The sequence below is a fragment of the Ruegeria sp. BJ5 genome (assembly GCF_056537865.1).
In genome coordinates, this window is the sequence record NZ_JBQFSH010000005.1 from 165,801 (window position 1) to 219,128 (window position 53,328).

General features: G+C 63.3%; 62 protein-coding genes (2 of these 62 running past the window's edge). 37 read left to right on the forward strand and 25 right to left on the reverse strand.

Annotation, left to right across the window (positions count from 1 at the left end):
- Positions 1–188, forward strand: the 3' portion of a protein-coding gene (gene pheS / locus ACR0NY_RS16285) for a phenylalanine--tRNA ligase subunit alpha (protein WP_170369855.1). Its footprint begins 886 nt before the window's first position; the window shows 188 of its 1,074 coding nt (coding positions 887–1,074); the start codon falls outside the window, past its left edge; its stop codon occupies positions 186–188.
- A gap of 74 nt (positions 189–262) precedes the next feature.
- On the forward strand, positions 263–2,659 hold the full coding sequence (gene pheT / locus ACR0NY_RS16290; protein ID WP_170369853.1) for a phenylalanine--tRNA ligase subunit beta: 2,397 nt from the start codon (positions 263–265) through the stop codon (positions 2,657–2,659).
- A gap of 46 nt (positions 2,660–2,705) precedes the next feature.
- On the opposite strand, the gene ACR0NY_RS16295 is transcribed toward pheT, so the two are convergent.
- On the reverse strand, positions 2,706–3,590 hold the full coding sequence (locus ACR0NY_RS16295; protein ID WP_170369851.1) for a LysR family transcriptional regulator: 885 nt from the start codon (positions 3,588–3,590) through the stop codon (positions 2,706–2,708).
- A gap of 84 nt (positions 3,591–3,674) precedes the next feature.
- Here ACR0NY_RS16295 and ACR0NY_RS16300 point away from each other — a divergent pair, with 84 nt between their 5' ends.
- Together ACR0NY_RS16300 and ACR0NY_RS16305 are read left to right on the forward strand one after the other, a co-directional pair.
- Complete coding sequence (locus ACR0NY_RS16300; protein WP_170369849.1) at positions 3,675–4,307, forward strand: class I SAM-dependent methyltransferase; 633 nt, start codon at positions 3,675–3,677, stop codon at positions 4,305–4,307.
- Between the two features lie 89 nt (positions 4,308–4,396).
- Entirely contained in the window at positions 4,397–4,846 is a 450-nt protein-coding gene (locus ACR0NY_RS16305) for a YtoQ family protein (protein ID WP_170342319.1), read from the forward strand.
- Positions 4,847–4,894: 48 nt separating this feature from the next.
- Here ACR0NY_RS16305 and ACR0NY_RS16310 read toward each other — a convergent pair whose 3' ends face one another.
- Positions 4,895–5,593: a glutathione S-transferase family protein gene (locus ACR0NY_RS16310; protein WP_170369847.1), complete on the reverse strand. Its 699-nt coding sequence runs from the start codon at positions 5,591–5,593 to the stop codon at positions 4,895–4,897.
- A gap of 214 nt (positions 5,594–5,807) precedes the next feature.
- Here ACR0NY_RS16310 and ACR0NY_RS16315 point away from each other — a divergent pair, with 214 nt between their 5' ends.
- Positions 5,808–6,614 carry a mechanosensitive ion channel family protein gene (locus ACR0NY_RS16315; protein ID WP_170369845.1) on the forward strand — a complete coding sequence of 269 codons (807 nt, stop codon included), beginning with the start codon at positions 5,808–5,810 and terminating at the stop codon, positions 6,612–6,614.
- A gap of 88 nt (positions 6,615–6,702) precedes the next feature.
- Here ACR0NY_RS16315 and ald read toward each other — a convergent pair whose 3' ends face one another.
- On the reverse strand, positions 6,703–7,821 hold the full coding sequence (gene ald / locus ACR0NY_RS16320) for an alanine dehydrogenase (protein WP_170342313.1): 1,119 nt from the start codon (positions 7,819–7,821) through the stop codon (positions 6,703–6,705).
- Positions 7,822–7,956: 135 nt separating this feature from the next.
- On the opposite strand from ald, the gene ACR0NY_RS16325 reads away from it, so the two are divergent.
- Positions 7,957–8,415 (forward strand): Lrp/AsnC family transcriptional regulator, encoded by a 459-nt coding sequence (locus tag ACR0NY_RS16325; RefSeq protein WP_093963556.1) that lies wholly within the window; start codon positions 7,957–7,959, stop codon positions 8,413–8,415.
- 150 nt (positions 8,416–8,565) lie between these two features.
- The gene (gene ppk2, locus ACR0NY_RS16330; protein WP_093963555.1) at positions 8,566–9,483 is read left to right on the forward strand and encodes a polyphosphate kinase 2; all 918 of its coding nucleotides are present in this window, start codon (positions 8,566–8,568) and stop codon (positions 9,481–9,483) included.
- A gap of 70 nt (positions 9,484–9,553) precedes the next feature.
- On the opposite strand, the gene rpsU is transcribed toward ppk2, so the two are convergent.
- Positions 9,554–9,760, reverse strand: a complete 207-nt coding sequence (rpsU, locus tag ACR0NY_RS16335) for a 30S ribosomal protein S21 (RefSeq protein ID WP_005614280.1) — start codon at positions 9,758–9,760, stop codon at positions 9,554–9,556.
- A 111-nt stretch (positions 9,761–9,871) separates the two neighbouring features.
- Between rpsU and ACR0NY_RS16340 the strand changes: the two genes are divergently transcribed.
- Positions 9,872–10,564: a COQ9 family protein gene (locus ACR0NY_RS16340; RefSeq protein WP_170369843.1), complete on the forward strand. Its 693-nt coding sequence runs from the start codon at positions 9,872–9,874 to the stop codon at positions 10,562–10,564.
- A gap of 64 nt (positions 10,565–10,628) precedes the next feature.
- Positions 10,629–11,615: an NAD(P)H-quinone oxidoreductase gene (locus ACR0NY_RS16345; protein WP_170342309.1), complete on the forward strand. Its 987-nt coding sequence runs from the start codon at positions 10,629–10,631 to the stop codon at positions 11,613–11,615.
- Between the two features lie 33 nt (positions 11,616–11,648).
- Here ACR0NY_RS16345 and ACR0NY_RS16350 read toward each other — a convergent pair whose 3' ends face one another.
- Entirely contained in the window at positions 11,649–12,506 is an 858-nt protein-coding gene (locus tag ACR0NY_RS16350) for a DUF2189 domain-containing protein (protein WP_170342307.1), read from the reverse strand.
- Positions 12,507–12,698: 192 nt separating this feature from the next.
- Here ACR0NY_RS16350 and ACR0NY_RS16355 point away from each other — a divergent pair, with 192 nt between their 5' ends.
- Positions 12,699–13,682 carry a quinone oxidoreductase family protein gene (locus ACR0NY_RS16355; RefSeq protein WP_170342305.1) on the forward strand — a complete coding sequence of 328 codons (984 nt, stop codon included), beginning with the start codon at positions 12,699–12,701 and terminating at the stop codon, positions 13,680–13,682.
- 48 nt (positions 13,683–13,730) lie between these two features.
- Here ACR0NY_RS16355 and ACR0NY_RS16360 read toward each other — a convergent pair whose 3' ends face one another.
- The 9 genes from ACR0NY_RS16360 to ACR0NY_RS16400 all read right to left on the reverse strand — a co-directional run bounded on the left by ACR0NY_RS16360 (position 13,731) and on the right by ACR0NY_RS16400 (position 19,929).
- Complete coding sequence (locus tag ACR0NY_RS16360) at positions 13,731–14,264, reverse strand: outer membrane protein (RefSeq protein ID WP_093963551.1); 534 nt, start codon at positions 14,262–14,264, stop codon at positions 13,731–13,733.
- Positions 14,265–14,520: 256 nt separating this feature from the next.
- Positions 14,521–14,994: a YHS domain-containing (seleno)protein gene (locus ACR0NY_RS16365; RefSeq protein WP_093963550.1), complete on the reverse strand. Its 474-nt coding sequence runs from the start codon at positions 14,992–14,994 to the stop codon at positions 14,521–14,523.
- A gap of 198 nt (positions 14,995–15,192) precedes the next feature.
- Positions 15,193–15,462, reverse strand: a complete 270-nt coding sequence (locus ACR0NY_RS16370) for a hypothetical protein (RefSeq protein WP_170342303.1) — start codon at positions 15,460–15,462, stop codon at positions 15,193–15,195.
- Positions 15,459–16,064, reverse strand: coding sequence for a glycerol-3-phosphate 1-O-acyltransferase PlsY (plsY, locus tag ACR0NY_RS16375; protein ID WP_093963548.1), 606 nt, complete (start codon positions 16,062–16,064; stop codon positions 15,459–15,461). The genes ACR0NY_RS16370 and plsY overlap by 4 nt, the downstream gene beginning before the upstream one ends.
- Positions 16,064–17,344, reverse strand: a complete 1,281-nt coding sequence (pyrC, locus tag ACR0NY_RS16380; protein ID WP_170342301.1) for a dihydroorotase — start codon at positions 17,342–17,344, stop codon at positions 16,064–16,066. Before pyrC ends, plsY begins: the two co-directional genes overlap by 1 nt.
- Entirely contained in the window at positions 17,341–17,727 is a 387-nt protein-coding gene (locus ACR0NY_RS16385) for a hypothetical protein (RefSeq protein WP_367646368.1), read from the reverse strand. The genes pyrC and ACR0NY_RS16385 overlap by 4 nt, the downstream gene beginning before the upstream one ends.
- Positions 17,712–18,230: a hypothetical protein gene (locus ACR0NY_RS16390; protein WP_170342299.1), complete on the reverse strand. Its 519-nt coding sequence runs from the start codon at positions 18,228–18,230 to the stop codon at positions 17,712–17,714. The genes ACR0NY_RS16385 and ACR0NY_RS16390 overlap by 16 nt, the downstream gene beginning before the upstream one ends.
- A complete protein-coding gene (locus ACR0NY_RS16395) occupies positions 18,227–19,162 on the reverse strand; it encodes an aspartate carbamoyltransferase catalytic subunit (RefSeq protein WP_170342298.1) in 936 nt (311 codons plus the stop codon). Before ACR0NY_RS16395 ends, ACR0NY_RS16390 begins: the two co-directional genes overlap by 4 nt.
- 65 nt (positions 19,163–19,227) lie before the next feature.
- Positions 19,228–19,929 carry a scavenger receptor class F, member 2 gene (locus ACR0NY_RS16400; RefSeq protein ID WP_254432980.1) on the reverse strand — a complete coding sequence of 234 codons (702 nt, stop codon included), beginning with the start codon at positions 19,927–19,929 and terminating at the stop codon, positions 19,228–19,230.
- Between ACR0NY_RS16400 and ACR0NY_RS16405 the strand changes: the two genes are divergently transcribed.
- The 6 genes from ACR0NY_RS16405 to ACR0NY_RS16430 all read left to right on the forward strand — a co-directional run bounded on the left by ACR0NY_RS16405 (position 19,928) and on the right by ACR0NY_RS16430 (position 27,426).
- On the forward strand, positions 19,928–20,695 hold the full coding sequence (locus ACR0NY_RS16405) for a uracil-DNA glycosylase (protein ID WP_170369840.1): 768 nt from the start codon (positions 19,928–19,930) through the stop codon (positions 20,693–20,695). The two genes, ACR0NY_RS16400 and ACR0NY_RS16405, sit on opposite strands and share 2 nt — an antisense overlap.
- Positions 20,692–21,291: a metallophosphoesterase family protein gene (locus ACR0NY_RS16410; RefSeq protein ID WP_170342294.1), complete on the forward strand. Its 600-nt coding sequence runs from the start codon at positions 20,692–20,694 to the stop codon at positions 21,289–21,291. Before ACR0NY_RS16405 ends, ACR0NY_RS16410 begins: the two co-directional genes overlap by 4 nt.
- A complete protein-coding gene (locus ACR0NY_RS16415; protein WP_170342292.1) occupies positions 21,288–21,908 on the forward strand; it encodes a LysE family translocator in 621 nt (206 codons plus the stop codon). Before ACR0NY_RS16410 ends, ACR0NY_RS16415 begins: the two co-directional genes overlap by 4 nt.
- A 6-nt stretch (positions 21,909–21,914) precedes the next feature.
- Complete coding sequence (gene moaB, locus ACR0NY_RS16420; protein ID WP_170342290.1) at positions 21,915–22,457, forward strand: molybdenum cofactor biosynthesis protein B; 543 nt, start codon at positions 21,915–21,917, stop codon at positions 22,455–22,457.
- 107 nt (positions 22,458–22,564) lie between these two features.
- Positions 22,565–24,019, forward strand: coding sequence for an efflux RND transporter periplasmic adaptor subunit (locus ACR0NY_RS16425; RefSeq protein ID WP_170342289.1), 1,455 nt, complete (start codon positions 22,565–22,567; stop codon positions 24,017–24,019).
- A gap of 5 nt (positions 24,020–24,024) precedes the next feature.
- Positions 24,025–27,426, forward strand: a complete 3,402-nt coding sequence (locus ACR0NY_RS16430) for an efflux RND transporter permease subunit (RefSeq protein WP_170369838.1) — start codon at positions 24,025–24,027, stop codon at positions 27,424–27,426.
- On the opposite strand, the gene ACR0NY_RS16435 is transcribed toward ACR0NY_RS16430, so the two are convergent.
- Together ACR0NY_RS16435 and ACR0NY_RS16440 are read right to left on the reverse strand one after the other, a co-directional pair.
- Positions 27,393–27,824 (reverse strand): NUDIX hydrolase, encoded by a 432-nt coding sequence (locus tag ACR0NY_RS16435; protein WP_170369836.1) that lies wholly within the window; start codon positions 27,822–27,824, stop codon positions 27,393–27,395. The two genes, ACR0NY_RS16430 and ACR0NY_RS16435, sit on opposite strands and share 34 nt — an antisense overlap.
- 4 nt (positions 27,825–27,828) lie before the next feature.
- Entirely contained in the window at positions 27,829–28,641 is an 813-nt protein-coding gene (locus ACR0NY_RS16440) for a protein-disulfide reductase DsbD domain-containing protein (RefSeq protein ID WP_170369834.1), read from the reverse strand.
- A gap of 143 nt (positions 28,642–28,784) precedes the next feature.
- On the opposite strand from ACR0NY_RS16440, the gene ACR0NY_RS16445 reads away from it, so the two are divergent.
- Positions 28,785–29,339, forward strand: a complete 555-nt coding sequence (locus ACR0NY_RS16445; protein ID WP_093963536.1) for a YqgE/AlgH family protein — start codon at positions 28,785–28,787, stop codon at positions 29,337–29,339.
- Here ACR0NY_RS16445 and ACR0NY_RS16450 read toward each other — a convergent pair whose 3' ends face one another.
- Positions 29,340–30,290 carry an L-threonylcarbamoyladenylate synthase gene (locus ACR0NY_RS16450; RefSeq protein WP_170369833.1) on the reverse strand — a complete coding sequence of 317 codons (951 nt, stop codon included), beginning with the start codon at positions 30,288–30,290 and terminating at the stop codon, positions 29,340–29,342.
- A gap of 135 nt (positions 30,291–30,425) precedes the next feature.
- On the opposite strand from ACR0NY_RS16450, the gene ACR0NY_RS16455 reads away from it, so the two are divergent.
- The 7 genes from ACR0NY_RS16455 (at position 30,426) to ACR0NY_RS16485 (ending at position 36,957) form a co-directional block, all read left to right on the forward strand.
- Positions 30,426–32,129 carry an acyl-CoA dehydrogenase gene (locus tag ACR0NY_RS16455; protein WP_170369831.1) on the forward strand — a complete coding sequence of 568 codons (1,704 nt, stop codon included), beginning with the start codon at positions 30,426–30,428 and terminating at the stop codon, positions 32,127–32,129.
- A complete protein-coding gene (locus tag ACR0NY_RS16460; RefSeq protein WP_170369829.1) occupies positions 32,129–33,175 on the forward strand; it encodes an MBL fold metallo-hydrolase in 1,047 nt (348 codons plus the stop codon). Before ACR0NY_RS16455 ends, ACR0NY_RS16460 begins: the two co-directional genes overlap by 1 nt.
- A 4-nt stretch (positions 33,176–33,179) precedes the next feature.
- Complete coding sequence (locus ACR0NY_RS16465) at positions 33,180–33,632, forward strand: DUF6173 family protein (RefSeq protein ID WP_170369827.1); 453 nt, start codon at positions 33,180–33,182, stop codon at positions 33,630–33,632.
- Between the two features lie 64 nt (positions 33,633–33,696).
- Positions 33,697–35,535 (forward strand): glycerophosphodiester phosphodiesterase family protein, encoded by a 1,839-nt coding sequence (locus ACR0NY_RS16470; protein ID WP_170369825.1) that lies wholly within the window; start codon positions 33,697–33,699, stop codon positions 35,533–35,535.
- Positions 35,522–36,082, forward strand: coding sequence for a hypothetical protein (locus ACR0NY_RS16475; protein WP_170369823.1), 561 nt, complete (start codon positions 35,522–35,524; stop codon positions 36,080–36,082). The genes ACR0NY_RS16470 and ACR0NY_RS16475 overlap by 14 nt, the downstream gene beginning before the upstream one ends.
- A 91-nt stretch (positions 36,083–36,173) precedes the next feature.
- A complete protein-coding gene (locus ACR0NY_RS16480; RefSeq protein WP_170369821.1) occupies positions 36,174–36,308 on the forward strand; it encodes an aa3-type cytochrome c oxidase subunit IV in 135 nt (44 codons plus the stop codon).
- Between the two features lie 16 nt (positions 36,309–36,324).
- Positions 36,325–36,957, forward strand: coding sequence for a hypothetical protein (locus ACR0NY_RS16485; RefSeq protein WP_170369820.1), 633 nt, complete (start codon positions 36,325–36,327; stop codon positions 36,955–36,957).
- Here the strand turns inward: ACR0NY_RS16485 and ACR0NY_RS16490 are convergent.
- Both ACR0NY_RS16490 and ACR0NY_RS16495 read right to left on the reverse strand, forming a co-directional pair.
- Complete coding sequence (locus tag ACR0NY_RS16490; protein ID WP_170342269.1) at positions 36,946–37,278, reverse strand: AzlD domain-containing protein; 333 nt, start codon at positions 37,276–37,278, stop codon at positions 36,946–36,948. The genes ACR0NY_RS16485 and ACR0NY_RS16490 overlap by 12 nt on opposite strands.
- Positions 37,275–37,991 (reverse strand): AzlC family ABC transporter permease, encoded by a 717-nt coding sequence (locus tag ACR0NY_RS16495; protein ID WP_170369818.1) that lies wholly within the window; start codon positions 37,989–37,991, stop codon positions 37,275–37,277. Before ACR0NY_RS16495 ends, ACR0NY_RS16490 begins: the two co-directional genes overlap by 4 nt.
- On the opposite strand from ACR0NY_RS16495, the gene ACR0NY_RS16500 reads away from it, so the two are divergent.
- The 6 genes from ACR0NY_RS16500 to ACR0NY_RS16525 are packed head-to-tail and all read left to right on the forward strand — an operon-like array spanning position 37,990 to position 42,391.
- Positions 37,990–38,928 carry a formate dehydrogenase accessory sulfurtransferase FdhD gene (locus ACR0NY_RS16500; RefSeq protein ID WP_254432979.1) on the forward strand — a complete coding sequence of 313 codons (939 nt, stop codon included), beginning with the start codon at positions 37,990–37,992 and terminating at the stop codon, positions 38,926–38,928. The genes ACR0NY_RS16495 and ACR0NY_RS16500 overlap by 2 nt on opposite strands.
- Entirely contained in the window at positions 38,925–39,371 is a 447-nt protein-coding gene (locus tag ACR0NY_RS16505) for a hypothetical protein (RefSeq protein WP_170369816.1), read from the forward strand. The genes ACR0NY_RS16500 and ACR0NY_RS16505 overlap by 4 nt, the downstream gene beginning before the upstream one ends.
- Positions 39,368–40,012, forward strand: coding sequence for a molybdenum cofactor guanylyltransferase MobA (gene mobA / locus ACR0NY_RS16510; RefSeq protein WP_170369814.1), 645 nt, complete (start codon positions 39,368–39,370; stop codon positions 40,010–40,012). Before ACR0NY_RS16505 ends, mobA begins: the two co-directional genes overlap by 4 nt.
- Positions 40,009–40,518, forward strand: a complete 510-nt coding sequence (mobB, locus tag ACR0NY_RS16515; protein WP_170342265.1) for a molybdopterin-guanine dinucleotide biosynthesis protein B — start codon at positions 40,009–40,011, stop codon at positions 40,516–40,518. The genes mobA and mobB overlap by 4 nt, the downstream gene beginning before the upstream one ends.
- A gap of 20 nt (positions 40,519–40,538) precedes the next feature.
- Positions 40,539–41,798, forward strand: a complete 1,260-nt coding sequence (locus tag ACR0NY_RS16520; RefSeq protein ID WP_170369812.1) for a molybdopterin-binding protein — start codon at positions 40,539–40,541, stop codon at positions 41,796–41,798.
- Positions 41,795–42,391, forward strand: a complete 597-nt coding sequence (locus ACR0NY_RS16525) for a GNAT family N-acetyltransferase (RefSeq protein ID WP_367646367.1) — start codon at positions 41,795–41,797, stop codon at positions 42,389–42,391. The genes ACR0NY_RS16520 and ACR0NY_RS16525 overlap by 4 nt, the downstream gene beginning before the upstream one ends.
- Here ACR0NY_RS16525 and ACR0NY_RS16530 read toward each other — a convergent pair.
- The 3 genes from ACR0NY_RS16530 to ACR0NY_RS16540 form a co-directional block, all read right to left on the reverse strand.
- Positions 42,388–43,380 carry a hypothetical protein gene (locus ACR0NY_RS16530; RefSeq protein ID WP_170342263.1) on the reverse strand — a complete coding sequence of 331 codons (993 nt, stop codon included), beginning with the start codon at positions 43,378–43,380 and terminating at the stop codon, positions 42,388–42,390. The genes ACR0NY_RS16525 and ACR0NY_RS16530 overlap by 4 nt on opposite strands.
- 12 nt (positions 43,381–43,392) lie before the next feature.
- Positions 43,393–43,863, reverse strand: a complete 471-nt coding sequence (gene greA / locus ACR0NY_RS16535) for a transcription elongation factor GreA (protein WP_005978981.1) — start codon at positions 43,861–43,863, stop codon at positions 43,393–43,395.
- A gap of 238 nt (positions 43,864–44,101) precedes the next feature.
- Entirely contained in the window at positions 44,102–44,482 is a 381-nt protein-coding gene (locus ACR0NY_RS16540) for a VOC family protein (RefSeq protein ID WP_170365441.1), read from the reverse strand.
- 89 nt (positions 44,483–44,571) lie between these two features.
- Between ACR0NY_RS16540 and soxR the strand changes: the two genes are divergently transcribed.
- From soxR to ACR0NY_RS16560, 4 genes are all read left to right on the forward strand, one after another.
- Positions 44,572–45,027 (forward strand): redox-sensitive transcriptional activator SoxR, encoded by a 456-nt coding sequence (gene soxR / locus ACR0NY_RS16545; protein WP_170369810.1) that lies wholly within the window; start codon positions 44,572–44,574, stop codon positions 45,025–45,027.
- Between the two features lie 136 nt (positions 45,028–45,163).
- Positions 45,164–46,810: an electron transfer flavoprotein-ubiquinone oxidoreductase gene (locus ACR0NY_RS16550; RefSeq protein ID WP_170369808.1), complete on the forward strand. Its 1,647-nt coding sequence runs from the start codon at positions 45,164–45,166 to the stop codon at positions 46,808–46,810.
- A 105-nt stretch (positions 46,811–46,915) separates the two neighbouring features.
- The gene (locus tag ACR0NY_RS16555; RefSeq protein WP_170342258.1) at positions 46,916–48,628 is read left to right on the forward strand and encodes a tetratricopeptide repeat protein; all 1,713 of its coding nucleotides are present in this window, start codon (positions 46,916–46,918) and stop codon (positions 48,626–48,628) included.
- Positions 48,618–49,439 (forward strand): 4-(cytidine 5'-diphospho)-2-C-methyl-D-erythritol kinase, encoded by an 822-nt coding sequence (locus tag ACR0NY_RS16560; RefSeq protein WP_170342256.1) that lies wholly within the window; start codon positions 48,618–48,620, stop codon positions 49,437–49,439. The genes ACR0NY_RS16555 and ACR0NY_RS16560 overlap by 11 nt, the downstream gene beginning before the upstream one ends.
- Here the strand turns inward: ACR0NY_RS16560 and ACR0NY_RS16565 are convergent.
- A complete protein-coding gene (locus tag ACR0NY_RS16565; RefSeq protein WP_170342960.1) occupies positions 49,432–50,430 on the reverse strand; it encodes a polyprenyl synthetase family protein in 999 nt (332 codons plus the stop codon). The two genes, ACR0NY_RS16560 and ACR0NY_RS16565, sit on opposite strands and share 8 nt — an antisense overlap.
- A gap of 56 nt (positions 50,431–50,486) precedes the next feature.
- On the opposite strand from ACR0NY_RS16565, the gene ACR0NY_RS16570 reads away from it, so the two are divergent.
- The 3 genes from ACR0NY_RS16570 (at position 50,487) to ACR0NY_RS16580 (ending at position 51,757) form a co-directional block, all read left to right on the forward strand.
- A complete protein-coding gene (locus ACR0NY_RS16570) occupies positions 50,487–50,702 on the forward strand; it encodes a putative signal transducing protein (protein WP_093963516.1) in 216 nt (71 codons plus the stop codon).
- On the forward strand, positions 50,699–51,472 hold the full coding sequence (locus ACR0NY_RS16575; protein WP_170369806.1) for a tRNA1(Val) (adenine(37)-N6)-methyltransferase: 774 nt from the start codon (positions 50,699–50,701) through the stop codon (positions 51,470–51,472). The genes ACR0NY_RS16570 and ACR0NY_RS16575 overlap by 4 nt, the downstream gene beginning before the upstream one ends.
- Before the next feature lie 120 nt (positions 51,473–51,592).
- Entirely contained in the window at positions 51,593–51,757 is a 165-nt protein-coding gene (locus tag ACR0NY_RS16580; protein ID WP_093963770.1) for a YdcH family protein, read from the forward strand.
- On the opposite strand, the gene yddG is transcribed toward ACR0NY_RS16580, so the two are convergent.
- Positions 51,754–52,620, reverse strand: coding sequence for an aromatic amino acid exporter YddG (gene yddG, locus ACR0NY_RS16585; RefSeq protein WP_170342250.1), 867 nt, complete (start codon positions 52,618–52,620; stop codon positions 51,754–51,756). The genes ACR0NY_RS16580 and yddG overlap by 4 nt on opposite strands.
- Positions 52,617–53,328, reverse strand: the 3' portion of a protein-coding gene (locus ACR0NY_RS16590) for a transcriptional regulator GcvA (protein WP_170342248.1). 236 nt of this gene lie beyond the right edge of the window; 712 of the gene's 948 nt are visible here — the last part of the coding sequence; the start codon falls outside the window, past its right edge; it ends in the stop codon at positions 52,617–52,619. The genes yddG and ACR0NY_RS16590 overlap by 4 nt, the downstream gene beginning before the upstream one ends.

The following is a 53,328-nucleotide window of genomic DNA, read 5'->3' on the forward strand; positions in this document are numbered from 1 at the left end:
CCGCCGGCGGGATCGACCCCGAGGTCTATCAGGGCTTTGCCTTCGGCATCGGCATCGATCGTCTGGCGATGCTGAAATACGGCATCCCGGATCTGCGGGCGTTCTTTGATAGCGACCTGCGCTGGCTGCGCCACTACGGGTTTGCGGCGCTGGATATGCCCAACCTGCATGGTGGCTTGTCACGATGAAGTAGCATGGGGCTTGCCCTGCTGCCCAAGAGAATTCGGCGGGTTGGCCCGCCTTACCGGACAGGAAAACAGAAATGAAATTCACCCTCTCCTGGCTGAAAGACCACTTGGACACCGACGCCTCGGTTGATGAGATCGTCGAGGCGCTGACCGATCTCGGGCTCGAGGTCGAAGAGGTCATCAACCCGGCCGACAAGCTCAAGGATTTTACCTTGGGCTATGTGAAACATGCCGAGAAACACCCCGATGCCGACAAGCTGCGCGTCTGCAAGGTGGACACCGACGAGGGCGAGTTGCAGATCATCTGCGGCGCCCCCAACGCGCGCGAGGGCATCACCGTCGTGGTCTGCAAGCCGGGCATGTATATTCCCGGTCTCGACCTGACGATCAGCGTCGGCAAGATCCGCGGCGTCGAAAGCTTTGGCATGATGGCGTCCGAGCGCGAGTTGGAACTGTCGGACGAGCATGACGGCATCATCGAGCTGCCCTCGGGCGAGGTGGGCCAGCGGTTCGTCGACTGGCTGGCCGAGAATGACCCCGCCAAGATCGACCCGGTGATCGAGATCGCCATCACCCCCAACCGTCCCGATGCGCTGGGCGTTGCAGGGATCGCGCGCGATCTGGCGGCGCGGGGTCTGGGCACGCTGAAGCAGCGTGACTATGCCCCGGTGCCGGGGGATTTCGAAAGCCCGATCAAGGTGACGATCGACGACGACACGCTGGATGGCTGTCCGCATTTCACCGGCCGCCTGATCCGCGGCGTCAAGAACGGCCCCAGCCCGCAATGGCTGCAGGATCAGCTGAAGGCGATCGGTCTGCGTCCGATTTCGGCCCTGGTGGATATCACCAACTATATGACCTTCGACAGCAACCGCCCGCTGCACGTCTTTGACGCCGACAAGGTCAAGGGCAACCTGCGGGTACACCGCGCCAAGGGCGGCGAGAAGCTGGTGGCGCTGGATGAAAAGGAATACACTCTGCAGCCCGGCATGATGGTGATTTCCGACGACAACGGCCCGGAATCGATCGCCGGCATCATGGGCGGGCAAGAGACCGGCTGTACCGAAGACACGGTGAACGTGTTCCTGGAAAGCGCCTTCTGGGACCACGTTCAGATCGCGCTGGCGGGCCGCGCGCTCAAGATCAACTCGGACGCGCGCTACCGGTTCGAACGCGGGGTCGATCCGGCATACACGCTGGAAGGGCTGGAGCACGCGACCCAGATGATTTTGGATATCTGCGGCGGCGAGGTTTCGAAGGCGGTTGAGGCCGGCAAGGCGCCGGACCATTCGCGCGCCTATCGGCTGGATGCGGCGCGGGTGCAGTCGCTGGTGGGCATGGACATCCCCGAAAGCGAGCAGCGCCAGACCCTGACGCGGCTGGGCTTCCGGCTGGAAGGCGATATGGCCCATGTGCCCAGTTGGCGCCCCGACATCCAAGGCGAGGCCGATCTGGTCGAGGAGGTTGCCCGCATCGCTTCGCTGACCAAGCTGCAGGGCAAGCCGCTGCCGCGCGTCACGGACGGTATTCCCAAGCCGGTCATGACTCCGGCCCAGCGGCGTCAGTCGATGGCGCGGCGCACCTGCGCGGCGCTGGGGTACAATGAATGCGTCAGCTATACCTTCATCGATAGGGCCTCGGCCGCGCTGTTCGGCGGCGGCGATGACGCGACAATGCTGGAAAACCCGATCTCGTCCGAAATGAGCCACATGCGCCCGGACCTGCTGCCCGGCCTGCTGCAGGCCGCGGCCCGCAACCAGGCGCGCGGCTTTGCCGATCTGGCCCTGTTCGAGGTCGGTCCGGTCTTTTTTGGCGGTGAACCCGGCGAGGAACGCACCCAGATCGCGGGCCTTCTGGTCGGGCGGACCGGTCCAAAGGATGTTCATGGCACCACCCGCGCGGTCGATGTTTTCGATGCCAAGGCCGATGCCGAGGCTGTGCTGGCCGCCATCGGTGCCCCGGCCAAGGTGCAGATCCTGCGCGATGGCGACGCCTGGTGGCATCCGGGCCGCCACGGCAAGATCTGCCTGGGCCCCAAAAAGGCGCTGGGCGTGTTCGGCGAACTTCATCCGCGCGTGCTGCAGCAGCTGGACATCAAGGGTCCGGCCGTGGCCTTCACCATCTGGCCGGACGAGGTGCCGCTGCCGCGCAAATCCGGCACCACCCGCTCGGCGCTGGAACTGCGCGACCTGCAGGCGGTCGAGCGTGACTTTGCCTTTGTCGTCGATGCCGATGTCGAGGCGCTGACGCTTGTGAATGCCGCTGCCGGAGCCGACAAGGCGCTGATCGAAGAGGTGCGCGTGTTCGATGAGTTCATCGGCGGCAGCTTGGGTGTGGGCAAGAAATCTCTGGCCATCACCGTGCGTCTGCAGCCGACGGAAAAGACTCTGAAGGAAAAAGACATCGAGGCGGTGGCGGAAAAGATCATCGCCAAGGTCACCAAGGCCACCGGCGGCGTTCTGCGCGGCTGAGGTGGCGTGAACCCGAAGTGACACGCGCGCCCGTGGCGCGCGTGTTTCATTTTGCGAAGAAATCCGCCAGCAGGTCAAAGACCAGCCGGATGCGGCGGCTGGTATGCAGTTCGCGATGGGTGGTCAGCCAGATCGGGAACCGCAGCGGCTCCATATCGGGAAGCACACGCTCCATACCCGGCGTGGCATTGCCCACCGGCTCGGACATGGGCGCGATGCCAAAGCCCTGCCGGGCAAACTCCCACGCGACGATGCCGTTCTGCGACCCCAGCCGGAAGTTTTCTTCCGTGAGGTGCAGGCCGATCGGTTCGAAATAGGCGATCATCTGGGCTGTGTCGCCGAAACTGATGAACTCGTGCCGGGACAAGTCTGACAGTGATTTGGGACGTCCAGCGCGGTTCAGGTAGGCGGAGGCGGCATAGAAATGCCCGTCAGCCTGTTGCACCAGTTTTGCGATCAGGTCTGGCTGGTCGGGGCGGACATGGCGGATGGCGATATCCGCCTCGCGCCGCATCAGATCGCGGATGTCGTTCGCGGCGATCACGTCGATCCGCAGTTTCGGAGCCTGCGCGCGGATCTCGCGCAGCAGATCCGGCAGGATATAGGCCGACATCACGTCGCTTGCGGTGATCCGCACCTGCCCCTCGATCGACTGCGCCTGACCGGACGCCGCCAGCGCAATGCGATCTGCAGCTGCGCCCATGGTCCGTGTGTGCTCCAACAGCTCGATCCCGGCGGTGGTGATTTGAAGTGACCGGCCGACCCGCTCGAACAGCATCACGCCCAGGTCGGATTCAAGCGCGGCGATCTGGCGGCTGAGGGTCGGTTGTGTCTGGTCCAATCGTCGTGCCGCCGCCGAAAGCGAGCCGGTCTCGGCCGTGGCCAGAAAGGCGCGGATATGGTTCCAGTCGAATTTGCGCGGATCATCCATGCATGAATGTATAAAGATTCTGCGAATTTCGGCAATTCACCTTTGAAACGCGTATCACTACCTTGCGCTCAAAGGAGAGCCGACATGACCGCCACAGCCAAATTCTGGGATGGTATCGCCGAGAAATACGCGAAATCCCCGATCCGGGACATGGAGTCCTACGAGCACACGTTGCAACGCACGGTGTCCTATTTGAAGCCGACCGATCAGGTGCTGGAACTGGGCTGCGGAACGGGGCGCACCGCGCTTCGGCTGTCCCGCCATGCGGCTACGATCACGGCGAGCGATGTCTCTCCAGGCATGTTGGCCGTGGGTCAGAGGCTGGCCCAAGAGGAGCAGATCGAAAACGTCGTCTTTGTCGAGGCAGACGCGAACCGCCCCCCGAATGGGACTTTTGATGTGGTAATGGCGTTCAATCTGCTACACCTGATCCGGGATCTCGACGCGACGCTGGCCGGGGTTCATGAGGTGTTGAAACCCGGCGGCCTGTTCATTTCAAAAACGCCGTGTCTTGCCCAAGGTGGTTTGGGGTTCAAGTTCGGCTTGCTGAAGCTGCTGCTGCCGGTCATGCAGCTTTTGGGCAAGGCGCCATTCGTCAGCCAGTTCGACATCAAGACGCTGGAAACGACCATTGAAAGGGCCGGGTTCGAGATCATCGAAAGCGGGAATTTCCCGGCGAAACCGCCCTCGCGCTATCTGGTGGCCCGCAAGCTGTGAAGCCAGCGCCGCATCGGCAGGCAACTTCCGCGTTGGGCTTTGCGGGATTGGGCAGTAAACAGGGCCAGAAGCAAAATGAGGAGGCTGCAATGGGATTGAATGTCTACCTGTCGGGCGAGATCCACACGGATTGGCGCGAACAGATCATCGAAGGCGCGCAAGGGCTGGACGTCACGTTCAACAGCCCCGTCACCGATCATGCGGCCAGCGACGATTGCGGCGTCGCCATTCTGGGGGCCGAGCCGAACAAGTATTGGCACGACCACAAAGGCGCGATGGTCAACGCGATCCGTACCCGCAAGGGGATCGCCGATGCCGACGTCGTCGTGGTGCGGTTCGGCGACAAGTACAAGCAGTGGAACGCGGCCTTTGACGCGGGCTATGCTGCGGCCCTGGGCAAGTCGATCATCGTGTTGCACGGCCCCGACCATCAACATGCGCTGAAAGAGGTCGATGCCGCCGCATTGGCGGTGGCCGAGGAGCCCCGCCAGGTGGTCGAGATTCTGCGTTATGTGCTGACCGGGAAACTGCCCGGTTGATGGCACGGAATGCCGACGCCGCTTGTAAGGCGGCGACGGCGTGATCCCTTACCCGCGCGGAGGCGTGACCAGACCCTTTTGAACCGCGGGCCGGTCCAGGAACCGGTTCAGATAGGCGATGGTGTTGCGATGATCGTCCCAGCCGACCAACTCTTTGGCGTCATAGAAATCAAGGCCGCGCAGCCACGGGGCCAAAGCGATATCGGCAATTGAGTACTCACCGGCGATCCAGTCCTGCCCGTGCAACTGGGTCTCGACGACATTCAGCAGCCGTTTGGCCTCGTTGATATACCGCTCGCGCGGGCGCGGGTCTTCGATCGCGCTGCCGGCGAACTTGTGGAAGTAACCCAGCTGCCCGAACATCGGACCCACGCCGCCCATCTGGAACATCAGCCATTGCGTGATCCGATACTTGTCGGCCGTGTTCTGGCCGAGGAACTTGCCGGTTTTCTCGGCCAGGTACAGCAGGATCGCACCACTTTCGAACAGCGCCAGGGGCTGTCCGTCCGGGCCGTCAGGATCGATGATCGCCGGAATCTTGTTGTTTGGGTTCAGCGACAGAAACTCGGGGCTTTTGACGTCGGCGTCTGACAGGGTGACCTTGTGCGCCTCGTAGGGCAGGCCTGTTTCTTCGAGCATGATGGACACCTTCACGCCGTTCGGCGTCGGGAAGGAATAGAGTTGGATCCGCTCCGGCGAATGCGGGGGCCATTTGGTCATGATCGGGAAGGTGGCGGTGTCCAGCATGGCAATCTCCTTGTTCGGGTACTATTGCAAGCTAGGCATTCAGGGGCGGATTGTTAGATGGCGGTCTGTGCAACCCCGGGCAGCGACTGTTTGCTGAAGCACAGCGGGGAAATCCGGGACATTTCAAACCTAGACCTGTGCGGTTTTATCGCCCAATGTTGCGGAAACCCCGCGCAAAAGTCGCGGGTTTGTTGCTGTTGGAAAGGAGACGCCCGTGGATGAGGTCGTGACGCAGGTAGGGGCATTTGCCCCATTGATCATGAGCGCGGTCAAAGCCCTGATCGTTCTTGTTATCGGCTGGATAGCCGCTGGCATGATCGCAGGGATCGTTCGCCGCCGAATTAATTCGACCCCGCAAATCGATCCGACTTTGGGGAATTTCGTTGCCAGCACCGTCAAATGGGTGATCCTGGCCATTGTTCTGGTTGCTGTGCTTGGCATCTTCGGGATCGAAGCGACGAGTATCGTTGCCATTCTGGGTGCCGCTTCGCTGGCCATCGGCCTTGCGCTGCAGGGCACGCTCAGCGATCTTGCCGCAGGTGTGATGCTGGTGGTTTTCCGGCCATACAGGCTGGGTCAGTTCGTGGATATCGGTGGAACAGCCGGCACGGTGAAGGACCTGAACCTGTTCACGACCGAACTGGTCACGCCCGACAATGTGCAGATCATCGTTCCCAACGGTCAGGCCTGGGGGTCGATTATCACCAACTACTCGGCCCACGACACGCGGCGTGTCGATCTGGTGTTCGGGATCGACTATGGCGACAGTGCGGATGCGGCCATGAAGATCATTTTGGATGTGGCCAAGGCGGACAAGCGCATACACTCGGACCCCGAGCCTTGGGTGCGTGTGACCAACTTGGGAGACAGCTCGGTAGATCTGACCGCGCGGTTGTGGTGCGCGGCCGCCGACTATTGGGACGTCAAGTTCGATCTGACCAAGGCCGTCAAGGAGGCCTTTGACAGCAAGGGCATTTCGATTCCCTACCCGCACTCGGTGGAAATCCACAAAGAGGGCTGAATGCTCCCGCCCGTCCGTCGGGCATTGGAAATGCCCTTCTCCGGTTGGGCCAAGCGCCGCGCAGATGCGCGGCGCTGTTGCGTTTCGATCAGGCCTTGACGACCATTGCGGGCGAAACCACGTCGATCCCCAGTGCCTTGCCTACGGCATAGTAGGTCAACTGGCCGGCATGCACGTTGAGGCCCGCCAGAAGGTGGGGATCGTCCTGACATGCCTGCTTCCAGCCCTTGTCGGCCAGCGCCAGCATGAACGGCATTGTTGCGTTCCCCAGCGCGATGGTCGAAGTCCGTGCCACCGCACCCGGCATATTGGCCACGCAGTAGTGCATGATGCCATCCACCTCATAGATCGGATCCGCGTGTGTCGTTGCCTTGGAGGTTTCGAAGCAGCCGCCCTGGTCGATGGCAACGTCGACAAGCACGGCGCCCGGCTTCATGGTCGACAATTGCTCGCGGGTGATCAGTTTCGGGGCGGCCGCGCCCGGGATCAGAACGGCCCCGATCACCATATCCGCCGACTGGATCAGCTCGGCCGTAGCACCGGCGGTCGAGTACTGGTTCTTGAACCGGCCACCGAAGACGTCGTCCAGATAACGAAGGCGCGGCAGCGAACGGTCCAGAACGGTCACATCAGCGCCCATGCCCGCCGCCACCTGAGCCGCATGCGTGCCGACAACGCCGCCACCGATCACGACAACCTTGGCCGGGCCCACACCAGGGACGCCGCCCATCAGAACGCCGCGCCCGCCATTGGCTTTTTGCAGGGTCCACGAACCCACTTGCGGGGCCAGACGCCCTGCGACTTCGGACATCGGGGCAAGCAGCGGCAGACCACCGTTGGAATCAGTTACCGTTTCATAGGCGATCGCCGTGCAGCCCGAGGCCAGCAGATCGTGGGTTTGCTCAGGGTCGGGCGCAAGGTGCAGGTAGGTGAACAGCAGCTGGCCTTCGCGCAGCATCTTGCGCTCGACCGCTTGCGGTTCCTTGACCTTGACTATCATGTCGGCGGTCGCGAACACCTCTTCCGCGGTGTCCACGATGCGCGCGCCTGCGGCGACATAGGCGTCGTTGTCAAATCCTGAACCCAGCCCGGCGCCGGTTTCGATGATGACCTCGTGACCACGGGCAACCGCTTCCTGCGCGGCGTTGGGGGTCATGCCTACGCGGAATTCCTGCGGTTTGATTTCCTTTGGGCATCCGATTTTCATGGGGCTCTCCATTCATAAACTGCACAAATTATGTGCAGAAAGCGGTGCAATTTCTGTGAAACTCGGTGCGCAACTGCGCTAATATGTGGGAAATTTTTCGATGGAATGAGAAAATCTTGCAACGGATGTGCGTGAATGTCACTTGATGCGACTGACCGAAAGATTCTGGCGGCCCTTCAGCGCAAGGGGCGTATGTCGAACGCGGAACTGTCAGAGCAGGTCAACCTGTCGCCCTCTGCCTGCCATCGCCGGGTCCAGCGGCTTGAGGCGGAAGGCTATATCCGGGACTATGTCGCGCTGTTGAATGCGCGCAAACTGGGGGTGCCGACAACCGTATTCGTCGAGATCACCTTGCAGGGTCAGGCCGAGGAGGTGCTGGAGGCCTTCGAGCGGGCGGTCCGGCGCATTCCGGACGTTCTGGAGTGCCACCTGATGGCCGGGTCGGCCGATTATGTCCTGAAGGTGGTTGCCGAAAACACCGAGGATTTTGCGCGCATCCACCGCCAGTATCTGTCGCGCCTGCCCGGAGTTGCGCAAATGCAAAGCTCGTTCGCCCTGCGGACCGTTTTCAAGACGACAGCACTGCCTGTCTGACCCTGGTGCGGCAGTCTTGCCGATGCGGTTGTATCTGCCGTTGAGCCGGTTCAATATTGGCTTTCGGGGCGGGAAACAGGTCGGCATGACATTGGCCGGTTACACGTACCCGATATGGTCCGAGACTGTTGAGAGATAAGGAGCAGGCCCTTGGCTGAAGAATATGAGAACACAGTCGACGATTGGCTGGAAGCCGAGTTGCAGGACACACTGGACGAGGATTTTGAGATTGAGTTCAGCGAACCCATGCTGTCGATGGAGGTCCGCAAGATCTATCGCGAACAGCATCCTGAAATGCTGGATCGCAAGGTCTATTTCCGCAACCTGTTGCGCCTGCAGGCCGAGCTGATCAAGGTTCAGGACTGGGTGCAGCATACCGGCGCCAAGGTTTGCATCCTGTTCGAAGGGCGCGACAGCGCTGGAAAGGGCGGGGTAATCAAGCGGATCACCCAGCGGCTGGACCCGCGGGTTGCACGCGTCGTCGCTTTGCCCGCCCCCAGCCGGCGCGAGCAGAGCCAGTGGTATTTTCAACGCTATGTGCCGCATTTGCCGGCGGCGGGTGAGATCGTTCTGTTCGACCGGTCGTGGTACAACCGGGCGGGCGTTGAACGGGTGATGGGCTTCGCCACCGAAGCCCAGGTCGAGCAGTTCTTTCAGGACGTTCCCGAATTCGAGCGCATGTTGGTTCGGTCGGGAATCATTTTGTTGAAATACTGGTTCTCGATCACGGACGAAGAACAACAGCTGCGCTTTCTGATGCGAATCCATGATCCGATGAAGCAGTGGAAACTGTCACCGATGGACCTGGAATCGCGCATCCGCTGGGAAGACTATACCAAGGCCAAGGAAGACATGCTGTTCCGAACCAACATTCCCGAGGCCCCTTGGTACATTGTCGAAGGCAACGACAAAAAGCGGGAAAGGTTGAACTGCATGGAGCACATTCTGACCAAGATTCCGTACGAAGAGGTGCCCCACGAAAAGGTCACTCTGCCGGATCGGAAATACAATCCCGAGTATGAACGGCGGGTTCTGCCGGACGAATTGTACGTGCCCAAGATCTACTGAAACGACAAACCCCCGGGCGATGCCACGGGGGTCGTCAAATAGTGTCATCCAAAGCTGGACGAGGAAGATCTTAGAGCAGACCTTCGCGCTGGGCTTTCTTGCGTGCCAGTTTACGGGCACGGCGGATCGCTTCAGCTTTCTCGCGCGCTTTTTTCTCGGAGGGTTTCTCGAAATGTTGCTTCAGCTTCATTTCACGGAACACGCCTTCGCGCTGCAGCTTTTTCTTCAGGGCACGAAGCGCCTGATCGACATTGTTGTCGCGAACACTAACCTGCATGTGGTTGTCACCACCTTTCTAGATAGAGTTGCAAGGAAATTGCAGGAGTTGGCCGTATAGCAAAGCGGACCTAACTTGTCTAGTACTGGGCCCAACAGTCGGAGGACCGCCATGACCGTGACCTATGAAGATGCAAAACAGCAATTGCTGGACGCAATTCTGACCCATGTTCCTTTTGATGGTTGGTCCGAAGAGAGCTTTCGCGCGGCCATTGCCGACTGCGATCTGGACGAAGGGCTGGCCCGGGTCATCTGCCCGCGGGGCGCCGTGGATCTGGCGCTCGCGTTTCACGCCCGCGGGGACGCCGAGATGCTTGAACGGCTGAAGTCCGAGGACCTGAGCGATCTGAAGTTCCGCGACAGGATTGCCGCCGCAGTGCGCTTCCGCCTGCAGGCTGTCCCCGACAGGGAGGCGGTGCGCCGAGGCGTGACTTTGTTTTCATTGCCGTCATATGCAGCAGATGGGGCCAAGGCGGTCTGGGGCACCTGTGACCTGATCTGGGATGCGCTGGGCGACACTTCGGATGATGTCAACTGGTACACCAAACGCGCGACACTGTCGGGTGTGTATTCCTCGACCCTGTTGTTCTGGTTGGGCGATGACAGCCCGGACCACCAGCGGACATGGGAATTCCTGGATCGCCGCATTGCGGATGTGATGCAGTTCGAGAAGCTCAAGGCGCAGGTCAACAACAACCCGCTGTTCAAACCTTTTCTTGCGGTTCCCAACTGGCTGGCAAGTCAGGTTCGGGCGCCAGTCAGTATGCGGGCCGATCTGCCGGGTCTTCTGAACCCGCGCAAGTAACCGCCTCTTGTTGCTGGGCCTTTCCCGATTCGCCTGATACCCATTGCGCAAAGGAGTTTTGCCAATGCCCCAGATGATGCGCGCCATTGAGATCACCACGCCCGGAGGTCCGGACGTTCTCAAGTTGACGGAACGCCCCATGCCCGAGCCGGGTCACGGTCAGGTTGTCTTGAAAGTGGCCTATGCCGGCGTCAACCGCCCCGACGCTCTGCAGCGGGCCGGGGCCTATGATCCGCCGCCGGGGGCCAGCGACCTTCCCGGGCTCGAGGCTTCGGGCGAGGTGGTGGCCATCGGGTCCGGGGTCTCTGGGTTGGCACTGGGGGATCAGGTCTGTGCGTTGTTGCCTGGCGGCGGGTATGCAGAATACGTGGCGACACCGGCGGTGCACTGCCTGCCTGTGCCCTCGGACCTGAGCCTGAAACAGGCCGCCTGCCTGCCCGAAACCTTCTTTACTGTCTGGTCCAACGTGTTCACTCGTGGCGGGCTGAAGGCTGGCGAACGGTTCCTTGTACATGGGGGATCGAGCGGGATCGGTACCACGGCCATTCAGCTGGCCAACGCTTTCGGAGCCCGGGTCTTCGTGACGGCCGGTTCGGATGAGAAATGCCAGGCCTGTCTGGACCTGGGGGCCGAGAGGGCAATCAACTACAAGACCGAGGATTTTGTTGCTGCCATGCGGGCCGAAGGTGGGGCGGATCTGATTCTCGACATGGTTGGCGGCGATTACATCCCTCGCAACGTCAAGGCGCTGGCCGAGGACGGCAGGCTGGTTCAGATCGCGTTTCTGCAAGGACCCGTCGTCGAGTTGAACTTTGCGCTGATGATGGTCAAACGCCTGACCCTGACCGGCAGCACGCTGCGGCCACAGAGCGATCAGGCGAAAGCGCGCATCGCGCAGGATCTGCATGAGGCGGTCTGGCCGCTGCTTGAGGCTGGAAAAGTTGCCCCGGTCATGGACAGCGAATTTGATCTGGCCGATGCCGCCGCTGCGCATGCCCGCATGGAAAGCTCCGGCCACATTGGCAAGATCGTCTTGAAAGTATCAGGCTAGGCACGTCGGCGCGGGGGTTGTTCCGCGCTCTGCTCAGGCGATGGCGCGTCTGTACAGGTGCCATGTTGCGTGCCCCAAGACAGGCATTACGACGATCAGCCCCAAAAGCAGCGGGATCGCGCCAAGAACCAACAGCGCGGCGACGATGAAGCCCCAGGTCAGGATCACGGTCGGATTGTGCCGCAGGACCTGGACCGAGGTGACCACGGCCACAGGCAGGCCGATCTTGCGGTCAAGAAGCAACGGGAAGCTGACAACGCTGACGGCCAAGGCCACCAGAGCAAACAGGAACCCAACCGCCGATCCGATGATGATCATGGTCCAGCCGGGGCCGGTGGTCAGAGCCTGTGTCAGAAATTGGCCCAGCGTCTCTGGCGGCTGCGGACCCAGTGTTTCGACATAGATGCCGTGTGCCACCATCAGCCAGACCAGCAAAAGCATGACAAGGTAAAAGGCCAGTGCCAGTATGGCGCCGAACGAGGGGGATCGGAAAATACCCAGCGCGTCCAGCCAGTGAACCTCCTGCCCCTGTTCCCGCCTGCGGCTGATCTCATACAAGCCCAAAGCAGCCACTGGACCGATAAGCGCAAACCCGGCCACCAGAGGAGCCAGAAGCGGCACCATGTTGGCCTGCATGGCGAATCCGAACATCAAAAGCCCCGCGATCGGGTAGATCAGAACGATGAAAATGGCATCGGCCCGTATCGCCAGAAAGTCTTGGTATCCGGCGCGCAGGCACTCTCGCAAGTCTTGCAGCGTCAGCGTTTGAACCGTCGGCAGATGCTGGGTGTCAGCGCTGCCGATGCCGGTTACGTTTTCAGCGATGTGATCGCTGGTCGCGCCGAGTTGTTGCGCGGTCCAACTGATCGGGTTTCCGATTGTCTTTGCCATTGTCATCCCTTTCCTTGGCACAGGTGCGCCGCAGGATGCATCCGGCGAAAAGTTGCCCGTGGCCGGATGACCCGGCAACGCCTGACCCTAGTGTACCACAGTTTTTTCCAATCCTGGTTCACCCTTGTGAGATCGCCCGATTGCCCTGCGGCGCCGAAGTGATAGCTTGGATCCAGGCAAAAGGAGGTCAGCATGCAGAAAACGGCGCGTACCGTAGTCATTCACGAAACCGGCGGCCCCGAGGTGCTGAAGATCGAGGATAGACCGTTGGGTGACCCGGGACCGGGCGAAGTTCGGATCCGCCATCACGCCTGCGGTCTGAATTTTATTGATGTCTACCAGAGGACCGGTCTGTATCCGATGGAACTGCCGCACGCGCTGGGAATGGAAGCTGCTGGGGTGATCGAGGCAGTCGGTGAGGGCGTGACCCATCTGAAACCGGGCCAGCGGGCGGCCTATGCCGCGGTGCCGGCCGGTGCTTATTGCGAAGCGCGGGTGATGCCCGCGTCACAGGTGTGCCCTTTGCCTGGCGGCATCTCATTCGAGACCGCGGCGGCCATGATGCTCAAGGGCTTGACGGTTGAATACTTGTTTCACCGCACCACGCCGCTGAAACGTGGTGATACGGTTCTGTTCCATGCCGCCGCCGGGGGTGTCGGCCTGATCGCGTGCCAGTGGGCCAAATCCGAAGGCATCAAGCTGATCGGCACGGCCGGGACCGACGACAAGTGCCGTTTGGCCCAGTTCAACGGCGCCACACACTGCATCAACTACCGGACCGAGGATTTTGCGTCCCGCGTGGCCGAGATTACCGGCGGCAAAGGGGTCGATGCGGTTATGGACTCTGTCGGTGCCGATACGTTCGAAGGGTCGCTGGACTGCCTCAAGCCATTGGGGATGATGATTTCCTTCGGCAATGCGTCGGGACCGGTGCCACCGTTCAACATCGGCATTCTTGGGCAGAAAGGGTCGTTGAAGATCACCCGGCCGACGCTGTTCACCCATATTGCGGACCATTCCGCGTGTCAGGCCATGGCCCGGCGGCTGTTCGGCAAGGTGGCCGGCGCCGAGGTCAAGATTCACATCGATCAACGCTTTGAACTGGATCAGGTCGCCGAGGCGCACCGCGCACTGGAGGCGCGGCAGACAACCGGAAGCACAATCCTGGTGCCATGAAAAAGGCCCGGCACGCCGTGCCGGGCCCGTTCGATTCTGCGCGAGGGATCAGAAGCGGTATGCCGCCCGGATCTGGAACGTGGTTGCATCCACGTCGACACCGGTCGAGTTGAAATTGTCGAACTCGTGGTACAGCAGCTCGCCCGCGATGCTGACGTTCGGCGCGACGATCTGTTCATAGCCGGCGCCGATGAACCAACCATCGTCGCTGCCCAGCGTGTCGGTTCCCGCATCGGCGTAACCGGCGACACCGTACAGCAGCCCCTGCGGGTTGACCTTGTAGCCGGCGCGGGCTTTCAGCCGCCAGACGTCTTCGACCGTTGCCGCACCCGAAAGGTCGACATCAGACCAGTCATAGTCAAAGCCGCCGCCTACAACCCAGTCGCCCAGATCATAGTCGTAACCAAGGATGAGACCGCCGATGGCGCCGTCTCCGTCCACACCGGACAGGCTGGTGCCGATATCCGCGTAGCCGACCTGCGCACCTGCATAGAATCCGGTCCAATCGCCCGAGGACTGCGCCATGGCGGTGCCGGCTGCAAAAGTTGCAACGGTGGTCAAAAGTGCCAGTTTGCTCGTCATCTTGCTATCCTTTCGTTGGAAGTTATCTGCCTCGGCCTTTCGTTGGCCTGAAGGTTTGTATTGATCATTATGTTCCGGTCGGTGGACCGGATCATTGGTTTTTCGCTGTTATTCCGACCCGGATTTCCGCAAGGTCTGCGGCTTGCCGCCCTTTTGGAGTGTTGTTCTGATCAGATAGGTTCGGGGTCGTGGGGCTTCAAATCACGATCGGCGGCAGAGGCATTCTGCCGCCGATCCTTGCCGCCAGTTCAGCAGATTATTGCTGCAGTTCGGCCGGATCCTTGTCGGCGATCGTTTCCCAGTTGACGCTGGCTTTTTCGATGAAGCCGGGGATGTCGCCTTCCCAACGCTGCTGGATGTCTTCCGACAGGTTGAGGTACAATTTGTTGTCCACGATTTTCCAGTAGGTCGGATCGCCGTCAAACTTGAACCCCATGGCCGCTCCGAAGGCACAGTAGCCGCCGTAGGCGGGCAGGTAGGCCTCGGGATTGGCTTCGAACGCGGCCTTGTTCTCTTCGGTGGCAAAACGGTACAGCGCATCGTTGTGCAACGCCGTGATCTTGTAGCTGCCTTTGGTCGGCTCGCCTTCGGTGAAATAGGCAACAGGGTCGTAACCCTGCATCGCCAGGCCGGTCGACGAGGCGTTGATTTCCACGCCGGCCGCCAGGGCCGAGCTTGCGATTGCCACGGACAGCGCCACGCCGCCCAACAGGGATTTGATCTTGTTCATGGTTCCACCTTTCGTGATCGGGGCTGCCCGGCATGTCCAAGCGCGGGCGTTCCAGCACCGAAATTGCGTTTCGTGCACCCGGTAATTGAGCGTCACGGAAACTGAGGTGGGAAAGGCCGCGATCACGTTCAAAGCAATCAAACGTGAATGTGCGGAAATGCCAAGCGGTCTGTTCGCCTGCGCAGGTCGGTCCGCGGTTCAGCTGTCGGGTACCAGGGCAAGAACAAAGCGTACGACCTTGGCGGCAGGCATCTCGCAGGGGCGCAGCAAAGCGCCGCTCTGATCCGTCAGGTACAGGTTCATACTGATGTAGTCTGCGCCACCCCGTTCATGGGCGACCAGCTTGTGCGATTTGCCGCCCGCCATCGCCAGCCGCGTGACCGAGTAGCTTCGACCGTTTGCGGTTCCGGTGAAGGAACCCGCCGGCAAGGCAAAGAATGCGTCCAAAAAGTCGGTCGGCGCGGTCACGATTTCCCGATCTTGGGCTCTGTTCCCGCCTTGATGCGGGCCAGATTCTCGCGGTGGCGCCAGTAAATCAGCAGCGTCAGAACGACGCCCAACAAAAAGGTCGACCCGTCCGTCAGGATCATCACCCATGTTGTCGACAGGGCTGCCGCGGCCAGCGCGCCGAGGGATGAGATCCGCCAGATCGCAGCAGCGACCAGCCATGTCAGACAGCACGCAACGCCCACCCGCCAGTCCAGCGCCAGCCACAGGCCCAGGAAAGTTGCCACGCCCTTGCCGCCCTTGAAGCTCAGCCAGACCGGGTAGCAATGGCCGACAAAAGCCGCCAGCGCCGCGACCTGGGCGGCATCGTCGCCGGCCAGTGCCCGGGCCAGCAGGACCGCGACCGCGCCTTTGCCGGCGTCGAACAGAAGGGTCAGTGCCGCCGCCGCCTTGCTGCCGGTGCGCAACACGTTGGTGGCACCGATATTGCCGGATCCGATCTGGCGCAGGTTGCCCAGCCCCATCACCCGCGCAACGATCATGCCATAGGGCACCGACCCCATCAGGTATCCGATCGCGGCCCAGATAATCAGTTGGGTCGTCGTGCTGTCGAAAACGGGCATCAGGGTCTCCGGAAAATTTCTTTGCCTGCAACGTAGGTTGCGGTGACCTTACCCTGCATCCGCTGTCCGTCAAACGGGGTGTTCTGCGATTTCGATTTCAGCGTGAACCGGTCCAGCACGAAGGGCACATTCGGGTCGAACAGAACCAGATCGGCCGGGGCGCCTGCGCTGAGGCGGCCGCAGTCCAGCCCCAGTCGTTTCGCCGGATTCAGGGTCATGGCGCGGAACAGCGTCGGCAGGTCCAGTTGATCGGCATGATACAGGCGCAGTGCGGCCGGCAGCAGGGTTTCCAACGCAACTGCGCCCGAGGCCGCCTCTTCGAACGGGAGGCGTTTGCTTTCCTCGTCCTGCGGCGTGTGCATCGAGCTGATCGTGTCGATCAGGCCGGAGCGCACGGCCTCGATCACCGCCTGCCGGTCATCCTCGGATCGCAGCGGCGGCTTGACCTTGAAGAAGGTGCGATAGTCGGCCACGTCCAGCTCGTTCAGCGTCAGGTGATGGATCGAGGTGCCGGCGGTGATGTCCAGCCCGTTGCGCTTGGCCCGTTCCAGTGCGGGCAGGGCGCGGGCCGTGGTGATCTGGTCGGCGTGATAGGCTGCGCCGGTCATTTCCAGCAAGGCGATGTCGCGGTCCAGCCCCATACGCTCGGCCATGGGCGAAACGGCGGGCAGACCACGCAGGGCGGCGAACTTGCCGCTTGTGGCGGCAGCACCGTGGCTCAGGCCCGGGTCCTGCGGGTGGGCGATGACAAGCGCGCCGCAGGCCCGGGCATAGGTCAGCGCGCGCGAGAACACCTTGGTGTCCGTCACCACATGGTCGCAGTCGGTGAAAGCCACCGCGCCCGCATCCATCAGAAACCCGATTTCGGTCATCTCGCGCCCGTCGCGGCCCTTGGTCAGGGCGGCCATGGTCAGCACGTTGACGGGCGTGTCGGCCTGGGCGCGGCGGGTGACGAACTCGAGCGTTTCCGGCGTGTCGATCGCAGGCAGGGTGTCGGGGCGGGTGACCATTGTGGTCACGCCCCCGGCCGCAGCGGCAAGGCCCGCGGATTTGTAGCTTTCCTTGTGCCGCTCGCCCGGCTCGCAGACCTTGACGCCGATATCGACGATGCCGGGGGCCAGACACTGACCACCGCAATCGATCACCTGCGCGTCCGACTCGGGAGCTGGACCGTCGCCGCTGGCCAAGATGCGCCCGTCGGCCACGTGCAGCCAACCCAGCGCGTCGGTTCCGGCTTCGGGGTCGATCAGGCGGGCGTTGGTGAAGATCAGCTTGGTCATGCCATTGCCCTTTCAATCGCGGCTTTGATGGCGGCCGGGTCGGCCTGGTACTTGATCAGGTGCTTGTCGCCGCCTTTGGTGACGATCTGCACGAAGCTGCCCATGATATTCACGGCCGCGATCTGGTTCAGCGGCACGCTGCGTCCGCCGGGTCCGGTCAGGGTGGTGTCGGTCATCTGCCAGTTGGCCACCAGTTCCTCCGAGGCAAGGTACCACGCTCGGACGCCCACCGCCGCCAGACCGGCCGGGGCGCCGGTCCAGACATAGGGATTTCCGATCAGCCACAGCACGAGCATCGCCCCCGCCATCGCGCCCGCGGCCAGCCACGCGTTGGTGCGGACATAAGCGCCCTTGTTCGGCGCAAAGATCACAGGATCAGCCACAGAGCACCTCCGATGACCAGCAGGATGATCAAGGCAAGCAAGGCCGATCCCGTCCGGCGGGGTTGCTCGCTCGAAACCGGGTTCGGCGCGGCCGAGTATGGCCGCGCGCTTTCGGTCTCGATGGTGCCGCCGCTCCAATTCGTGGCCTCTTCGGTGTAAAGGCCGATCAGGCGCAGACGCGGATCGGGGTTCAATTTGGCCGCGCGTCCGCCCAGGGCCGCGCTGCGCAGCACCAGAACCCAGCCATCGACCGACTCCAGCTTGGCCCGGTCCAACTGGTCCTCGGACACGCCGCAGCCCTCGCTGAGATAGCCGTAGAGGCCCAGATCCTCGAGGTCGGACGCCGGAAACACGTCGATCTGCTCGGGGTCCAGCCCTGAGACGCCCAGAACCTGATCCGCCGCGCCGGGTTCGCGCAGGAACTTCGCCTCTTCGGGGCGCATGTCCAGCGCGAACAGGCGGATCACGCCGCGCTCGCCAGCGGATAGGGTCAGATCGCTCATGTCGCCTCCTTCAGGTTGCGGGCCAGCAACTCCATCGCGGCCATGCGCACGGCGACGCCCATCTCGACCTGTTCCTGGATGACCGAGCGGTTGATGTCGTCGGCCAGCGTGCCGTCGATCTCGACGCCGCGGTTCATCGGGCCGGGATGCATCACGATGGCGTCCGGCTTGGCCAGCGCCAGCTTGGCGGCGTCCAGGCCATAGCGGTGGTAGTATTCCCGTTCCGACGGGATGAACCCGCCGTCCATCCGCTCTTTCTGAAGGCGCAGCATCATTACAACGTCCACGTCGCGCAGGCCCTCGGTCATGTCGTCATAGATCTCGGCCCCGAATTCGGCGAATTGCGCGGGCACCAGCGTCGGCGGGCCGATCAGACGGATGCGGTTTTCCATCTTGCCCAGCAGGATCAGGTTCGACCGCGCCACGCGGGAATGGGCGACATCCCCGCAGATCGCCACGTTCAACCGGTGCAGCCGCCCCTTGGCCCGGCGGATGGTCAGCGCATCCAGCAGCGCCTGCGTTGGGTGTTCGTGCCGCCCGTCGCCGGCGTTCAGCACCGCGCAGTTGACCTTCTGCGCCAGCAGGTCGACCGCGCCCGAATGCGGATGCCGCACCACCAGAAGGTCGGGATGCATCGCGTTCAGCGTCATCGCCGTGTCGATCAGGGTCTCGCCCTTTTTGATCGAGCTGGCCTGCATCGCCATGTTCATCACATCTGCGCCCAGACGCTTGCCCGCCAGTTCGAAACTGGCCTGCGTGCGGGTCGAGTTTTCGAAGAACATGTTGATCTGGGTCAGCCCCGCCAAAACGTCCGAGTGCTTGGCCGATTGCCGATTCAGATCGACGTATTTTTCGGCCAGGTCCAGAATGGCGGTGATGTCGGATTGGGACAGATGCTCGATGCCAAGAAGGTGACGATGGGCGAAACGCATGGGCCGGGCTCCTGTCTGACAGTCGCGCCGCTTATAGAAAGCGCAGCGCCTCGGGGCAACTGGAGTCAGTTCTCATCGGGCAGTTTCTCGCATCCGCCTTCGGGCAGGCAATGCTCGCCGGGTCTGCACCACTTGCCGTATCCGCAATCGACGGCCTTTCTGGGCACGCAGCCCTGATTGGCCGAGCATTTGAACCCGGTGCGGCACTGCGATCCGGTCTCTTCGCACAGGTACCAGCCCGGGCGCGTGCAGCCGCCGCCCGGCAGGCAGGTCGAACCGGGTGCGCAGGTCCGCCCGTCGTCGCAGGGCGTTGCCGGTTGTGGAGAGGGGTCGAAGTCGGGCGAACTGCGCTCGCATTCGCCGCGCGCGTTGCAGAAGGACCCGCTGGGGCAATCCAGCCGCGAGGCGCATTTGTTCGCGCCCGCGGGCGCGCATCTGGTGCCTCCGGCCACGCATTTCTCGAACGGCCCGCAGGACCTCCCGCCGCCGCAATAGGTGCCCCCGGCCTGAATGCAGAACCCGTCATAGCTGCAGCGTTGGCCGACCGAGCAGCATTTCAGACCGCACTGAAACTGGCCCCCACGGCATTGTCCTTGATTGTTGAGAAACGACTGTGCCTCCGACCCGCCGGGCAGCAGGGCGAACAGAGTGATCAGCAGAAGGCCCAGGGTTCGCGTCATGACGGGGACCATCGTCGGCCCGGCAATGCGCCAAGGCAAGGCCAATTTGCTTTCCCTTCCCGCAAAGCTGAGTAGATTGATGGGCATGGAATCGGCCCTTGACCCCTACACCGCGCGTGCCCTGCTGGAATGGCAGGTTGAGCTGGGCGTAGCCGACGCGATCGTCGACACCCCGGTCGATCGCTATGCCCTGCCGGACACGGCGCCCAAGGCGCGGAAACCTGCCGCGCCTCAAGCCGCGCCGCAGAAGCCGGTTGCGCTGGACCCGGTGGCCGAGGCGAAAAAGGCGGCCGCGGCCGCATCGTCTCTGGATCAGCTGCGCGCGGCGATGGAGGCGTTCGCTCATTGCGACCTGAAGCGCGGCGCGCGGCACCTGGTCTTTGCCGATGGCACCGCCGGCGCGCCTGTCATGATCGTCGGCGAGGCTCCGGGCCGTGATGAGGACCGCGTGGGCAAGCCGTTCGTCGGCCGCGCCGGGCAGCTTCTGGATCGGATGCTGGCCGCGATAGACTTGGACCGCGCCCAGAACGTCTACATCACCAATGTTCTGCCGTGGCGTCCGCCGCAGAACAGGGACCCGCGGCCGGACGAGATCGCGATGATGCAGCCGTTTTTGGAACGGCACGTGGCCCTGTCCAAGCCAAAGGTCCTGGTGGTAATGGGCAACATCAGCTGCCAGGCGGTTCTGAACAAGCGCGGCATCACACGTCTGCGCGGGCAGTGGGATCAGGCGCTGAATCTGCCGGTTCTGCCTATGCTGCACCCCGCCTATCTGCTGCGCCAGCCCCATGCCAAGCGCCAGGCCTGGGCCGATCTATTGGATCTGCGCGCATATCTGGAGAACAAGGGATGAAGGTTCTGGCTTTTTCCGACCTGCACATGGCTCGCAATCGGGCTGCTGAACTGGTGGCAGCCAGCGTCGAAGCTGACCTCGTGATCGGCGCGGGTGATTACTGCAACATGCGTCAGGGGCTGGACGAGGCGATGGATATGCTTTCCGGCATATCCGCGCCGATGGTTCTGGTTCCCGGCAACGCCGAAAGCGCGGAGGAACTGGCGGCGGCCGTGCCGGACGGCGTGCATGTGCTGCACGGAACAGGCATGACCGTGGACGGGCTGCGCCTGTTCGGACTTGGCTATGGCGTACCGGTCACGCCATTTGGTGACTGGTCCTGCGACCTGACCGAAGCCGAGGCCGCAGAGCTGCTCAATCGCTGCGCGTCGGCGGACATCCTGATCACGCATGCCCCGCCCAAGGGCAAAGGCGATCGGACCTCGCAGGGGCAATCGATAGGATCGACTGCGGTGCGCGACGCGGTGGAACGGGTTCAACCAGACTTTGCTCTGTGCGGTCATATCCACGACAGCTGGGGCTATCGCGGCGAGATCGGTCGCACCCGGATCGCAAATCTGGGGCCCAAAGTGAATTGGTTCGAGGTCGATCCATGATCGAATACGCAACTCTGTTGACCTTCATCCCAGCCGCCATCGCGCTGAACATGACGCCGGGGGCTGACATGATGTTCTGTTTCGGGCTTGGACTGCGGTCCGGTGCTCGATCCGCCATCGTGGCCAGCGCCGGCGTTTCGACGGGTCTGATGGTTCATGTTCTGCTGGCTGGGCTGGGACTTGGCGCGGCGGTCGCGGCTATGCCTTGGCTGTTCGACGTCATTCGCTGGCTGGGTGTGGCCTACCTGCTGTATCTGGCCTGGGGCACCATCCGGAACGGTGCGGTCCGGACTGACGCTCCAATGAAGCCGTCGGGCCATGCCTTTCGCGAGGGGATGCTGGTCAACATGACGAATCCCAAGATCATTCTGTTTGTTCTGGCCTTCATCCCGCAATTCGTCTCGCCGGCCAACGGATCGGTTCTGGCCCAGTTTCTGCTGCTGGGCGCGATCATCGCTCTGGGCGGGTTCGTCGTGAATGCCCTGGTGGGGTCATTTGCCGGCGGCGCCGGGCGAGCGCTGATTTCAAGCCCGCGGGCGTCGCGAATTCTCGGCTGGGTCAGTGGCGGCGTGTTCGTCGCGCTGGCGGCCCGGCTGGCCATCATGGAAAGAGCCTGACACGATATGTCCCGAATTGATGAAACCATGGAATTCATCCCCATCCGCATCGCTGTTCTGACCGTATCGGACACGCGGTCACTGGCCGAAGATCGTTCGGGCCAAACATTGGTCGACCGGATCGAGCGTGCGGGGCACACCGTGGCCGACCGCAAGATCATTCAGGACGAGCGTGCCCAGATCGCCGAGCAGTTGCGGGCGTGGGTCGCCGACCCCGCGATTGACGTGGTGATCTCGACCGGCGGTACCGGCTTGACCGGGCGTGATGTCACCGTCGAGGCGCATCGCGATGTCTACGAAAAGGAAATCGAGGCTTTTGGCACCGTCTTCACCCTGATTTCGATGGAGAAGATCGGAACCTCGGCAGTACAGTCGCGGGCCACAGGTGGCGTCGCTGGCGGAACCTATCTGTTTGCGCTGCCGGGCAGCCCGGGGGCCTGCAAGGATGCCTGGGACGGCATTTTGGAAAAACAGCTGGATTATCGCCACCGGCCCTGCAATTTCGTGGAAATCATGCCCAGATTGGACGAACATCTGCGACGGAAGTAGACTGGTCGTACGTTTAACGGCTCATAACCGCCTTGTGGGTTGGTATTTTTTCCGGCCCGGCTACCTATTTATAGACGGCGTCCCGTTGCAACCGGAGTGAAAGATCTATGCGATTTCTGCGGCAGAGCCTCATCGGTGTCTTTCTGGCATCCCTGATGCTTGCGCTGTTGATTGTCGCGGCGCAGATGATCACCGGCGCAGTGCAAGAGGTCATGACCCGCGACAACAAACCCCCGCAGGCGCGCGAACGCGTGTTCGCCGTCACGGTTCAGAAGGCCGAGCCACAAACCGCCACCCCCTACCTGGAGGCATTCGGCGAAGTTCAAAGCCGCAGGCGTCTGGAATTGCGGGCGGCGCTGGGTGGCCGTGTCATCGGGCTGGCGGAAAATTTCGAGGATGGTGGGGTTGTGCGCACAGGCGAAGTTCTGGTCGAGCTGGACCCGGCCGATGCGCAGGCGGCGCTGGACCGTGCGCGGTCGGACCTGCTGGATGCCCAGTTCGAGGAACGCGATGCTGAACGCGCTCTGCTTTTGGCGCAGGATGAGTTGAAGGCCGCCGAATCCCAATCGGATCTGCGGGAACGGGCCCTGCAGCGCCAGAAGGATTTGCTGGACCGTGGTGTGGGCGCGACCGCCAGCGTTGAAGAGGCCGAATTGGCCGCGGCCTCGGCCCGGCAAACCGTGTTGTCGCGCCGTATCGCTTTGGCGCAGGCCGAGTCCCGCGTCGATCAGGCGACAACGTTGCTGGCGCGGGCACGTATCGCTTTGGAATCGGCCGAACGCGATCTGGAGGACATGACCATCCGCGCCCGGTTCGACGGGACGCTGACTGGTGTCACGCTGGTTGAAGGGCGCCTGGTCACGGCCAATGAAAAGCTGGCCGAACTGGTCGACCCGTTTGCGCTGGAGGTCGCGTTCCGCGTTTCGACCGCGCAATACGTGCGGTTGCTGGACGATCAGGGCAAGCTGATCCCGGCACCGGTGACCATCTCGCTTGAGGTGACGGGCACGGACCTGAGCGCCACCGGTCGGATCAGCCGCGACAGCGGGTCGGCCGGCGAGGGCCAGACCGGCCGGTTGATCTATGCCCGGCTTGATGCCGCGCCGGGGTTCAAGCCCGGCGATTTCGTGACCGTTTCGGTCGAGGAACAGCCGCTGGATAATGTCGTGCGTCTCCCGTCTTCGGTTCTGGATGCGCAAGGCACCGTGCTGGTGCTGGGCGACGACGACCGGCTGGAAACGCTCCCGGTCGAGCTGGTGCGCCGGCAAGGGGACGAAGTTCTGCTGCGCGGCGCCGGGCTGGAAGGGCGCGAAGTCGTGGTCGGTCGGACCCCGCTGCTGGGGTCGGGGGTCCGCGTGCGCCCGGTTCGCATCGAAGACAGCGCCGCGGTCGAGCCGGACATGGTCGAGCTGACGGACGAGCACCGCGCGCGGTTGGTGGCGCAGGTCGAGGCCAGCGACCGCATGTCCCAGGACGCCAAGACCCGTGTTCTTGCTCAGTTGAGCGAGGCGAAGGTGCCGTCGTCTCTGTTGCGGCGGCTTGAAAACCGGGCCGGGGGATAGGCGCCATGATGCGCGAGATCCCGGGCGCGGCCAGCGGCATCCTCAGCTATTTCACGCGTCACCGGACCATTGCCAACCTTCTGCTGGTGGTCATGCTGGTCCTTGGCGCGGCTTCGGCGCCGAACATGCGGGCGCAGTTCTTTCCGGACGTGATCCTGGAACGGGTCAATGTCAACGTCGAATGGGATGGTGCGGGGCCCGAGGATGTGGACAACGGGATTGTCCAGATCCTTGAACCTGCATTGCTGGCGGTCGAAGGCGTTGCCAGCACCGAGTCGACCTCCCGTGAAGGATCGGCCCGCATCGCGCTGGAATTTGAACCCAACTGGGACATGAGCCGCGCCGTCGAAGAAGTGCGCACCGCGGTCGACAGCGTGACCAACCTGCCGGAGGATGCCGAAGAACCGTCCATCCGGCGTGCCGCTTGGCGAGACCGGGTAACGGATGTTGTCCTCACCGGCCCGATCGAGACCGGGCAGCTGGCCAAATTCACAGATGAGTTAATCAATCGGCTGTTCGCTGCCGGTGTGACGCGGACCACGATCCGCGGCCTTGCGGCCCCACGCATCGTGGTCGAGGTTCCCACCGCGCAGTTGATCGCCAACGACATCACCCTGTCCGAGATCGCCTCGGCGGTTGCGGCCGAGGTCACGGCCAATCCGGCCGGGGACGTGACCGGCGCAAACGCCCGGATCCGCACCGGTGTCGAAAAGCGCACCCCGGAAGAGATCGAGCGCATCGCTTTGCGCACCTATCCGGACGGGTCCAAGCTGGTGGTCGGCGATGTCGCGCAGATCCGGGTCGAGGGCGTTACCCGCAATCGCAGCTATTTCGTGGGCGAAAATCCGGCCATGTCCGTCCGGGTGGACCGGTCGAACCTGGGTGATGCGATCGACATTCAGCACACGGTCGAGGATGTGGTGGCCGAGATGCAGGCGAGCCTGCCGGATGGTATCTCGGTCGAGCTGATCCGTACCCGGGCGCAGGCCATTACCGACCGGTTGGACATTCTGATCGACAACGGGCTGGTCGGGCTGGGCTTGGTGGTGTGCCTTCTGTTCCTGTTCTTGAATGCGCGCATCGCATTCTGGGTCGCGGCCGGTATCCCGGTTGCGATGTCGGCGGCCATCGCCTTCATGTATATCGGCGGGCTGTCAATCAACATGGTCTCGTTGTTCGGCCTTATCATCACGCTGGGTATCGTAGTGGATGATGCGATCGTGGTGGGGGAACACGCCGATTTCCGGGCCCGCCGTCTGGGCGAGCCACCGGTCGTTGCCGCCGAGCGCGCCGCCCGGCGCATGGCGATGCCGGTTTTTGCGGCCACGGTCACGACCGTGATCGCCTTTTTCGGTCTGACCGCCATTGGCGGACGGTTCGGAGAGCTGATCCGGGACATTCCCTTTACGGTGATCGCTGTACTGATCGCATCGTTGATCGAGTGTTTTCTGATCCTGCCGAACCACATGGCGCATGCTATCGCACATTCGGCCAAGGAACATTGGTATGACTGGCCCAACCGGGTTGTGAACCGGGGTTTTCGCTGGGTGCGCGACACTCTTTTCCGACCTTTGGTGGCGTGGGCAATCTGGGCGCGATACGTGGTCGTGGCCTTGATGATCGCCATTCTGGCCAGTCAGATAGCGCTGTTCATCAAGGGCGACGTCAATTGGCGGTTTTTCAACGCGCCCGAGCGAGGCTCGGTCACCGGCAATTTCATCATGGCCGAAGGCGCTACCCGCGCCGACACGATCGAAATGATGCACATTCTGCAGCGCGCCACGGAAGAGCTGGGTCGGATCTACGAAGAACGCCACGGTCGCAACCCGATCGACTATGTTCTGGCCGAGATCGGGGGGAGCGCCGGTTATGGTCTGTCCGCCGCCGATGGCAAGGATGGCGATTTGCTGGGCGGTATCTCTATCGAGCTGATCGATGCCGACCTGCGACCTTATTCCAGCTTTGAATTCGTGGGCGAGCTGCAGGAATTCGTGCCGCGCCATCCCAAGGTCGAATTGCTGACGTTCCGCGGCTGGCGCTCGGGTCCGGGTGGTGATGCCATCGACGTGCAGCTTTTCGGCGCGGACGTGAACACCCTGAAATCCGCGTCCGAGGCCCTGCAGGCGGAACTGTCGAAATACCCCGAGGTTTCAGCGCTGGAAGACAATCTGGCCTATGACAAGGAAGAGTACATTCTGGATCTGACGGCACAGGGCGAGGCGTTGGGCTTCCGCATCGAGACATTGGGCCGGGTTCTGCGTCACCGGCTGAACGGGATCGAGGCGGCGACATTCCCCGACGGTCCTCGCAGCGCCGAGATCCGGGTCGAACTGCCCGAAAGCGAGCTGACCGCCGATTTCCTCGAACACACGCTGATGCGTTCACCGGACGGGGTCTATGTCCCGCTGGCTGACATCGTCTCGGTCAAGCGCGAGTCGGGGTTCTCGACGGTGCGCCGGGAAAATGGCCTGCGGGTGATCGCAGTGAACGGGGACATTTCCGAGGATGACCCGGCCCAGGCCGCGGAAATCACCCGCGCCATGCGCGAGGAAATCCTGCCGGATATCGCCTCCGAGTATCAGGTCGAGTGGCGCATGGCCGGTCTGAGCGAACAGGAGGACGAGTTCCTGACCGAGGCGCGCACCGGCCTGATCCTGTGCCTGACCGGGATCTACCTTGTTCTGGCTTGGATCTTCGCCAGTTGGACAAGGCCGCTGGTGGTGATGGCGATCATTCCCTTTGGTCTGGTCGGCACCATTTGGGGGCATTACATCTGGGGCGTTCCCCTTAGCATGTTCACGGTCGTCGGCCTGTTGGGCATGACCGGGATCATCATCAATGACTCGATCGTTTTGATAACGACCATCGATGGGTATCAGCAGGATCGCGGGCTGGTGCCCTCGATCATAGAAGGCACTGCAGACCGGTTGCGTCCCGTGATGCTGACCACGCTGACGACGGTGATGGGGCTGGCCCCGTTGCTGTACGAAGGGTCGCAGCAGGCGCAATTCCTCAAACCCACGGTGATCACGCTGGTCTACGGGCTCGGGTTCGGCATGGTGCTGGTGCTGCTCCTGGTCCCCGCGTTGCTGGCGATCCTGAGTGATATTTCTCGCCCGATGACGGCGATGCGCCGCGCCTTGCGGGCGCCGGACAAGGTGGTTCGGGTCGCGGCCGCGGGGACGGGCGGGGCGATGATGCTCTGGCTGCTGGTCACCATGGTCTGGCCGGTTCTGGCCGGCGCGCCGCTGGGTGTGCTGTCCGGGCTGTACGGCGGCGAGGACGGTCTGGCGTTGCTGAGAATGGGGCTGGGAGCGTTCGCGGCCGGTGCGGTTGCCATTCTGGCCGTCAGCCTGATCGTGTCCGGGGCGCTTTATGTCAGGCTTTCATCCCGGGCCAGTGCCTGAGACAGAAGGTCGGGCACCCGGGCGCTCATGGCAAGGCCGCGGTCCAGCACCTGCCGGATTGGAAACCAACGCGCATCCTGCGCATCATCCGCTGCGACCGGAGTGCCGGATCCGAAGCGGCAGGACACGCCCACCAGCAAATAGTGGGCGGTGATCTGTCCGGCCGCATCCCGGACCAGCAGATCAAGGTTGCCCAGATACGCCTGCGGGGTTGCTTCGATACCGGTTTCTTCCATCAACTCGCGCGCGGCGGCCTGCAGGACGGTTTCGCCCCACTCCACATGGCCGCCCGGAAATCCCCAGAGACCGGCATCGGGGGCCTTGCTGCGTTGCACCAGCAGGACATGGCCCTGATCTATGACAACCGCCAGTGCGCCGATCCGGGGAACCTGCTGCATCCGCTCAGCCCGCGCTGCAGCCCAGAATGTCGACCGCGTGTTTGGTCCCCAGAACCGTGATCCGCACGGCGGACCGGTCCAGCGCAAAGGGCTGACCGTCGGGACTGATCACCTCGGACGTGGCGGTCAGCCGGTTGCCTTGCCGCTTGGTTTCAGTCTGCGACGCCCACAGGGCCGGGTTCCCCGGTTCGATCACCGCAAGTTCGGCACCACCGGCCGAGGGCATGTCGATCTGTACCTGAATCTGCAAACCGTCCGCGGTCGGGCTCAGGCGACAGGCCGCGCCGGTAACGCCAGCCTCGCGTGCAGAGAAGGGCCGTTGCGCAAGCGCAGCCGCGATCGCCGGATTTCTTGCTGCGCCGGCGTCCAGTTCGTGGTCAAATTTCAGCGATGCGGGAATGCAGACATCCTTGCACACTCCCAGATCGACCTCGCCGCGCAACCGTACCGGTTTGGATGCGTCCTTGGGGGTAATCCGAACCGGCAACACCAGCTGGGTTTCATAGCCGATGGACTTCAGGCCGTTCTGGTCAAAGACATGCGGCGTGGGCCAGGTGATCGCAACCGCGTCGACATTGCCGGACCGGCGCCAGTCGAATTCAGGCGGAATGCCAGCGTCACCGGGGGCCCGCCAATAGGTCTTCCATCCGGGTTCCAAATCCAGCCGGATCGCGGTGAGATAGGTTCCATCCTCGGATTGGCCGCCATCGATCACGTCCAGCCGGACGATCGAGTCGATCGATTGCCCCTGCGCAGGTGCGGACAGGGCCAGGCAAGCCGAAACAACGGTCAGAACGGGTTTGAACAGCGATCTCATGATCCATACATGCGACTTGCGGGCAGGTTTGCCAAGTCACGTTCTGGTCACCGGCAGAAATCGCGGGATTTCCGGCGTGATCCCTTGCCAATCCGGGTTCCGCAAGGTCATTGTAAGGGAATAAGCCTCACGAGTTTTTTTTGATGGATCTGACTGGAAAACTGTTGATTGCGATGCCCGGCATGGGCGATCCGCGCTTTGATCATTCAGTGGTGTACCTGTGTAGCCACGGCGATGACGGCGCGATGGGTCTGATCGTGAACAAACCGTCGGATTTGCGAATCAAGACGCTGCTTGAACAGTTGAACATCGCGTGCCGCATCCCGGTTGTCGGAGAACGCCTCGTGCATTTTGGTGGGCCGGTCGAATTGTCCCGGGGGTTTGTGCTGCACAGCGCGGACTACGATGCAAATCTGCATTCGCTGCACGTGGCCGGCGATTTCAGCATGACGGCGACGCTGGACGTGCTCGAAGATATCGCCTCTGGCAAGGGGCCGCTGAACTCGATGCTGATGCTGGGCTATTCGGGATGGGGGCCGGGACAGCTGGAAGACGAGATCGCGGCCAATGGCTGGTTGACGACCGATGCCACATCGAAACTGGTCTTTGACGTTGCCGACGACGAAAAGTGGGAGGCCGCCTTGGCCACGCTGGGTGTCGATCCGCTGACGCTGTCGGCCAGCGCCGGTCGGGCCTGATCAGGAATTGCGTGGCGCCGCGGCCCGGCGCAGGCGGTCGTTGATGGCCGCCCCCACGCCCTCGGAAGGGATCGGGCTGACGGCAATTGGCCGCCCCGTACCGTCCAGTTCGTGCAGATACGCAAACAGGTTTGCCGCCGCCTCGATCAGGTCGCCCCTGGCGGATAGGTTGCGGTCGCAATCGACACTGCCAAATCCCAGCAGCAACTCGTCCCCGCGCCGCTCGGTGGCGTTCAGCCGGACCGGTGCGTCCGGCGCGTAGTGCGACAGCAACTGCCCCGGAGCGGTCAGCAGATCTCCGGGCTTGTGGCGGGTCAGGCGCGTGCCCAGAACCGTTTCGATCTGTTCCAGTGCCACACCGCCGGGCCGCAGCAAAGCGGGGGTGCCGGCCAAGCCCACGATGGTCGATTCCAACCCGACAGAACAGGGTCCGTCATCCAGTACGGCGGCGATCCGACCGTCCAGACCGGCGCGCACATGCGCCGCAGCGGTTGGGCTGATCCGACCGGAGGGGTTTGCCGATGGGGCAGCGACGGGACCGTCAACTGCGCTCAGCAATGCGCGCGCGGTTGGGTGGGCGGGCACCCGCACGGCCAGCGTCTCCAGCCCCGCCGTCACCAGTGAGGACACGCCATGTCCCGCGCGCAGCGGCAGCACCAGCGTCAGCGGACCGGGCCAGAACGCAGCTGCCAGCTGTTCGGCATTGTCCGACCACTCGACATAGCGTTTGGCGGCCTCGACCGAGGCGACATGCGCGATAAGCGGGTTGAAACTGGGTCGTCCCTTGGCGGCGTAGATCGCTGCAACCGCCTCGCCGTTGCGGGCGTCGCCGCCCAGCCCGTAAACGGTCTCGGTCGGGAAGGCGACCAGCAGTCCCTGACGCAGCAGGTCGGCCGCGGCTGCAATCCCGGCGGGATCAGCATCCAGATATTGCGTGCTGTTGGGGATCATGGGTGGTGACGCGGCGTTTTGGTTGCTTGCAACAGGGGGACGGATAGGTAATCGAACAAGCTTAGATGAATACCGGCGCGGGCCATGGATTCCAAGCCCGCCATTGCGACCGACACACGATTTCCGGGGGAAACCATGCCATATCGCGCTCCTGTCACTGATTACGAGTTCCTCATGGACAAGGTGGTGGGGTTCAAGGACGTCGCCGCAACCGAGAAATTCGCCGAGGCTTCCCCGGACGTGGTCAGCGCCATTCTGTCCGAGGCCGGCAAGATGTGCGAAGAGGTGATGGCCCCCCTGCAGCGCCCCGGCGATCTGCACCCCGCGCGGCTGGAGAACGGGATTTTGTGGACCTCTCCCGGCTATGCCGATGGCTGGAAGGCGATCGCCGAGGGCGGCTGGATCGGCATGAGCGGCGACCCGGAATATGGAGGCATGGGCCTGCCTATGACCGTGACCACCGCCGTGAACGAGATGATGAGCGCCGCCTGCCTGTCGCTGCAGCTGGCTCCGTTGATGAGCCAGGGTCAGATCGAGGCGCTGGAACACCACGCCAGCGAAGAGCTCAAGGCGCTGTACCTGCCCAAGCTGATGTCGGGCGAATGGTCGGGCACGATGAACCTGACCGAACCGCAGGCCGGGTCTGACGTTGGCGCGCTGACGTCCAAGGCCGAACCCAACGGCGACGGTACCTATTCGGTGACCGGGCAGAAGATCTACATCTCGTGGGGCGACAATGACTTCTGCGAGAATGTCTGCCACCTGGTTCTGGCCCGACTGCCCGATGGCGCGCCGGGGACCAAGGGGATCTCGTTGTTTCTGGTACCCAAGTACATCCCCGATGAAAACGGCAATCCGGGCGTGGCGAATGACCTGAAGGTGGTGTCGCTGGAACACAAGATGGGCCTGCATGGTTCGCCCACCTGCGTGATGCAGTATGACGGCGCCAAGGGCTGGCTGGTTGGCCAGGAACACAAAGGCATGGCCGCCATGTTCACCATGATGAACAACGCGCGCCTCGGTGTCGGCGGGCAGGGCGTGGGCGCGGCCGAGGGCGCCTATCAGCACGCGCTGGCCTATGCTCTGGAACGCAAGCAGGGCAAGACGCCCTCGGGCACGATCATCGATCATGCGGATGTGCGCCGGATGCTGATGGACATGCGGGCCGACCTGTTCGCCGCCCGTGCGATCATGCTGGCCAACGCCGCCGCCATCGACATGGCCAAGGCCACCGGCAACGCCGACTGGGCCGCGCGGGCGGCCCTGCTGACCCCGATCTGCAAGGCCTTCGGCACCCAGACCGGCATGCGCGTGTCCGAGACCGGCCTGCAGGTGCATGGCGGCATGGGATATATCGAGGAAACCGGCGCCGCGCAGTATTACCGCGATGTCCGCGTGACCGCGATCTACGAGGGGACCAACGGCATTCAGGCCATGGACCTTGTCGGCCGCAAGATGATGGACGGGGGCGAAGCCGCCGCCCGCCTGCTGGACGAGATCGAAGATCACGCCGAGCGCGCCCGCGCCACCGTGCCCGAGCTGGCCGGCCCGGTATGGGAGGCGACCGAATCCCTGCGCGAGGCGACCGAGTGGCTGGTGGCGCAAGAGGACATGAACAACCGCTTCGCCGGGGCCGTGGCCTATCTGAACGCCTTTGCCCGCGTGCTGGGCGCGCATTACCACCTGATCGCCGCTTTAGCCGATCCGGATGGTCCGCGCGCCAAGCTGGCGCGGTACTACATCACCGCGCGCCTGCCGGAATACGCGGGCCTGCTGGATCAGGCACAGATCGGGGCCAAAGACCTGTTCGCGCTCAGCGCCGACGAACTGGCCGCGTGATGGACGGCGCGCGGCCTCCGGCGTTTCGCCATCCCTGGCCCGAGCCGCCCGCGCCCGGACAGGCCACCGAGATCGCCGAGGGCGTGCTGTGGATGCGCCTGCCGCTGCCGATGGCGCTGGACCACGTCAACGTCTATGCGCTGGATGACGGAGATGGCTGGACGGTGATCGACACCGGAATTTCATCGAAAAAGACGCGCGGCCTGTGGTCCGACCTGATGGCCGGGCCGCTTGCGGGCAAACCGGTGACTCGAGTGGTGGTTACGCATCACCACCCCGATCACGTCGGCAATGGCGGTTGGTTCCAGTCGGAGCACGGCGCCGATCTGGTCTCGAGCCGCACCGCATGGCTGTTTGCGCGAATGCTGACGCTGGACGTGCAGGAGAGCTGGCCGGAAGAGACGCTGGAGTTCTACCGCAGCGCCGGCATGGCCCCCGAGATCCTGGCCAAGCGCATGTCCGAGCGGCCCTTCAATTTTGCCGACACGGTCTATCCGATGCCTCTGGGCTTTGTCCGCATCAAGCAGGGCGACGTGATCCGCATGGGCGGGCGGGACTGGGACGTGCATATGGGCAATGGCCATGCCCCCGAACACGCCACGTTCTGGAGCCGCGACGACAACCTGGTGATCTCGGGCGACCAGATCCTCAGCTCGATCAGCCCGAACCTGGGCGTCTATGCCACCGAGCCGATGGCCGACCCGGTGTCCGACTGGCTGGAGGCCTGCGAGCGCCTGCAAGCGTTGGCGCGGCCTGATCAGGTGGTGCTGCCGGGGCACAAGCTGCCCTTCGTCGGTCTGCCGATCCGCATGAAACAACTGATCGAGAACCATCACAGCGCTCTTGCACGCCTGCTGGACGATCTGGATGCGCCCAAGGCGGCGTCGGATTGTTTCGTGACCCTGTTTAAACGTCCCATCCGCGACGGCGAATACGGTCTTGCGCTGGTCGAGGCGGTTGCGCATCTGAACCATCTTTATCACACTGGAGCCGTGACCCGTGCGCGCCGAGAGGACGGCGCGTGGGTGTATCAGCGCAAAGGTTGAGACGATGCAGGACAAGATCGAAACTTCGGCCGAAGTTGCCGAGGCCGCAGCTCTGCCCCGGTGCTATGAGGTGCATTGCGACCCGGACAGCACGTCGGGCACCAAGGATCTGCCCGAACCCCTGCGCCAGCCGGTCGACAGCAAAAGCCCCGCCCAATGGGCGTATGAGCGGCTGATCCTGTACATCCAGAACTTTGAACAGACCCTCGATGCCGATCACGAGGTCGCCATGGGCTTTACCGGCGGTGACGCCGGGGTGATGCGGATCGAGGGGATGGGATATTTCGACCCCGACGTGATCACTTTCTACGGCTCGGACGGTTCGGGCGCGCGCACCCAGCTGGTGCAGCATGTCAGCCAGCTGAACGTCATGCTGCGCGCCCTGCCCAAAACGGTCGAGGACAAGCCCGCCAACCGCATCGGCTTCCGCCTCGCGGCTAAGCTTGAGGAAAGCTGAGCGTCACGCTTGCAATTCACATCTGCGCGGCCTTGAATGAATTCAACATTCAAAGGGAGCCGGCGTGTCACATTTCTCAACCGTAGCAGATGCCTATCGCGGGGCTTGGGCCCGGCGCCGAACCTTTGTTCCCATCTATCTGGCGGTACGGCTGCTGCTGATCGCGCTGATCGCCCCCGGCGTGGCCTTCACCGTGAACCTGGCGGTGATGCTGTCCGACCAAACAGCGCTGACCGATCAGGACATCGCGATGTTCATCCTGTCGCCGGTTGGCTTCGTGGCGGCGGTGGTCATTCTGGGCCTGTTCCTGTTGGCCGAGGTGTTCGTCTTTTCGGTCATGGCCGGATCGCTCAGGATGGGCGAGAGCGACCCGTGGAGGGCCGGCGGGTCGGCGCTGCGGTTGATCCTATCGCGCATGCCGACGCTGTTTTCCTTCGCGGTGCGCTTCATTTTGCGGGTTCTTGTCCTGGCGGTGCCTTTCGTGGCGGTCGCGGGCCTGATCGCGTGGTGGACGCTGACCGAATACGACATCAACTACTATCTGACCTTCCATCCGCCCGCGTTCCAGGTGGCCGTCGCGCTGATCGGGTTCGTGGTGCTGGCCTTGGCCTGGGTGCTGATCCGCCGCCTGTCGGCCTGGGCTCTGGCCCTGCATCTGGTGCTGTTCGAGGAGATTGCGCCCTCGGACGCCTTTTCCGAAAGCGCCCGGCGAATGGAAGGCAAACGCGGCCGGTTGAAGATCGACCTGGCGCTGTGGCTGGTCGTACGTCTGGCGATTGCTGCGCTGATTGCTGCCGTGGCCAGCCTGTTGTTCCACCTTGTACCTCTCGAACAGGGCACGAACCTGCGGGTTGCCCTGACGCTCAGCCTGCTGGTGGCCGGGCTGTGGTCTCTGGCCGGATTGGTGCTGGCGGCGGTGGCGTTGGGCGCGCTGGCGGTTCTGCTGGATGCATTTTTTGAGCCCCGGGCGGCAGAGCTTCCTCACCCCGAGGCCGGAAACCTGCGCGCCCCGGTTCTGGTGACCGTCGCCGCGGCCGTTGTGGCCCTGTTGGCCGGGATCTGGTTCAGCCAGGACGTGCTGGACCAGATTTCGGCACCCGATCATGCTGACGTAATCGGCCACCGGGGCGCTGCGGCGCTGCGGCCGGAAAACACGATGGCTGCGGTGTTGAAAGCCATTGAGGACGGTGCCGACTGGGTCGAGATCGACGTTCAGGAAAGCGCCGACGGCGAGGTGATCGTGGCCCATGACAGCGACTTCATGAAGCTGGGCGGGGTCAATATGAAGGTCTGGGATGCCACGATGGAGGATGTGGCGCAGATCGACATCGGCAGCTGGTTCGACCCCGAATATGCCGATCAGCGCACCCCGACCCTGCGCGAGGTTCTGGAGGCTGCGAAGGGCAAATCCAAGGTCATCATCGAACTGAAATACTATGGCCATGACGTGGATCTGGAAAACCGCGTGGCCGCCATCGTCGAGGAGTTTGGGATGGAGCAGGACATCGCCACGATGTCGCTCAAATACCCCGCGGTGCAGAAGATGAAAGCGTTGCGCCCGGACTGGCGCGCCGGCGTTCTGGCTGCCACGGCGGTGGGCGATCTGACCGGGCTGGAGGGCGATTTCGTCGCGGTGAATGCCGGGATGGTCACGCCCGGGTTGATCCGCTCGGTCCATGACGCGGGCAAGGATATCTATGTCTGGACGGTGAATGACCCGCTGCAGATGTCGTCGATGGCCTCGATGGGTGTCGACGGTCTGATCACCGACCGCCCCGCAATGGCGCGTGAAGTGCTACGTGTCCGCGCCGAGATGGAGCCGGGCGAGCGGCTGCTGCTGTGGTTGGCCACGACCTTCGGCCTGTCGGTCGATACCGAGGCGATGCGCGATGCAAGCCCCTAGCTTCGGTCTTTTGCTTGCCTGCCTTGCCGGGTCGGCTTCGGCGCAGGATCTGATGCGCGGCGTCGAGATGCCCGCGCATCGGGCTTTGATCGCGCAATCGGTTGGGCAACCATTGAGCGCGTTTGAAACCGATGGCTGCTCGGGCGGCATGTCGTCCAGCTGGCGGCTGGTGGCAGAGACCTTTCCCAGATTTCGCGCGGTTTACGAAAGCCATCCGCCGTGGGAGTCCTGCTGCGTGACTCATGATCGCGCGTATCACACCGCCGGGGGCGCCACGTCCGCCGACGCCAGTTTCGACGCCCGGCTGGAGGCTGACCGCGCCTTGCGCGCCTGCGTCAAGGAATTCGGAGCCGTGCATGCGCAGGACTATGCAACGCAATACGACATGACGCCCGAGCAGGTGACGTCGGCCATGTCGATCACCGCCGAGGCGATGTTCATGGCCGTCCGATTCGGAGGTGGTCCCTGCACCGGCCTGCCGTGGCGGTGGGGCTTCGGGTATCCCGGCTGCTCGGTTTTTGCCACCGATGAGGCTGCGGCCGACTGAACTCGGGCACCTGCGCGCGATTGACGTCGTGACAGGCCGGAAAATATGATTTATCCAAATCGGCAAACACGCGAATTGGGAATCTTTCGAAATGGCTGAACACAAGCACGGCGAGATGGACATCACCGTCCAGACCGAAACCTTCAACGGGTTCATCAAATTCACCACCTACAGCGTCGTGGTGATCTGCTTCATTGCCCTGTTTCTTGCGATCTTTGGGGCATAAGCCGGACTGACGGGTCATGTTTCGCATCTTGATTGCCTGCCTGCTGGCAGTAACCGTCGCAGGCTGTGCCACGTCGCAGCGCCCTCAGACCGACCAGTCCGAGATCGTTGCGCGATCCTACCGTGACCCGGGCCCCTCAACGCTGACCCTGTATACGATGATCAACACGCGTACCGGGTCTGGCGCGCATACCTCGCTGATGATCAGCGCCAGCGAGCGGATAATTTTCGACCCCGCCGGGTCGTTCCGCGCCGACGTGGTGCCGATCAAGGATGACGTGCTGTATGGCATCACCCCCGCGGTCGAGCGTGCCTATCGCAGCTCGCACGCACGCGAAACGCATTATGCGCGCATCCAGACCATCCAGGTGACCCCCCAGCAGGCCGAGATCGCCTATCAACTGGCCAAGCAGTCCGGACCGGTTCCGGGCGCCTACTGCGCCCACTCGACTGCTCGGCTGCTGCAGCAGGTTCCCGGGTTCGAGCAGATCCAGGCCACCTTCTACCCGGTCAAGTTGTCCGATCAGTTCGGGCAGATTCCGGGGGTCGTCACGGCCGAATATCGTGAAAACGACAGCGCCGATCTGCAGGCCGGTCTGGCGGCCAACAACGCCGCGCTTAACCAGCTGGAAGCGGCTTCAACCAACTAGGTACAGCAGACCATACAGCGTGCCGGCCCCGGCAAAGATGGCGGCCAGCACGTTCTTGGTGATCAACCCGACGCTCAGGGCAACCACGGCCGAGGCCATGCGCGGCAGGTCCGGCTGGCCCTCGGTGGCCGTGGGCCACATGACCAGAGGGGCAATCAGGGCCGGCAGGATGGCCACCGCCGTATAGCGCAGATGCCGCAGCAACCATGGCGGCAACGGACGGTCTCCGACAAAGCCGATGAACACGAAGCGCAGGGCATAGCTGCCGATCGCCAGCCCGACGATGATCGTCCAGACCGTTGTCTGATCGGGGGTGGTCATGACGCTACCTTTCTGTGTTCCAGCATCACTTCGGCCTGCGCACCGGCCATCATGCCCGCGCAGCCCGCGATCAGCAGGCCAAGATTGTAGGGGATTGTCACGCATAGCAGCGACACGACGATGGCGACCAGAGCCGCGACCACATGGGCCGGAGTGCGCATCATCGGGCCGATCATGGCCAGAAAGGTGATTGGCAGCGCGAAGTCCAGTGCCCAGCTATCCGGGATCTGCGTTCCCAGGTAGGCCCCAATAAAGGTGGCCAGCACCCACATGGGCACCAGAGGCGAAACCGACCCCATGAAATAGGTCATACGCTGCGGAACCGACATGTCCGGTTCTTTTTCGAACTGGACGATCGAGCAGGCATAGGATTGGTCGACCGTAAGATAGGCGGCAAAGGCCCGTTGCCACAGGGGCGCCGCGCCCAGATAAGGCGTCAACGACGCCGAATACATGGCCATCCGCAGGTTCACTGCCAGTGCCGAAACCAGAATGATGGCCGTGGGTGTGCCGTCCTGCAGCAGTTGCAGCGATGCAAACTGCGCGGCCCCCGCAAAGACGGCTGCGGTGAACACCATGGTCTGCAGAATGCTCAGGCCCGCCTCGGTCGCGAAGACGCCGAACAGGGTGCCGAAGGGCACCGCCACGAAGATGAACGGGGTCCCGTCGCGAAAACCCCGCCAATAGTATGACTTGGATGTGGAGGTTGCCATGGCTAGATCCTATGGTGGTCTGTGCAGCAGTAGCGGGTCAGAGAGAGGGTTGCAATTGGCCACCGAAGTCGATCTGTCGGAATACATCATCGCCCCCGATCCCGGCGCGGCGCGGTTGACCCGCGCGGTCGAGGGGGTGGACCAGAACGGCGAGGTCAGCCGCATCTCGGTGGTCGAGGAGCGCCCGCTGACGATCTTCCTCAATTCGCAAGAGATCGTGACGGCCATGACCATCGGCGACTACCCCGAATATCTGGCTCTGGGCTTTTTGCGCAACCAGGGCATGTTGCGCCCCGATGACCAGATCACGCGTGTCGATTACGATGACGATCTGGAAACCGTGGTGGTGCGCACGGCGCGCGAGACCTCGTACGAGGACAAGCTGAAGAAAAAGACCCGCACCAGCGGCTGCGCGGTGGGCACGGTGTTCGGCGACATGATGGAGGGGCTGGAGGGCGTGCGCCTGCCACAGGTTCAGGTGCGCACCTCGTGGCTGTATGATCTGGCGGCCAAGATCAACCGCACGCCGTCGCTGTACCTGCAGGCCGGGGCGATCCACGGCACGGTTCTGTGCCATCAGAGCCGCCCGCTGGTCTATATGGAGGACGTGGGCCGCCACAACGCGGTGGACAAGATCGCCGGCTGGATGCTGTCCGAAGGCGAGACGGCCGGCGACAAGATCCTGTACACCACCGGGCGGCTGACCTCGGAAATGGTGATCAAGACGGCGATGATGGGCATCCCGGTTCTGGCCTCGCGGTCGGGCTTCACCGCGTGGGGCGTCGAAATCGCGCGCGAGGTCGGCCTGACCCTGATCGGCCGGATGCGCGGCCAACGTTTCGTCTGCCTGTCTGGCGAGGACCGGCTGCTGCGCGACGTGGACCCGGCCACCGTGCCGGTCGAGGACCGGAAGCACCGAAGGAAAAGTGCGGGATGATTGAAATGCTCGCAAGGCTTGAAGAGTTGCTGGTCCTCCCGGTTTTGTGCGTCGCAACCCTCTATTCCATAAAGTTCCAACATGCGGATGAGCTGGCGATGGATATGGCGCTGGCGACCTATCCCGACGACGTACTGGATCAGCTCGAATGGGGCGCTTTGGCCGATTTGATAGCAGCTTCGCGTACTCTGTGTAGCTCGTCGCGGCGGAAGTCCACGCGTCTGCGTGTCTTGTTTTGGGGACTTCCCGCGTTGAAAGGGCTGGATAGGCCGAGCCTGACCGCAGCGCGGCGATACCGGCTTAACACCGCGGGCATATTCCTCTCGGTATGTTTGATCGCTGGCACTTGGTCTTTCTGGTTGGTTGGTCTTCTGGCTTTGTTTGTTGTCGTCCTTTTTGTACGAACACCGAACTGGCCCAAGCCGAAAGGATTGACCACATGACCAAACCACTGGGCGTCATACTGGCCGGAGGTCTGGCCACGCGGATGGGCGGCGGCGACAAGGGGTTGCTGCACCTGGGCGGGCAAAGCCTGTTGGCGCATGTGATCGACCGGCTGGCGCCGCAGGTGGCCTGGCTGGCGCTGAACGCCAACGGCGATCCGGCGCGGTTTGCCGATCTTGGCCTGCCGGTCCTGCCGGACACTATTGCGGGTTACGCCGGGCCGTTGGCGGGCGTTCTGGCCGGGTTGGATTGGGCGGCGGGGCAGGGTGCTGATTGCATCGTCACCGCTGCTGCCGACACGCCGTTCTTCCCGCGCGATCTGGTCGATCGGCTGCTGCAGGCGGCGCAGGGGCAGGCTCATCCGCTGGTTCTGGCCACCACGCCGCGCACCGGTGAAGAGGCGCTGAAATCGGGCGGTGGCCGCCGGGTCAATCGGCACCCGACCTTTGGCCTGTGGCCCGTGGCGCTGCGCGACGATCTGCGCGCGGCCTTGACGGACGGGTTGCGCAAGGTGGTTCTGTGGACCGACCGCCATGGAGGGCGCGAGGCGCTGTTTCCGGCCGACCCATTCGATCCGTTCTTCAACGTCAACACGCCCGAAGATCTGATCCGGGCGCAGAAACTGTTGGAGCAGGCATGAAGGTCTACGGCGTTACCGGCTGGAAAAATACGGGCAAGACCGGGTTGGTCGAACGGCTGGTGGCCGAGATCACCTGGCGCGGGTTCAGTGTCTCGACCGTCAAACACGCCCACCACGCGGTTGACGTGGACCAACCGGGCACCGACAGCCACCGCCACCGAACCGCAGGGGCGTCCGAGGTTCTGCTGGCGTCCAGCCGCCGCATCGCCGTGATGCAAGAGCTGCGCGGCGCGCCCGAGCCGCCGTTGACCGACCTTCTGGCGCGTCTGTCCCCGGTCGATCTGGTGTTGGTCGAAGGGTACAAGCGCGCGCGCCACCCCAAGGTCGAGGCCTTTCGCGCCCAGCCCGGAAACCCGCTGATTGCCGTTGACGATCCGACGGTCCGCGCGGTGGCCAGCGACACGCCGCTGGATCTGGACCGTCCGGTTTTTGACTTGAACGACACGCCTTCCATTGCCGATTTCATCCTGGCCGAGGTCGGCTTGGGGCCGCGGCCCAGCCCCTGACCATGCCCGAGGACCGGACCATGCCGAATATTGCGCCTCCACCGCTGAAAAACGACTGTTTCGCATTGCCGCCGGGGGTCGAATGGACCCCGGTCGATGACGCGCTGGCCCTGTTGCGCGACCAATTGCACCCGGTGGCCGGCGTCGAGACCTTGCCCGTTGGTCAAGCCTGCGGGTGCGTTCTGGCGCAGGACGTGATCGCGCAACGGTCGAATCCGCCGCTGCCCAACACGGCGGTGGACGGGTACGGTTTTGCCGGTGGTCGGCCCGAGGGCCCGCATGTCCTGCCGCTGGCCGAGGGGCGCGCGGCGGCGGGTGTACCCTTTGCGGGGGCCGTGCCGGAGGGGCAGGCGCTGCGCGTTCTGACCGGCGCGCCGCTGCCCGAGGGCGTGGATACCGTCATTCTGGAAGAGGACGTGACCGTGCAAGACGGCCACATCGCCTTCAACGGGCCTTTGAAGGCCGGCGCCAATACGCGCAAGGCGGGCGAAGACGTGCAGGCCGGCGCCTTGGCTTTGCCTGCCGGGCGACGCCTGACACCCGCCGATCTGGCGCTGCTGTCGGCGGTGGGCGTGGCCGAGGTCCCGGTCCGCAGCCCCTTGCGTGTGGGGGTTCTGTCCACCGGCGATGAATTGCGTGATCCGGGTCAGGCCGCGGGGCCGGGTCAGATCTATGATGCAAACCGCCCGATGCTGCTGTCGATGCTGCAACGGATGGGCTTTGTGACGGTCGATCTGGGCCGCGTGGGCGACGACCGGGCCGTGCTGCGGGACCGGCTGGACCAGGCCGCGCAACAGACCGACGCGATCCTGACCAGCGGCGGCGCTTCGGCGGGGGACGAGGATCATGTCTCGGCCCTGCTTCGCGCGACGGGGGCCTTGCAGGAATGGCGCATAGCGCTGAAACCGGGCCGCCCGCTGGCGCTGGGCCTGTGGCAGGGCACGCCGGTGTTCGGCCTGCCGGGCAATCCGGTGGCGGCGATGGTCTGCACTCTGATCTTTGCCCGGCCCGCGCTGGGGTTGATGGCGGGCGAGGGGTGGCAGCAGCCACAGGGCTTTGACCTGCCCGCCGGGTTCGCCAAGCGCAAGAAATCGGGCCGCCGCGAATATCTGCGCGCCCGGGTCCGCGACAGCCGGGTCGAGGTGTTCCACTCGGAAGGGTCGGGTCGCATCAGCGGGCTCAGCTGGGCCGAAGGGCTGGTCGAACTGCCGGACGGTCCACTGGACATCCAGCCGGGAGACCCGGTTCGCTTCATACCCTATGGCAGTTTCGGCCTGTGACGGTTTCGGTCTCGCGCGGGTTTTCCCCCGATGAGCGCGCGCGGGCAGCAGAGCTGTTCTGGCAGGCGTTCTCGGGCAAACTATCGCGCGTCATGGGTCCGGACGCGCGCGGGCTGGCCTTTTTCGAACGGGTGCTGAACCCAGAATTCGCCCTGGTGGCTCGGGATGCGGATGGGCGGATGCTGGGGCTGGCCGGGTACAAGACCTGCGACGGTGGGCTGACGCAGGGCGGGCTGGCGGATCTGGCCCGGGTCTATGGCTGGTTCGGCGCCCTATGGCGGGGCCTGATCCTGAGCGTTCTGGAGCGCGACCTGAAGCCGGGCGTGTTCCAGATGGATGGCATATGCGTGGCAGCCGAGGCGCGCGGGCAGGGTGTCGGGACCCTATTGCTGCGGGCGATCAAGGAGGAAGCGCAGAGGCTGGGCATGCACGAGGTGCAACTGGACGTGATCAACACCAACCCGCGCGCGCGGACCCTGTACGAGCGCGAAGGGTTTCAGGCGATCGGGCAGGATTATACCGGCCCGTTCAAGCATCTGTTCGGATTCAGTTCGGCTACGAAAATGCGGTGGGTCGTGCCGGACGGTGGCTAGTCGAAGGTCCCGGCCACCCGGCCCAGCAGCATGAAGGCGCGCGCCGTGCGCGTGTCGCCCAAGGCGGTCAGGTCGGCGTCGCTGGCCACAGGTTCGAACTCGACGATCATGGTGTCGAAACGGCGCAGGAAGTGATGCACCGCATCGCGAAAGATCGGGTCTTGCTTCATCCGCGCCGAGGTCAGCGCCAGGCACGACCGGTCGCGGATGCCGCCCAAAGCAGCGACCGCACGCCCGCGTTCGCCCTTGGCGAACTGGCGCCAGACCTCGGGGCGGGCCATGTCCGGACGCAGGTCGTCCATGTAGATGCCTTCCTGGCTGAGCAGAGTCAGCACGTCCTCGGCGGCCTGCACCAGTTGCGCGGTCTTGCGGTCCTTCATCGCGCGGCGCAGGGCGTTGAAGCCTTCGGTATCCTCGGCGGTTTCGGGAAAGTTCAGCGCGCGGATGAAAATGTCGGTGGGCAGAGGAGTCGTGATCTCTTCGGCCGGAGTGCCCAGTTCCAATGAGGTCTGGCCCGAGGGTGCCGCAGGTCTTGCCAGCGGCGCAAGATCCCGCCGCTTGCTGGAGAACGTGGCCAGCGTGCTTTGGGCGTGCCGGGCGGCCGCGGCGATTTCATCCAGTTTCCGGGCCACCGCGGGTTCGTAGGTGCTGGCCGACCGCTGTTGCTGCGATACATAGGCCTGCCGGATCGCGTCGATCGCGGTCTGCAGCCGGGCGCTTTCTTCGCGCATGATGCGGCTGGCGCGCATGGCCAGCGCCGCGACCCAGATCATCGCGACCGGCATGAACACCGCCAGCAGCATCACGATGAAACTGCCGGCCTGCGTCTGCTCGGGCAGCACAAGAAAGGCTACGGCCACCACCAGCCAGATCAGGCTGAGGGCCGCGGCCGCAATCTCGATCCCGGTGACGCTGGGGCGGCCCGGACGGTCATAGATGCCCAGCCAGGTGGGGCGTTTGCTGTCCGGATCAGGGTCTTGGCCCGACATGGCGCGCTCCGATCAGGCGTAGTGGATGCTCAGCACTTCGTACGAGCGCACGCCGCCGGGGGTGCGCACCTCGACGCTGTCGCCTTCTTCCTTGCCGATCAGGGCGCGGGCGATGGGCGATTTGATGTTCAGCAGGCCCTTTTCGATATTGGCCTCATGCTCGCCCACGATCTGCCAGGTCTTTTCCTCGTCGGTGTCCTCGTCCACCAAGGTGACCTTGGCGCCGAACTTGATCGCGCCGGACAGTTTGGTCGGGTCGATCACCTCGGCCAGCGACAGAACGCCTTCCAGTTCCTTGATGCGGCCTTCGATGAAGCCCTGCTTTTCGCGGGCCGAGTGGTATTCGGCGTTTTCCTTCAGGTCGCCCAGTTCGCGCGCCGAGGCGATGGCCTCGATGATGGCGGGGCGTTCAACGGACTTGAGTTGCTTGAGCTCTGCCTCGAGCGCGGCAAAGCCCGCAGGCGTCATGGGGATCTTTTCCATATCTTCTTTTTTCCACGCACAAATTGAGTCGCCCCGCCGCATGAGACCAGCGTCGGGGCGAAAGATGGGTCGGCAATTACCTGACCCAAATATGGCGTGAAATGCAAGAGGCCAAGGGGTTTGGCCCCTGCAATCCGCAACTTAACGCCGTCGGGGCGGTGGGGGTTTCCGATTGTGACGATGCCCCAGCAGATCACCGCGTTTCCAGCGATGCGCCTCGGCGCCGAACCAGAGCATCTCAATCATATTGAACGACCTCGAATTCGATGCCGTTGTCATCGTCGAAATAGAACCGGCGGCCGGGTTCATAGTCGGCGTGGTTGTGCGGCTCGAAGCCCGCGGCGCGAACCTTGGCTTCGGTCGCGTCGATGTCCTCGACCAGCACGCCCACATGGTTCAGCCCGCCGACGATGTCATAGCTGCTTTGGCCCGACGGTTTCGGGTCGGCCGGGGCATAAAGCGCCAGATAGGTATGCGCGCTGCCCACATGCACGGTATAGCCCCCCGCGATGGCCGGGCCTTCCCAGCGGGTTTTCCATCCGAATACGTCCTGCATCCAGGCGGCAGTTGCCTGCGGGTTGCGGACGGTGAAGTTCGTGTGTTCCAGCGTCGCCATCATGGGGTCTCCTTTTCATGTTCAGGCTTGTTTCGACTCACCGTAATTCCTAAACCTAACTTTAGCTCAAGAGATTTTTCCGGGAGGAGATCATGCCCGCATCCGAAGGCCTTTCCATCGGCGCGCTGGCGCGCCGCACGGGGTTGGCGGTGTCCGCCATCCGCTATTACGAGGCGCAGGGGCTGATTTCCCCCTGGCGCAATCCGGGCGGTCAGCGGCGGTATCAGCGCGCCGACATCCGTCGGTTGAGTTTCGTGATGATCGCCCAGCAGTTCGGTCTTACCCTGCCCGAAATCCGCGAGGTTCTGGCCGGGCTGCCCGACAACCGCACGCCCACGCCGGCGGATTGGAAAAAGATCAGCCAGGGCCTGCGCGCGCATCTGGACCAGCGAATCGGCACTCTGCTGCGCCTGCGCGACAATCTGGACGGCTGCATCGGCTGTGGCTGCCTGAGCCTGCCGAAATGCGCGCTCTACAACCCAGACGACCGGGCCAAGGCGCATGGTAGCGGTCCCAGGTACCTGATGGGTGACGCGCCCGAGGGCTGATCTGCCGCATTGCAGCAATGTTACGCCGTGTTTTGATTGACCAAGGTCTTTTCCAGCAGGTAATCAGCCGGGAAACAAAATTTCGCCGAGCCCGCGCCCCAGGCGCCAATTCGGATAGTTAGCGGAGGAGCCCACGATGGCCGAAATTGAACGCGAAGCGATGGAATACGACGTGGTGATCGTGGGCGCAGGCCCGGCGGGCCTGTCGGCGGCCATTCGTCTGAAACAGCTGGACGCCGACCTGAACGTGGTCGTGCTGGAGAAGGGCTCGGAAGTGGGCGCGCATATCCTGTCGGGCGCGGTGCTGGACCCGTGCGGCTTGGATGCGCTGATCCCCGACTGGAAGGAAAAGGGCGCGCCGCTGAACGTGCCCGTGCGCGAAGACAATTTCTATATGCTGGGCGAGGCCGGCAAGCTGCGCATCCCGAATTGGCCGATGCCGCCGCTGATGAACAACCACGGCAACTACATCGTCTCGATGGGCAATGTCTGCCGCTGGATGGCCGAACAGGCCGAGGAACTGGGCGTCGAGATCTTCCCCGGCATGTCCTGTTCCGAACTGGTCTATGGCGACAATGGCGAGGTCAAGGGCGTCGTGGCCGGTGTCTTCGGGCTGGAGCCCGACGGATCCTATGGCCCCAACACCGAGCCAGGGATGGAACTGCACGGCAAATACGTCTTCCTGTCGGAAGGCGTGCGCGGATCGCTGTCCAAGGAAGTGATCGCGAAATACGATCTGTCAGCCGGGAAAGAGCCGCAGAAATACGGCATCGGCATGAAAGAGATCTGGGAGGTCGATCCCGCCAAGCACAAGGAAGGCAGCGTCACCCACACGATGGGCTGGCCGCTGGGCGGCAATGCCGGGGGCGGGTCGTTCATCTATCACCTGGAGAACAACCAGGTCTATGTGGGCTTCGTGGTACACCTGAACTACAAGAACCCGCACCTGTTCCCTTACATGGAATTCCAGCGGTTCAAGCATCACCCGGTGGTGGCCGACCTGCTGAAAGGCGGCAAGCGCGTGGCCTATGGCGCCCGGGCGATCACCGAGGGCGGGTACCAGTCGATGCCAAAGCTGGTGGCACCGGGTGTCGCGCTGCTGGGCTGCTCGGCGGGCATGGTCAACGTGCCGCGCATCAAGGGCAACCACAACGCGATGCTGTCGGGCAAGGCAGCGGCCGAGGCCGCGTTCGAGGCCATCAAGGCCGACCGGTCGGGCGACGAACTGTCCGCCTATGAAGACGAGGTGCGCAACGGTGCGATCGGCCGCGACCTCAAGAAGGTTCGCAACGTCAAGCCGCTGTGGTCGAAATACGGCCTGACCGCTTCGCTGGTGCTGGGCGGTATGGACATGTGGACCAACACGCTGGGCTTCTCGCTGCTGGGGACGCTGGGCCATGGCAAGAACGACGCCGAGGCGACCGAGGATGCCAGCCAGCACACCCCTATCGACTATCCGAAGCCCGATGGCACGCTGTCTTTCGATCGTCTGACCAACGTGGCGTTCTCGTTCACCAACCATGAAGAAAGCCAGCCCTGTCACCTGAAGCTGACCGACCCCGAGATTCCGGTTAAGGTCAACCTGCCCAAGTTTGATGAACCGGCGCAGCGGTATTGCCCGGCGGGCGTGTACGAAGTGGTGAAGGACGAGGCCGAGCCTCGATTCGTGATCAACTTCCAGAACTGCGTCCACTGCAAGACCTGTGACATCAAGGATCCCAGCCAGAACATCACGTGGACCACGCCGCAGGGTGGGGACGGACCGAACTACCCCAACATGTAGGCAAAAACCCGGGCAATGGCGGGGCCGTGAACGCTCGGCCATTGCCTCTGGCGGGCCAAGGCCCTAGCTTATCCTGCAATCGTAGGCAGACAAGGCAGGTATTAGGTGGTTTCACTGGTTCGTCGCACGGCGCTGGCCGTGTTTCTTGCGACAGCAGCTGTCGTTCCGGTTCACGCGGATTCCGGCGCGGGATCCTATCTGGCTGGACGCCAAGCCATCTATGAAAGCGACTACAAGGCTGCCGAGGAGTACTACTCCAAGGCCCTGATTTTCGATCCGGGCAACACCAAGCTCAAGGAAAGCGTGCTACTTGCGCGCGTGGCTCTTGGCGATGTGGAACGCGCACTGCCCATCGCCGAGGACATGGAGGCAAACGAGCAACCCAACCAGGCCGCGCGCATGGTTGTTTCCGCCAAACTGGTATCTGACGGAAAGTTCGACGAATTGCTGGCCCGTGACCCGGAAAACCAGGGCGTTGGCCCGCTGGTCGATGGGTTGATGACGGCCTGGGCGCATCTGGGCAAGGGCGAAATGACCAAGGCGATGGCGCAGTTCGATGAGGTCGCCCAGCAGGACGGTCTGCGGGAATTCGCGCTGTATCACAAGGCGCTGGCGCTGGCGTCGGTTGGCGATTTCGAAGGGGCCGAGGCGATCTTTGCGGCCGACGACAGTATCGTTGCGCGATTCTCGCGACGTGCAGCGCTGGCGCGGGTCGAAGTGTTGTCGCAGCTCAACCGCAACGACGAAGCTCTGCAATTCCTTGAAAACGTGTTTGCGGCGGGCAGCGATCCGTCGATCGAGACCTACGTGGACACGCTCAGCGCCGGTGGCACCTTGCCTTTCACCCATGTCGGATCGGCCACCGAAGGCGTAGCCGAGGTCTTTTTCTCGGTCGGGGCGGCGTTGAACACCGAGGCCGCACATGACTATGTGCTGCTCTACGCGCGGATCGCGACTTACCTCCGGCCCGATCACATCGATGCGATCCTGCTGAGCGCGGAACTGCTTGAGCAGTTGAGCCAGTACGACCTGGCCGCCGAAGCCTATCGAAAGGTTCCCACGGATAGCAGCGATTTCCACGCAGCCGAGCTGGGGCGTGCCGAAATTCTGGCTCAGTCGGGGAAACCGGATGCGGCGATCGAAGTGCTGGAAAATCTGGCGGCCCGGCAGCCCAACCTGCCCAGTGTCCATGTCGCCTTGGCCGATCTGCAGCGGCGCCAGGAAAACTACGCCGCAGCTGTAACCTCGTATGACCGGGCCATCGAACTGACCGAAACCGGTTCAGGTGGCAACTGGTTCCTGCATTACGCCCGCGGCATCTGCCACGAACGTCTCAAGGCCTGGGACAGGGCCGAGGCAGATTTCAGGCGTGCCCTGGAGTTGAATCCGGATCAGCCGCAGGTTTTGAACTATCTCGGGTACTCGCTGGTCGAGCGGCAGGAAAAACTGGAAGAGGCGCTGGAAATGATCGAGCGCGCCGTCGCGATCCAGCCTGACAGCGGCTATATCGTCGACAGCTTGGGTTGGGTCCTGTTTCGCTTGGGCCGGTACGACGAGGCGGTCGAGCATATGGAGCGCGCCGTCGAACTGATGGCCGTGGACCCGGTGGTCAACGACCACTTGGGCGACGTCTACTGGGCCGTCGGGCGCACCCGTGAGGCCGATTTCCAATGGCGCCGCGCGTTGTCCTTCATCGATCCCGAAGACACCGATGGCGAGGCCGACCCCGATCGGATCCGTCGCAAACTCGAGGTCGGGCTGGACGCGGTACTGGCCGAGGAAGGCGCGGCCCCCCTGAAGGTCGCCAATGGCGACTGAGGCCTTTGCGCCCGCGAAGATCAACCTTTCCCTGCATGTGACCGGACGGCGGGCCGACGGATACCATCTGCTGGACTCGCTGGTCGCCTTTACCGATGTGGGAGACACGTTGGTTCTGTCACCCGGGCCCGAGATTCGCCTGACCGTGACCGGCCCCCATTCCGCCGGGGTGCCGACCGACGACCGCAACCTCGTCTGGCGGGCCGCTCGGGCGATGGGATGGAGCGGGCAAATCCAGTTGGACAAGGTTCTGCCGCATGGCGGGGGAATCGGCGGCGGCTCATCGGATGCGGCTGCGACTTTGCGGGCCATCGCCGGGCAAGACGCGGAGGTCCCGCTGGAAACGGCTTTGGCACTGGGCGCGGATGTTCCTGTTTGTGTACTGGGCAGAGCCGCACGGATGCGGGGCATTGGTGACCGTGTCGCCCCGGTTGCATTGCCCGCTTTGCCCGCATTGCTGGTCAATCCGGGTGTTCCGGTTCCGACGGGGCCGGTGTTCAATGCGCTGGCTTCGCGCGACAATCCGAGGATGCCGGATGAGATCCCGGCATTCGAAACGCCAGAGGCCTGCGCTGACTGGCTGGCCGGGCAACGGAATGATTTGCAGGAAGCGGCAATAGGCTTGGCGCCCCAGATTTCAGACGTGTTGCAGGCGCTGGGTGAAACGCGGGACGTTCTGCTGGTGCGCATGTCGGGGTCGGGTTCGACCTGCTTTGCGCTGTACCCGTCCATGAAGGCCGCACATTTTGCGGCCTACGAGATTGGTGTTTCCCAGCCGGACTGGTGGTGTCGCGCAAGCGTCCTCAGTTGAGGCGGGATACGACGTAATCGGCCAGATCACCGAGCAGGTCGCGCAACTCGTGATCGGGCAGCGCGGTCAGAGCGGTTTTGGCCTTTGCTGCCCATGCCAGAGCGTCTGTCCGGGTCTCCTCCAGGGTGCCGTATTTGCGCATGAGGTTCAGGGCCAGGTCCAGGTCTCCATCCTGTTGCCGGCCCTTCTCGATCGTGCGCTCCCAGAACGCACGCTCGTCGGGTGTGGCCTGGGCCACGGCCTTGATCACCGGGAGGGTCAGTTTGCGCTCGCGGAAGTCGTCGCCCACGTTCTTGCCGGTGGCCTTGCTGTCGCCCTGATAGTCCAGCAGGTCGTCGGCGATCTGGAAGGCGATGCCCAAGGCGTCGCCATAGCTGAACAGTGCCCGGACCTGTTCCTCGGACGCACCGGCGATCACACCGCCCACCTCAGTTGCCGCGGAGAACAGCGCGGCGGTCTTGCCGCGCACCACCTGCAGGTAGACGGCCTCATCCGTGCGCAGGTCGGTGGCTGCGGTCATCTGCAGCACCTCGCCTTCGGCGATGGTGGCCGAGGCATTGGCCAAGATGTCCAGAACCCGCAGAGACCCGGTTTCCACCATCAACTGGAAGCTGCGCGAAAACAGATAGTCGCCGACCAGCACGCTGGACTTGTTGTCCCACAGCAGGTTGGCAGTGGGTCGGCCGCGCCGCTGGGCGCTTTCGTCGACCACATCGTCGTGCAACAGCGTGGCGGTGTGGATGAATTCGACCGTGGCGGCCAAACGGATGTGATGATCGCCGCCATAGCCGAACAGCCGCGCGGCGGCCAGGGTCAGCATCGGGCGCAGGCGTTTGCCGCCGGCTTCGACCAGATGCGCGGTGACTTCGGGGATGCGGGGCGCGTGTTCCGAGGCCATGCGGGTGCGGATCAGAGTGTTTACCGCCTCCATTTCACCGGCCAAAATCTCGGCCAGTCGCTCATGCGGTTTCGAGATCGTGCTGATCGTCATCACACTCCTGATACAAGGCTCGACTTTCGTCCTGCCTTGCCCTTACATCCATCCCCATGAAAGAACTTCTGCGCAGCACCGATCCGACCATCATCGCCTTTGCATCCGCTCTTCTTGAGGGCGAGGATATAGACTGCTTTGAGATGGACGTAAATATGAGCGTCCTCGAGGGAGGTATCGGAATATTTCCGCGCCGCCTCATGGTTCGGACCGATGACCTCGAGCGGGCAGAGCGGGTGATGCGTGACAATGACATTCCGCTGGGAAGATGACCGGGTTTCCAGACAGCGCGCTGACTTGCAACGACTTTCTGGGTGGCCGCCTAAAGCTGTGGCAGCCGCGAGACGGTTATCGCGCCGGTGTCGATCCGGTGCTGCTTGCTGCCGCGGTTCCGGCCAAAGCCGGGCAGTCGGTGCTGGAGCTGGGCTGCGGGGCGGGCGCTGCGGTTCTTTGTCTCGCGACCCGCGTACCCGGTCTGCGCTCGACTGGGGTCGAGCTTCAGGCCGACTATGCCGCTCTGGCCGCAAGAAACGCGCAATGCAACGAGATCGATTTGTCCGTCCACGTGGCCGACCTGTCCAATATGCCGACTGATCTGCGTCAGCAGCACTTCGACCACGTGATCGCAAACCCGCCCTATTATCGGCCCGGTGCACATAGCGCGGCCGTCGATGCTGGTCGGCGAACGGCGCTGAGCGAGCAGACGCCGCTGTCCGACTGGTTTGATGCGGCGGCGCGCAGGCTGACACCGCGCGGGTACCTGCACATGATCCAGCGCGTGGAACGCTTGCCGGACATGCTGTCGGCCTGCGCGGGTCGGTTGGGCTCGGTAGAAGTTCTGCCCATAGCGCCGCGCATGGGGCGCGGGGCCGAGTTGCTGATCCTGCGGGCGCGCAAGGGCGGACGCGCGGATTTTCAGTTGCATGCGCAGCTGATTCTCCACAGCGGTGACCGCCATGAAAGGGACGGCGACAGCTATACCGACACGGTATCCGGCATCCTGCGCGAGGGCCGACCAATGCCCTGGCCGGACGCCCGATAGGCAATGACCAGCCGAAATTGTCGGATTTGAACAAGAATCCGAGCGTCTGCAGCGTGACAGGCTGGAAATGATGTGATCAACTTCCCATGTGATATTCAGAAACAGAGAAGGAGGATCGCCATGAGCGTAAGCGCACATCTGACGGAACTGAAGAAGAAGCACGAAACCCTCAGTCTCGAAGTGGAACAAGCCCAGCGCTCGCCCGGTATCGACGATCTCCACATTGCTCAACTCAAAAAGAAGAAGCTGAAGCTGAAGGAAGAGATTGAACGCCTGTCGGCTTAATGTCGCAGGCTGGCGCGTGCCGCGATTGCAGCGCCGCCGGTAACAAGTAATGCCGCGATCGCCAGCGTCCAGGACGGCGTGGCGATCCCGGCGACCACAAGCACCAGAGTTGACAGCAGGGGTGCCGCGTACGAGCTGGTGCCCAGCATCTGGATGTCACCGTGCTTGACCCCGATATCCCAGACATAGAACGCCAGCCCAACGGGCCCCAACCCCAGGGCAACGGTCGACATCCAGGCCAGTGCGTCGGGCGGCCAGACTGTCTGCTCAAGGCTGAAATGCAGGATCCACGAGGCGATGGCGGTCAGCACGCAGAACACTGCTACCGAGCTGGTCGGCGTTTGACCCAACCTGCGCGACAATACGGAATACCCGGACCACGTAAGGGCGCACAAAAGCGCCAGCGCATAGCCCGGCAGATGTTCGGCCTGAAACCCCGCGGTTCCGCCGCCAGTGATGATCAGCGCGGCCCCGGAGAAGCCCAGACATGCCCCGAGCAGATGCCCCAGACGTAGCGTTTCGCCGGGAAGCAACCCTGAAAAAAGAACGATCAGCAAAGGCCAGAGGTAGGCAATCAATCCGGCCTCGGCCGCAGGTGCCATGCGCAGGGCCGAAAAATACAGGGCGTGGTATCCGAACAAGCCAACCGTGCCGAAGGCGAATACCTTCCAACTGACCCGTTTCAGTTGCGCAAGCCCACCGCTGCGCCACGTCCAGATCAAGCCAAGGGTTCCGCCGATCGTAAAGCAGATGGCGTTCAGCAAAAGTGGCGGGGTCGGCGCCGAGCCAACCGTGAACAGCGCCAGCAGTGCCCACAAAAGGACGGCGACAAAACCGATGGCGGTGGCGCGGTTCTTTGTCATGCGGGGGGGATATCCTCGACGGGTATGATTTCCAGACCGTCGGATATGTGCGCGGTTTTTTCGATCTCTGCAAGGAACCAATCCCGGAAGGCGGCAATCTGAGGGCGCGTCTCTTCGCCCGAACGGCACAGGAACCGGAACCGGGCCTTGGTTTCGACGGCGGTTTTGAAGGGCATCACCAGTCGGCCTTCGATCACATCCTTGATGATCATCGGGCGCCGTCCCAACGCGACGCCGACACCCGCCACCGCGGCATCAATGGCGTGATCCGCGTTCGAGAAATGCGCGCCATGAGTCGGCGTGAAGTCCACCCCCACCGCACGAAACCAGGCGGGCCAGTCACAGGGCGGGTTCAGGAAGTTGATCGAGTCATCGTGGATCAGCGGCGCTTTGGTCAGATCCTGCGGCGTCGGAAACCGGGCCGCAAGCTCGGGCGTCATGACCGGTGTCAGCCACTCTTGCCGCACGGGAACTGAATACAGCCCGTCATCCTGCCCGTACCCGAAACGGATCGCGACATCCACGTCGTCGCGCTCGAAATCGAGATTGCGCAGCGTGGCTGAAAATCTCAGGTCGATCTCGGGATGGGCGCGGGCGAACTCGTACAGGCGGGGGGCCAGCCATTTGGCTGTCAGGGCCGGCCCAGCGGTCACCGTCAATGTCGTGTTGTCCTGCAGGCGGCGGGTGGCCGACCAAGCCGCCTGCAGC

What these genes read in the sequence shown, in the direction of transcription:
- ACR0NY_RS16445 (WP_093963536.1), top strand. Translation starts at nt 28,785, where the DNA reads ATGGATCTGACTGGAAAACTGTTGATTGCGATGCCCGGCATGGGCGAT.
- ACR0NY_RS16500 (WP_254432979.1), top strand. Translation starts at nt 37,990, where the DNA reads ATGGCTAGATCCTATGGTGGTCTGTGCAGCAGTAGCGGGTCAGAGAGA.
- rpsU (WP_005614280.1), bottom strand. Translation starts at nt 9,760, where the DNA reads ATGCAGGTTAGTGTTCGCGACAACAATGTCGATCAGGCGCTTCGTGCC.
- ACR0NY_RS16345 (WP_170342309.1), top strand. Translation starts at nt 10,629, where the DNA reads ATGCCCCAGATGATGCGCGCCATTGAGATCACCACGCCCGGAGGTCCG.
- ACR0NY_RS16550 (WP_170369808.1), top strand. Translation starts at nt 45,164, where the DNA reads ATGGCCGAAATTGAACGCGAAGCGATGGAATACGACGTGGTGATCGTG.
- ACR0NY_RS16310 (WP_170369847.1), bottom strand. Translation starts at nt 5,593, where the DNA reads ATGCTGGACACCGCCACCTTCCCGATCATGACCAAATGGCCCCCGCAT.
- ACR0NY_RS16465 (WP_170369827.1), top strand. Translation starts at nt 33,180, where the DNA reads ATGCAGGACAAGATCGAAACTTCGGCCGAAGTTGCCGAGGCCGCAGCT.
- pyrC (WP_170342301.1), bottom strand. Translation starts at nt 17,344, where the DNA reads ATGACCAAGCTGATCTTCACCAACGCCCGCCTGATCGACCCCGAAGCC.
- yddG (WP_170342250.1), bottom strand. Translation starts at nt 52,620, where the DNA reads ATGACAAAGAACCGCGCCACCGCCATCGGTTTTGTCGCCGTCCTTTTG.
- ACR0NY_RS16435 (WP_170369836.1), bottom strand. Translation starts at nt 27,824, where the DNA reads ATGCAGCAGGTTCCCCGGATCGGCGCACTGGCGGTTGTCATAGATCAG.
- ACR0NY_RS16415 (WP_170342292.1), top strand. Translation starts at nt 21,288, where the DNA reads ATGATCGAATACGCAACTCTGTTGACCTTCATCCCAGCCGCCATCGCG.
- ACR0NY_RS16410 (WP_170342294.1), top strand. Translation starts at nt 20,692, where the DNA reads ATGAAGGTTCTGGCTTTTTCCGACCTGCACATGGCTCGCAATCGGGCT.
- ACR0NY_RS16340 (WP_170369843.1), top strand. Translation starts at nt 9,872, where the DNA reads ATGACCGTGACCTATGAAGATGCAAAACAGCAATTGCTGGACGCAATT.
- mobA (WP_170369814.1), top strand. Translation starts at nt 39,368, where the DNA reads ATGACCAAACCACTGGGCGTCATACTGGCCGGAGGTCTGGCCACGCGG.
- ald (WP_170342313.1), bottom strand. Translation starts at nt 7,821, where the DNA reads ATGAAAATCGGATGCCCAAAGGAAATCAAACCGCAGGAATTCCGCGTA.
- pheT (WP_170369853.1), top strand. Translation starts at nt 263, where the DNA reads ATGAAATTCACCCTCTCCTGGCTGAAAGACCACTTGGACACCGACGCC.
- ACR0NY_RS16540 (WP_170365441.1), bottom strand. Translation starts at nt 44,482, where the DNA reads ATGATGGCGACGCTGGAACACACGAACTTCACCGTCCGCAACCCGCAG.
- ACR0NY_RS16520 (WP_170369812.1), top strand. Translation starts at nt 40,539, where the DNA reads ATGCCGAATATTGCGCCTCCACCGCTGAAAAACGACTGTTTCGCATTG.
- ACR0NY_RS16490 (WP_170342269.1), bottom strand. Translation starts at nt 37,278, where the DNA reads ATGACCACCCCCGATCAGACAACGGTCTGGACGATCATCGTCGGGCTG.
- ACR0NY_RS16570 (WP_093963516.1), top strand. Translation starts at nt 50,487, where the DNA reads ATGAAAGAACTTCTGCGCAGCACCGATCCGACCATCATCGCCTTTGCA.
- ACR0NY_RS16495 (WP_170369818.1), bottom strand. Translation starts at nt 37,991, where the DNA reads ATGGCAACCTCCACATCCAAGTCATACTATTGGCGGGGTTTTCGCGAC.
- ACR0NY_RS16450 (WP_170369833.1), bottom strand. Translation starts at nt 30,290, where the DNA reads ATGATCCCCAACAGCACGCAATATCTGGATGCTGATCCCGCCGGGATT.
- ACR0NY_RS16560 (WP_170342256.1), top strand. Translation starts at nt 48,618, where the DNA reads ATGGCGACTGAGGCCTTTGCGCCCGCGAAGATCAACCTTTCCCTGCAT.
- ACR0NY_RS16305 (WP_170342319.1), top strand. Translation starts at nt 4,397, where the DNA reads ATGGGATTGAATGTCTACCTGTCGGGCGAGATCCACACGGATTGGCGC.
- ACR0NY_RS16565 (WP_170342960.1), bottom strand. Translation starts at nt 50,430, where the DNA reads ATGACGATCAGCACGATCTCGAAACCGCATGAGCGACTGGCCGAGATT.
- ACR0NY_RS16475 (WP_170369823.1), top strand. Translation starts at nt 35,522, where the DNA reads ATGCAAGCCCCTAGCTTCGGTCTTTTGCTTGCCTGCCTTGCCGGGTCG.
- ACR0NY_RS16325 (WP_093963556.1), top strand. Translation starts at nt 7,957, where the DNA reads ATGTCACTTGATGCGACTGACCGAAAGATTCTGGCGGCCCTTCAGCGC.
- ACR0NY_RS16460 (WP_170369829.1), top strand. Translation starts at nt 32,129, where the DNA reads ATGGACGGCGCGCGGCCTCCGGCGTTTCGCCATCCCTGGCCCGAGCCG.
- soxR (WP_170369810.1), top strand. Translation starts at nt 44,572, where the DNA reads ATGCCCGCATCCGAAGGCCTTTCCATCGGCGCGCTGGCGCGCCGCACG.
- ACR0NY_RS16355 (WP_170342305.1), top strand. Translation starts at nt 12,699, where the DNA reads ATGCAGAAAACGGCGCGTACCGTAGTCATTCACGAAACCGGCGGCCCC.
- ACR0NY_RS16580 (WP_093963770.1), top strand. Translation starts at nt 51,593, where the DNA reads ATGAGCGTAAGCGCACATCTGACGGAACTGAAGAAGAAGCACGAAACC.
- ACR0NY_RS16480 (WP_170369821.1), top strand. Translation starts at nt 36,174, where the DNA reads ATGGCTGAACACAAGCACGGCGAGATGGACATCACCGTCCAGACCGAA.
- ACR0NY_RS16300 (WP_170369849.1), top strand. Translation starts at nt 3,675, where the DNA reads ATGACCGCCACAGCCAAATTCTGGGATGGTATCGCCGAGAAATACGCG.
- greA (WP_005978981.1), bottom strand. Translation starts at nt 43,863, where the DNA reads ATGGAAAAGATCCCCATGACGCCTGCGGGCTTTGCCGCGCTCGAGGCA.
- ACR0NY_RS16395 (WP_170342298.1), bottom strand. Translation starts at nt 19,162, where the DNA reads ATGCGTTTCGCCCATCGTCACCTTCTTGGCATCGAGCATCTGTCCCAA.
- ACR0NY_RS16530 (WP_170342263.1), bottom strand. Translation starts at nt 43,380, where the DNA reads ATGTCGGGCCAAGACCCTGATCCGGACAGCAAACGCCCCACCTGGCTG.
- moaB (WP_170342290.1), top strand. Translation starts at nt 21,915, where the DNA reads ATGTCCCGAATTGATGAAACCATGGAATTCATCCCCATCCGCATCGCT.
- ACR0NY_RS16390 (WP_170342299.1), bottom strand. Translation starts at nt 18,230, where the DNA reads ATGAGCGATCTGACCCTATCCGCTGGCGAGCGCGGCGTGATCCGCCTG.
- ACR0NY_RS16575 (WP_170369806.1), top strand. Translation starts at nt 50,699, where the DNA reads ATGACCGGGTTTCCAGACAGCGCGCTGACTTGCAACGACTTTCTGGGT.
- ACR0NY_RS16425 (WP_170342289.1), top strand. Translation starts at nt 22,565, where the DNA reads ATGCGATTTCTGCGGCAGAGCCTCATCGGTGTCTTTCTGGCATCCCTG.
- ACR0NY_RS16505 (WP_170369816.1), top strand. Translation starts at nt 38,925, where the DNA reads ATGATTGAAATGCTCGCAAGGCTTGAAGAGTTGCTGGTCCTCCCGGTT.
- ACR0NY_RS16485 (WP_170369820.1), top strand. Translation starts at nt 36,325, where the DNA reads ATGTTTCGCATCTTGATTGCCTGCCTGCTGGCAGTAACCGTCGCAGGC.
- ACR0NY_RS16405 (WP_170369840.1), top strand. Translation starts at nt 19,928, where the DNA reads ATGGAATCGGCCCTTGACCCCTACACCGCGCGTGCCCTGCTGGAATGG.
- ACR0NY_RS16430 (WP_170369838.1), top strand. Translation starts at nt 24,025, where the DNA reads ATGATGCGCGAGATCCCGGGCGCGGCCAGCGGCATCCTCAGCTATTTC.
- ACR0NY_RS16295 (WP_170369851.1), bottom strand. Translation starts at nt 3,590, where the DNA reads ATGGATGATCCGCGCAAATTCGACTGGAACCATATCCGCGCCTTTCTG.
- ACR0NY_RS16360 (WP_093963551.1), bottom strand. Translation starts at nt 14,264, where the DNA reads ATGACGAGCAAACTGGCACTTTTGACCACCGTTGCAACTTTTGCAGCC.
- ACR0NY_RS16440 (WP_170369834.1), bottom strand. Translation starts at nt 28,641, where the DNA reads ATGAGATCGCTGTTCAAACCCGTTCTGACCGTTGTTTCGGCTTGCCTG.
- ACR0NY_RS16455 (WP_170369831.1), top strand. Translation starts at nt 30,426, where the DNA reads ATGCCATATCGCGCTCCTGTCACTGATTACGAGTTCCTCATGGACAAG.
- ACR0NY_RS16365 (WP_093963550.1), bottom strand. Translation starts at nt 14,994, where the DNA reads ATGAACAAGATCAAATCCCTGTTGGGCGGCGTGGCGCTGTCCGTGGCA.
- ACR0NY_RS16400 (WP_254432980.1), bottom strand. Translation starts at nt 19,929, where the DNA reads ATGCCCATCAATCTACTCAGCTTTGCGGGAAGGGAAAGCAAATTGGCC.
- plsY (WP_093963548.1), bottom strand. Translation starts at nt 16,064, where the DNA reads ATGCCCGTTTTCGACAGCACGACGACCCAACTGATTATCTGGGCCGCG.
- mobB (WP_170342265.1), top strand. Translation starts at nt 40,009, where the DNA reads ATGAAGGTCTACGGCGTTACCGGCTGGAAAAATACGGGCAAGACCGGG.
- ACR0NY_RS16350 (WP_170342307.1), bottom strand. Translation starts at nt 12,506, where the DNA reads ATGGCAAAGACAATCGGAAACCCGATCAGTTGGACCGCGCAACAACTC.